Source organism: Mesorhizobium sp. WSM4822 (genome assembly GCF_055811155.1).
The window spans coordinates 111,313-152,288 of the sequence record NZ_JBVVQM010000007.1; the positions used below are offsets into that span (position 1 = coordinate 111,313).

Annotated in this window: 40 protein-coding genes (1 of these 40 running past the window's edge); 20 read left to right on the forward strand and 20 right to left on the reverse strand. The window is 63.0% G+C overall.

Annotation, left to right across the window (positions count from 1 at the left end; translation table 11 throughout):
• The 4 genes from AC0L3E_RS17470 to AC0L3E_RS17485 form a co-directional block, all read right to left on the reverse strand.
• Nucleotides 1-907, reverse strand: partial view of an O-antigen ligase family protein gene (locus AC0L3E_RS17470; protein WP_245472765.1) — the 5' portion only. It extends 428 nt beyond the left edge of the window; 907 of the gene's 1,335 nt are visible here — the first part of the coding sequence; it begins with the start codon at nt 905-907; its stop codon lies off the left edge, out of view.
• The gene (locus AC0L3E_RS17475) at nt 904-2,439 is read right to left on the reverse strand and encodes an undecaprenyl-phosphate glucose phosphotransferase (RefSeq protein WP_127267065.1); all 1,536 of its coding nucleotides are present in this window, start codon (nt 2,437-2,439) and stop codon (nt 904-906) included. Before AC0L3E_RS17475 ends, AC0L3E_RS17470 begins: the two co-directional genes overlap by 4 nt.
• A gap of 94 nt (nt 2,440-2,533) precedes the next feature.
• The gene (locus AC0L3E_RS17480) at nt 2,534-3,664 is read right to left on the reverse strand and encodes a glycosyltransferase family 4 protein (protein ID WP_127321730.1); all 1,131 of its coding nucleotides are present in this window, start codon (nt 3,662-3,664) and stop codon (nt 2,534-2,536) included.
• 10 nt (nt 3,665-3,674) lie between these two features.
• Nucleotides 3,675-4,238: a polysaccharide biosynthesis/export family protein gene (locus AC0L3E_RS17485; protein WP_013532220.1), complete on the reverse strand. Its 564-nt coding sequence runs from the start codon at nt 4,236-4,238 to the stop codon at nt 3,675-3,677.
• 260 nt (nt 4,239-4,498) lie between these two features.
• Here AC0L3E_RS17485 and AC0L3E_RS17490 point away from each other — a divergent pair, with 260 nt between their 5' ends.
• Nucleotides 4,499-6,763, forward strand: a complete 2,265-nt coding sequence (locus AC0L3E_RS17490; RefSeq protein WP_473605254.1) for a GumC family protein — start codon at nt 4,499-4,501, stop codon at nt 6,761-6,763.
• A gap of 46 nt (nt 6,764-6,809) precedes the next feature.
• Here the strand turns inward: AC0L3E_RS17490 and AC0L3E_RS17495 are convergent, their stop codons facing one another.
• Both AC0L3E_RS17495 and AC0L3E_RS17500 read right to left on the reverse strand, forming a co-directional pair.
• The gene (locus tag AC0L3E_RS17495; protein ID WP_473605255.1) at nt 6,810-7,646 is read right to left on the reverse strand and encodes a GNAT family N-acetyltransferase; all 837 of its coding nucleotides are present in this window, start codon (nt 7,644-7,646) and stop codon (nt 6,810-6,812) included.
• Between the two features lie 4 nt (nt 7,647-7,650).
• A complete protein-coding gene (locus tag AC0L3E_RS17500) occupies nt 7,651-8,874 on the reverse strand; it encodes a GNAT family N-acetyltransferase (protein WP_473605256.1) in 1,224 nt (407 codons plus the stop codon).
• Nucleotides 8,875-8,965: 91 nt separating this feature from the next.
• Here AC0L3E_RS17500 and AC0L3E_RS17505 point away from each other — a divergent pair, with 91 nt between their 5' ends.
• Nucleotides 8,966-10,024: a polysaccharide deacetylase family protein gene (locus AC0L3E_RS17505; RefSeq protein WP_473605258.1), complete on the forward strand. Its 1,059-nt coding sequence runs from the start codon at nt 8,966-8,968 to the stop codon at nt 10,022-10,024.
• A gap of 15 nt (nt 10,025-10,039) precedes the next feature.
• Here the strand turns inward: AC0L3E_RS17505 and AC0L3E_RS17510 are convergent, their stop codons facing one another.
• Nucleotides 10,040-10,255 carry a DUF2842 domain-containing protein gene (locus AC0L3E_RS17510; RefSeq protein ID WP_023810263.1) on the reverse strand — a complete coding sequence of 72 codons (216 nt, stop codon included), beginning with the start codon at nt 10,253-10,255 and terminating at the stop codon, nt 10,040-10,042.
• 198 nt (nt 10,256-10,453) lie between these two features.
• Between AC0L3E_RS17510 and AC0L3E_RS17515 the strand changes: the two genes are divergently transcribed.
• A complete protein-coding gene (locus tag AC0L3E_RS17515; RefSeq protein ID WP_473605259.1) occupies nt 10,454-11,545 on the forward strand; it encodes a COX15/CtaA family protein in 1,092 nt (363 codons plus the stop codon).
• A gap of 26 nt (nt 11,546-11,571) precedes the next feature.
• On the opposite strand, the gene AC0L3E_RS17520 is transcribed toward AC0L3E_RS17515, so the two are convergent.
• From AC0L3E_RS17520 to speB, 3 genes are read right to left on the reverse strand one after another with little or no spacing between them, the layout of a single operon-like run.
• Nucleotides 11,572-12,414, reverse strand: a complete 843-nt coding sequence (locus tag AC0L3E_RS17520) for an aminoglycoside phosphotransferase family protein (protein ID WP_473605350.1) — start codon at nt 12,412-12,414, stop codon at nt 11,572-11,574.
• Nucleotides 12,411-13,337 (reverse strand): N-acetyl-gamma-glutamyl-phosphate reductase, encoded by a 927-nt coding sequence (gene argC / locus AC0L3E_RS17525; protein ID WP_473605261.1) that lies wholly within the window; start codon nt 13,335-13,337, stop codon nt 12,411-12,413. Before argC ends, AC0L3E_RS17520 begins: the two co-directional genes overlap by 4 nt.
• A gap of 30 nt (nt 13,338-13,367) precedes the next feature.
• Nucleotides 13,368-14,375 (reverse strand): agmatinase, encoded by a 1,008-nt coding sequence (speB, locus tag AC0L3E_RS17530; RefSeq protein WP_023810267.1) that lies wholly within the window; start codon nt 14,373-14,375, stop codon nt 13,368-13,370.
• Nucleotides 14,376-14,498: 123 nt separating this feature from the next.
• Here speB and AC0L3E_RS17535 point away from each other — a divergent pair, with 123 nt between their 5' ends.
• Nucleotides 14,499-15,707: an acyltransferase family protein gene (locus tag AC0L3E_RS17535; RefSeq protein WP_473605262.1), complete on the forward strand. Its 1,209-nt coding sequence runs from the start codon at nt 14,499-14,501 to the stop codon at nt 15,705-15,707.
• Nucleotides 15,708-15,804: 97 nt separating this feature from the next.
• Nucleotides 15,805-16,863, forward strand: coding sequence for a glycerophosphodiester phosphodiesterase family protein (locus tag AC0L3E_RS17540; RefSeq protein WP_473605263.1), 1,059 nt, complete (start codon nt 15,805-15,807; stop codon nt 16,861-16,863).
• 179 nt (nt 16,864-17,042) lie between these two features.
• Here the strand turns inward: AC0L3E_RS17540 and AC0L3E_RS17545 are convergent, their stop codons facing one another.
• Complete coding sequence (locus AC0L3E_RS17545) at nt 17,043-17,930, reverse strand: aldo/keto reductase family oxidoreductase (RefSeq protein ID WP_473605265.1); 888 nt, start codon at nt 17,928-17,930, stop codon at nt 17,043-17,045.
• Between the two features lie 91 nt (nt 17,931-18,021).
• Between AC0L3E_RS17545 and AC0L3E_RS17550 the strand changes: the two genes are divergently transcribed.
• Nucleotides 18,022-18,921 carry a LysR family transcriptional regulator gene (locus AC0L3E_RS17550; protein ID WP_127268566.1) on the forward strand — a complete coding sequence of 300 codons (900 nt, stop codon included), beginning with the start codon at nt 18,022-18,024 and terminating at the stop codon, nt 18,919-18,921.
• A 197-nt stretch (nt 18,922-19,118) separates the two neighbouring features.
• On the opposite strand, the gene rpsI is transcribed toward AC0L3E_RS17550, so the two are convergent.
• From rpsI to AC0L3E_RS17565, 3 genes are all read right to left on the reverse strand, one after another.
• Nucleotides 19,119-19,601, reverse strand: coding sequence for a 30S ribosomal protein S9 (gene rpsI, locus AC0L3E_RS17555; RefSeq protein WP_023810272.1), 483 nt, complete (start codon nt 19,599-19,601; stop codon nt 19,119-19,121).
• A gap of 1 nt (nt 19,602) precedes the next feature.
• Entirely contained in the window at nt 19,603-20,067 is a 465-nt protein-coding gene (rplM, locus tag AC0L3E_RS17560; protein WP_013532205.1) for a 50S ribosomal protein L13, read from the reverse strand.
• Between the two features lie 215 nt (nt 20,068-20,282).
• On the reverse strand, nt 20,283-20,747 hold the full coding sequence (locus AC0L3E_RS17565; RefSeq protein WP_473605266.1) for a PaaI family thioesterase: 465 nt from the start codon (nt 20,745-20,747) through the stop codon (nt 20,283-20,285).
• A gap of 149 nt (nt 20,748-20,896) precedes the next feature.
• On the opposite strand from AC0L3E_RS17565, the gene AC0L3E_RS17570 reads away from it, so the two are divergent.
• From AC0L3E_RS17570 to AC0L3E_RS17600, 7 genes are all read left to right on the forward strand, one after another.
• A complete protein-coding gene (locus AC0L3E_RS17570) occupies nt 20,897-21,718 on the forward strand; it encodes an enoyl-CoA hydratase (RefSeq protein WP_127810681.1) in 822 nt (273 codons plus the stop codon).
• Between the two features lie 10 nt (nt 21,719-21,728).
• Nucleotides 21,729-22,151 (forward strand): VOC family protein, encoded by a 423-nt coding sequence (locus AC0L3E_RS17575; RefSeq protein WP_292563075.1) that lies wholly within the window; start codon nt 21,729-21,731, stop codon nt 22,149-22,151.
• On the forward strand, nt 22,151-22,927 hold the full coding sequence (locus AC0L3E_RS17580) for an AAA family ATPase (RefSeq protein ID WP_256748232.1): 777 nt from the start codon (nt 22,151-22,153) through the stop codon (nt 22,925-22,927). Before AC0L3E_RS17575 ends, AC0L3E_RS17580 begins: the two co-directional genes overlap by 1 nt.
• Nucleotides 22,924-23,688 carry a GNAT family N-acetyltransferase gene (locus tag AC0L3E_RS17585; RefSeq protein WP_473605267.1) on the forward strand — a complete coding sequence of 255 codons (765 nt, stop codon included), beginning with the start codon at nt 22,924-22,926 and terminating at the stop codon, nt 23,686-23,688. The genes AC0L3E_RS17580 and AC0L3E_RS17585 overlap by 4 nt, the downstream gene beginning before the upstream one ends.
• Nucleotides 23,675-24,196 carry a CoA-binding protein gene (locus tag AC0L3E_RS17590; RefSeq protein ID WP_128289644.1) on the forward strand — a complete coding sequence of 174 codons (522 nt, stop codon included), beginning with the start codon at nt 23,675-23,677 and terminating at the stop codon, nt 24,194-24,196. The genes AC0L3E_RS17585 and AC0L3E_RS17590 overlap by 14 nt, the downstream gene beginning before the upstream one ends.
• A 225-nt stretch (nt 24,197-24,421) precedes the next feature.
• Nucleotides 24,422-25,702, forward strand: coding sequence for an O-acetylhomoserine aminocarboxypropyltransferase (locus AC0L3E_RS17595; RefSeq protein ID WP_127269928.1), 1,281 nt, complete (start codon nt 24,422-24,424; stop codon nt 25,700-25,702).
• 6 nt (nt 25,703-25,708) lie between these two features.
• Nucleotides 25,709-26,059 carry a cupin domain-containing protein gene (locus AC0L3E_RS17600; RefSeq protein WP_292563070.1) on the forward strand — a complete coding sequence of 117 codons (351 nt, stop codon included), beginning with the start codon at nt 25,709-25,711 and terminating at the stop codon, nt 26,057-26,059.
• A gap of 91 nt (nt 26,060-26,150) precedes the next feature.
• On the opposite strand, the gene AC0L3E_RS17605 is transcribed toward AC0L3E_RS17600, so the two are convergent.
• Complete coding sequence (locus AC0L3E_RS17605) at nt 26,151-26,867, reverse strand: transporter substrate-binding domain-containing protein (protein WP_473605351.1); 717 nt, start codon at nt 26,865-26,867, stop codon at nt 26,151-26,153.
• Between the two features lie 64 nt (nt 26,868-26,931).
• Nucleotides 26,932-28,182, reverse strand: coding sequence for a cytochrome P450 (locus AC0L3E_RS17610; protein WP_473605268.1), 1,251 nt, complete (start codon nt 28,180-28,182; stop codon nt 26,932-26,934).
• A gap of 103 nt (nt 28,183-28,285) precedes the next feature.
• On the opposite strand from AC0L3E_RS17610, the gene AC0L3E_RS17615 reads away from it, so the two are divergent.
• A complete protein-coding gene (locus AC0L3E_RS17615; RefSeq protein WP_473605269.1) occupies nt 28,286-29,389 on the forward strand; it encodes an NAD(P)/FAD-dependent oxidoreductase in 1,104 nt (367 codons plus the stop codon).
• A gap of 17 nt (nt 29,390-29,406) precedes the next feature.
• On the opposite strand, the gene AC0L3E_RS17620 is transcribed toward AC0L3E_RS17615, so the two are convergent.
• A complete protein-coding gene (locus AC0L3E_RS17620; protein ID WP_128308225.1) occupies nt 29,407-29,997 on the reverse strand; it encodes a hypothetical protein in 591 nt (196 codons plus the stop codon).
• A gap of 338 nt (nt 29,998-30,335) precedes the next feature.
• Between AC0L3E_RS17620 and clpP the strand changes: the two genes are divergently transcribed.
• The 4 genes from clpP to hupB all read left to right on the forward strand — a co-directional run bounded on the left by clpP (nt 30,336) and on the right by hupB (nt 35,828).
• Entirely contained in the window at nt 30,336-30,965 is a 630-nt protein-coding gene (clpP, locus tag AC0L3E_RS17625; RefSeq protein WP_013532191.1) for an ATP-dependent Clp endopeptidase proteolytic subunit ClpP, read from the forward strand.
• 297 nt (nt 30,966-31,262) lie between these two features.
• Nucleotides 31,263-32,537 (forward strand): ATP-dependent Clp protease ATP-binding subunit ClpX, encoded by a 1,275-nt coding sequence (gene clpX / locus AC0L3E_RS17630; RefSeq protein WP_013532190.1) that lies wholly within the window; start codon nt 31,263-31,265, stop codon nt 32,535-32,537.
• Between the two features lie 308 nt (nt 32,538-32,845).
• Entirely contained in the window at nt 32,846-35,257 is a 2,412-nt protein-coding gene (lon, locus tag AC0L3E_RS17635; protein ID WP_127810676.1) for an endopeptidase La, read from the forward strand.
• Between the two features lie 298 nt (nt 35,258-35,555).
• Nucleotides 35,556-35,828: a DNA-binding protein HupB gene (hupB, locus tag AC0L3E_RS17640; protein ID WP_127268007.1), complete on the forward strand. Its 273-nt coding sequence runs from the start codon at nt 35,556-35,558 to the stop codon at nt 35,826-35,828.
• A gap of 145 nt (nt 35,829-35,973) precedes the next feature.
• On the opposite strand, the gene AC0L3E_RS17645 is transcribed toward hupB, so the two are convergent.
• A complete protein-coding gene (locus AC0L3E_RS17645; RefSeq protein WP_128308223.1) occupies nt 35,974-36,996 on the reverse strand; it encodes an aldo/keto reductase in 1,023 nt (340 codons plus the stop codon).
• Nucleotides 36,997-37,174: 178 nt separating this feature from the next.
• On the opposite strand from AC0L3E_RS17645, the gene AC0L3E_RS17650 reads away from it, so the two are divergent.
• Both AC0L3E_RS17650 and AC0L3E_RS17655 read left to right on the forward strand, forming a co-directional pair.
• Nucleotides 37,175-37,741, forward strand: a complete 567-nt coding sequence (locus AC0L3E_RS17650) for an SIS domain-containing protein (protein ID WP_473605270.1) — start codon at nt 37,175-37,177, stop codon at nt 37,739-37,741.
• 3 nt (nt 37,742-37,744) lie between these two features.
• Nucleotides 37,745-38,488: a creatininase family protein gene (locus tag AC0L3E_RS17655; protein ID WP_128308221.1), complete on the forward strand. Its 744-nt coding sequence runs from the start codon at nt 37,745-37,747 to the stop codon at nt 38,486-38,488.
• Between the two features lie 259 nt (nt 38,489-38,747).
• On the opposite strand, the gene AC0L3E_RS17660 is transcribed toward AC0L3E_RS17655, so the two are convergent.
• Complete coding sequence (locus tag AC0L3E_RS17660; protein WP_127268003.1) at nt 38,748-39,665, reverse strand: carbohydrate ABC transporter permease; 918 nt, start codon at nt 39,663-39,665, stop codon at nt 38,748-38,750.
• Nucleotides 39,666-39,691: 26 nt separating this feature from the next.
• Nucleotides 39,692-40,813: a carbohydrate ABC transporter permease gene (locus AC0L3E_RS17665; RefSeq protein ID WP_473605271.1), complete on the reverse strand. Its 1,122-nt coding sequence runs from the start codon at nt 40,811-40,813 to the stop codon at nt 39,692-39,694.
• Between the last annotated feature and the right edge of the window lie 163 nt (nt 40,814-40,976).

Genomic DNA, 40,976 nt, shown 5'->3' on the forward strand with positions numbered 1-40,976 from the left:
CGAATGGATGCTCCATCGCCATCTGGAAGCCGATGCCGTAGCGGGCAAAGCGGCCGAGGCGGGCGGTGTCGTAGCTCTGTTCGAGCTGGGCACGGTTGGAGAACATCTCCGACACGCCGGGCAGCTGCAGGATGACGATCATGGCGACGACCAGCAGCGCCAGTGCGGCTATCGTCATCACCACCACACGCAGCCGGAACTTGCCGCTGGCGCTCTGCAGGAACAGGCAGCCGGTGAGCAGGACGGCCGAGACGGTGAACATGCCCCAGGCGCCGCGTGAGAAGGAGAAGAAGATGCCGGCGGTGATGATCAGCAGCGGCACCGCCAGCAGCGGCATGCGTGTCGCCGGTCCGGTCAAAAGCAGATAGAGTAGATAGATGCCGGGCAGCACCAGGAACGGGCCGAACACGTTCGGGTCCTGGAAGGCGCCGGCGGCGCGATCGTATTTGGTGAACATCTCCGCGCCCGGAAAGGCATGGAAATAGCCTGCAATGCCAAGCAGCGAGGTGGCCACGGCCGAGACCACATAGGCAATGAAGATCAATCGGTAGAGGCTGGGCTGTACGGCGGTGATCGATGCGAAGAACACCGCGCTGAAGGCGAGAAACAGCGACACGGCGAGATAGAGCGGCGTGTTGGCGAGGTCCGCCATCTGCGTCATGGAGATCATGCCGCCGATGTTCATCGTCACCAGCAGCACCAATAAGGGCGTGGCCGCGCGGGAAATCCTCAAGCCGAAAAGCGCCCAGATGGCGATCAGCCCGGCCATGTAGAGCTCATAGGGCGCCGGCTCGCTGATGACGAAGCCCGACAGCAGAATGCCGAGGAAGACCGCGCCCGACGAAATCAGCGCGACCAGCTTGGCGTTGACCGCCGCGCGCGGCAGATCATGGCTGATCGCACTCAATAGGCGTTTTCCGTATTGAGCAGCCGGAGCGGCGTCAGGAACAGGATCCGCAAATCGAACAGCAGCGACCAGTTCTCGATGTAGTAGAGATCATACTCGGTCCGCATGCGGATCTTCTCGTTGGTGTCCATCTCGCCGCGCCAGCCATTGATCTGCGCCCAGCCGGTGACGCCGGGCTTGACCTTGTGGCGGGCGAAATAGCCGTCGACAACCTCGTTGTAGAGCAGGTTGTGCGACTGCGCGGCGATGGCATGCGGACGCGGGCCGACCAGCGACAGCGAACCGAGCAGCGAGTTGAAGAACTGCGGCAGCTCGTCGATCGAGGTCTTGCGGATGAAGCGGCCGACGCGGGTGACGCGAGGATCGTTCTTGGTCACCGTCTGCTTGGCGGTCGGGTCGGCCTTGTCCGTATACATCGAACGGAACTTGTAGACCTCAATGATCTCGTTGTTGAAGCCGTGCCGCTTCTGATGAAACAGCACCGGCCCCTTGCTGTCGAGCTTGATGGCGATGGCGGTCGCCAGCATGACTGGCGAGAACACGACGATGCCGATCAGGCTGAAGACGATGTCGAAGGCGCGTTTGGCGACCGAATCCCAGTCGTTGATCGGCTTGTCGAAGATGTCGAGCATCGGCACCGCGCCGATGTAGGAATAGGCGCGCGGGCGAAATTGCAGCGCGTTGGAATGCGCCGAAAGCCGGATGTCGACCGGCAGCACCCACAGCTTCTTCAGCAGCTGCAGAACACGCGATTCGGCGGTCAGCGGCAGCGATACGATCAGCATGTCGATGCGGGCGATGCGGGCGAACTCGATCAGTTCCGAAATGGTGCCGAGCTTGGGGTAGCCGGCGACGATGGGCGGCGAGCGCTTGTCGCCGCGATCGTCGAAGATGCCGCAGATGCGGATATCGTTGTAGGGCTGCTTTTCGACCGAGCGGATCAGGATTTCCGCCGCCTTGCCGCCGCCGACGATGACGGCGCGCCGCTCCATGCGGCCATCGCGCGCCCAGGCCCGGATCAGCTTCGACATCACCAGCCTGAGGCCGAAGATGAGAACGAAGCCGATGACGAACCAACTGCCGAACAATAGGCGCGAATAGTCCTGCGACATCTTCATGACGAATGCCGTCAGCGCCATCAGGGCGAAAGTGCCGGCCCAAACCAGCAGCACGCGGCCGAAATTGGCGATGGGCCGCATCAGGGCGACGATCTGGTAGCAGTCGGTGACGTCGAGCAGCACCACGGCAAGGAATGAGCCGGCTGCGATCGTCACCGGATATTGCCAGGCGAGATAGTTGAAGAATCCGACATAGTGGAAATAGACGGCGAGTCCCGACAGGAACAGCAAGCCGAATTCGACCATGCGCAGGACACCGCTGACCATGATCGGCGACATCGTATCGCGTCGGTATTGCGAGGCGACCTGGCGGGCGACATCGTTCATGCCGCTTGGCGTGTCGCCATCGGCCGGGCCGTCGAATTTACGCACCGCCTCTGCTGAAAAGCGGCGCGCGGGGTCGATCTCGTTCATGAGGGCTTTCCGCAAACTTCCCCACCGTCATAGCAAAAGAGAGCTAAGAAACCCTTGAAACAACGTATGGCTTTGGAACGGCTTGGCCCTGTGCCTACCTGTCGAGCGCGGCGAAATAGGCCTTCTCGATGTCGGCGGCCATCACATCGGCGCCGAAGCGTGCCTTGAGGTTGGCGTTATCGGGCATCAGGTCGCGATAGGCGACCGGGTCGGCCAGCGCCTGGCTCATCCTGTCGGCGAGCTCGATCGGGTCAGGTCGGATCAGGGCAGGGGAACCGGTGTCGAATATCTCCGGGATGCCGCCGACCGCGGTTGCGATCATCGGCTTTCCCGCGGCAAGCGTTTCCAAGACGATATAGGGCATGGCTTCGGCGCGCGAGGGAACGATGATAAGCGCGGCAAGGGCAAAGGCCTCCCTGGCCGGCATCGGCGGCAGGAAGCGGACATGGCGCTCGAGCCCGAGGCGTTTCACTTGCCCGTGGTAACGCGCAAGGTCGTCGCCGTCGCCGACCATCACCGCGGTCAGTGCGCGGCCGAACTGTGGGCCGGCGAGGGCCAATGCGTCGATGAAGATATCCGGTCCCTTCAGATCGCGCATCATGCCGATATAAAGCAGGTCGGCTGCGTCCGGCTCGGTGATCACCGGCTCGAATTCAGTGGCGCGCAGGCCGTTATAGACGAGGGTGTTGGGAATGGGCGGCTCGCCGACCTTGTGGCGATAGGTCCGCCGCTCATAGTCCGAGACAAACAGCAGATAGTCGGTGAAACGAGCCATGAAGCGCTCGAGCGCGAAGAACAGCTTTCCGATGACCGTGCTCTCGTCATAGTGGAGCGAGCCGCCATGCGGCGAATAAAGGCGGGCTACGCGAGACCTTGATACCCGCAACAATGAGCCGAACAGACGGGCATAGGCGCCACCCTTGGCGCCGTGCCCGTGCAGTACGTCCGGCCGCAATTCCTTGATGATCCTGTATGTGCGCCAAGCCGAGGCAAGGTCGCCGGGACCGACATGGCGCTGCATCGGCGTGCGATGAATGCCGAGCGCCAGCATGCCCTTCATCTGCTCGAACAAATGTTCCTCGAACGCGCCGCCTGTCGTCGAATCGCAGACGATGCCGACGGAATGCCCGGCGGCGACCTGCGCCTCGGCCAGGTCGCGCACATGCCGGAAAATTCCTCCGACGGGTGAGCGAAAGCAATGGACGATCCTGAGCCTGTCCGCCACGTGGTGTCTGTCAGAACAGACGTTCGCGGACGTAGACCGTATCGCCCGGCAGCAGCGGGTCGGAGGTGACCACGCGGCCGGTCATCACCTTGCCGTTGATGTCGCGGGTGATGTCGACGCTTTCCTGGTTGGCGCGCGGCGTGAAGCCGCCGGCAATGGCGATCGCCTTCTGCACCGTCAGGCCGGGAACATAGGAATATTGGCCGGCGGCACCCACTTCGCCCATGACGAAGATCGGCCGGTAGCGGTCGATCTCGACCGAAACGTCGGGATCGCGCAGATAGCCTTGCCGCAATTTGTCGGCGATCTCCTTTTCCATCTGCTGCGCGGTGTGGCCGCGCGCCGGTATGGCGCCGACAAGCGGGAAGGAGAGATAGCCGGATTGATCGACACTGTAGGTGTTGGTCAGTCCGTCCTGCTCGAACACGGTCACGCGGACGCGGTCGCCGGCGCCAAGACGGTAGGGCTGATCGAGCACCTCATGGAAGGCGGCCGGCGTCGGCCGGTAGCTGGAACAGCCAGCCAGCATCGATACGGCAAGCAGCGCGCGAAACAGGGAAGCAGTGCTTTTCATGACCGGACAAGTACCTTCGACTGGGCCACTGCGGCGTCGCAGCAAACATCAGGGATCGAGGCCCGTTATCATCCTGTTAGGGTTAATGGCCGGTAAAGGGAGCGGCCGACACGTGGCGCATCGGCAAGAGTTTTTGTGATTCTTGGCGGTTTTGTTTGTCACCCGCCAGTAAACCCTAACGGAAACTTACCACGATCTTAACGGCTGAGTTACCATAGTTGTTTACGGTGCGTGCTGACCCAGTATCGGAGTAGGGATGCATGTCCGTTCAGTCCGCGGCCGCAGATGTCGATGTCGATCTCAGGCAGCTCTTCGCCAGCCTGGCGAGGAACTGGCTGCGTATAGTCCTCGTCGTCCTGTTGGCAACCGGGCTGGCCTTTGCTTTCGCCTCGCTGGCAACCCGGCACTACAAGGCCGAGACGCAGGTGGAGATCGCGCCGCGCGAATCCATCTACACGCGGCCGGCCAGCAACAACAATGACACCGACAAGCCTATTCTCGACGAACAGGGCGTCGCCACCCAGGTCCAGATCATCTCCTCCAACGAAATCCTCAAGCAGGTCTCGCAAAAGCTTGGCCTGGAAAAACTGCCCGAGTTCAATGAAGCGCTCGACATGTCGGCGCTGAGCCGCGCTCTGGTCCTGGTCGGCCTGAAAAGCGACCCGATGGAAATTCCGACGGAAGAGCGCGTGCTCAAGAAAATGCACGGGAAGCTCAACGTCTACGGCGTCGAGAAGACCCGCATCATTGCCATCGAGTTCTCATCGGAAGATCCCAAGCTCGCGGCCGCCGTACCGGACGCCATCGCCGCCGCCTATATAGCGGGGCAGGGGGCGGCCAAGCTCGAATCGAACAGTGCCGCAGCAGACTTCCTGGCGCCGGAGATCGCCGACCTGCAGCGGCAGGTCAAGGATGCGGAGGCGAAGGTCGCCGCCTATCGCGCCCAGTCCGATCTTCTGATGGGTGGCAACAATTCGGTGCTGGCCACCCAGCAGCTTTCGGAACTGTCGAGCGAACTGTCGAAAGTGCGCGCTAACCGCGCCGCGGCCGAAGCGACCGCCGACGGTGTGCGCAGGGCGCTGCAGAATGGCGGTTCGCTGGATGCCGTGCCGGAGGTTCTGTCGTCGGACCTGATCCAGCGCTTGCGTGAGCGACAAGTCGAATTGCGCTCCAACATCGCCGATCTGTCGACGACACTGCTTGGCAATCATCCGCGCATTCGCGCGCTGAAATCGCAACTGTCCGATCTCGACGCACAGATACGCAGCGAGGCCCAGAAGATCATGAAAGGCCTGTTGATGCAGGCCGAGACGGCAAAGGCCCGCGAGAACCAGCTTGTCGCCGACGTTAACACATTGAAAGCCGCTTCGGCGCAGGCCGGCGAACAACAGGTCGATCTCGACGCACTGCAGCGCGACGCGACCGCCAAGCGACAGCAACTCGAACTGTACCTGACCAACTACCGCGAAGCCGCTTCGCGCCAGGATCGCAACTATCTGCCGGTCGACGCGCGGATCGCCTCGAAGGCTTCGGTTCCCTCCGAGGCCTACTTCCCGAAGGTCGGGCCGATCGTCGGCGCGGCTTTCGCCGCATCGCTGCTGATCATGGCGATAGTGACGCTTCTGCGGGAGCTGTTTTCAGGCCGCGCGATGCGGCCGGCGAGCGGTTCCCGTTTCGAACGGATCGATGAGGTCGCGATGCCCCAGGTGGCGCAGGCGCCGGTCGCCAAGCCATTTGTCCGCCACGAGCCTGCCGTCCTGCAGGACTCCTTGGTTGGCCAGGAGCTGCCTGAACGTGCGGATGAAGCGGAGCCCTATGCCGCCGCGATGCCGGCCATGGCCGAGGCACCGGATGTGGTCGCAATGCCCGATACGACGGCGACAGAGCAGACGGCTGTCGAGCCCGAACCGGCGCGTTCCACCCTGGGCGAGATCGATATCGAGAAGGCTGCCGAAAAGCTGATCTCCAGCGGTGCGGCGCGCGCCATATTCGTCTCGCCGGAAGGCGACGAGGCGGCTGCATCCGCGATCCTGGTGGCGCGCGAGGTCGCCGACGCCGGGCTGCGCGTGCTGTTGCTGGACCTCACCGCGTCGGGGGCCGCCTCGCGGCCGATGCTGGACAGCGGGCTTTTCCCCGGCATCACCAACCTGCTCGCTTCGGAAGCGCAGTTCAGTGACGTCATCCATGCCGATCTCTACTCGGACTGTCACGTCATCCCGGTCGGAACCGCCGATCCGGTTCGTGCCATGCGTGCCGCCGACCGGCTGCCGATCATCATGCAGTCGCTGACGACAGCCTACGACCTGGTCGTGGTCGAGTGCGGACCGGCCGACGCACAAGGCATCGGCCGCCTGACCGGCGATGCCACCGAGGTCTTTCTCTCCATGCTGGAGGCCGACGATGAGGTGACGCAGGCTGCGGTCAAGCTGATCGAGAACGGCTACCCCGACCTCACGCTGGTGACGCCGCTCGGCCACGAACCGCCCGGCAATCCGGTGCCGGGAAGGCGCACTGCCGCTGCCTGAGGGGAGCCCCGGATCGCCGGCGGGGCCGTTCTGCGGTTCGCCCGATCTATCCCAGTTCAAGCGTCGTTACGCCGAACACCCTTCGCAGGTCCAATTCCGGGGCAGGCCCCTTGTACATGCGCGTGGTGGTGAAGGTCGGCGCAAAGCCGGCCGCATCGAGCGCAGTTATGAAGCCGGCGTTATCGGCGGGGACGTCGATGTGCAGCTCGCCGCCCTCGCAGGCACCGGCCAGCCCCTCCAGGAGTTGCAAAGCGATCTCCGTGTCGTCGGCAAACAGCGGGCCGATCTTGAAGCCGGATCGACAGCGGCGCGCCACGCCAAAACCGGTCACGCCGCGCGAACCGATCGCCGCCAGCCCATGATGCGGCTCCTGCAGCCATCGCTTCAGAAAGGTGCCTCGGGGCGCCGGAAAGCAATGGGCGTCATAGGTGACGATGCCGGACAGGAGCTGCGTCGTAATCATCCGCAACCCATCGGCCCTGACCGGCTGGCCTGCCATGCGCCCGGTGAAGCGGATGGTCTCATAGGCCGGCGCGAAGCCCTTGCGCCGGTAATTGGCCTGCTGCTCGGCGACGCCGTCGAGGCCGACAGTCCGGCCCGAGAGCCTTTTCATGCCGGCGTCCCACACGGCCTTGCCGTAGCTCATGCCGCGCATGTCAGGCCGGCAGATGTAGAGGCCGATGAAACCGAATTCGCTTCCATAGGCCACGGCCGAAATTGCCGCGACCATGTCGTCGCCGACAAAGGCGCCGATGAAGCCTTCGGGGTCCGCGGCCTGGAACATCGCCGGGTCTTCATGACCTGGGTTCCAGCCTTCCGCGGCCGCCCAGTCGACGAGAAGCGCCAGTTCCTGCAGGGACAGTGTGCGGATGATCGGCTTCATGGCGTCAGCTATCGTCTTCCGCGGGCGCTGGCTGGCCGGCGGCTTTGCGGCGCAGCACCTTGGTCAGCTTCCAGATCGTCGGGCTGTTCTTGACGAAGGCTTTCAGCCGCGCGCCTTGCCGAAGCGTCAGCGCCAGCATGCGGCCCTTCATGGTCAAGGGGACTAGCACTTCGAAATGCCGCGTTTCTATATCGCACCACAGCCGCTTGTAAGGCTCATCTCCGACGGAAAAGTCATAGACCCCGAAACCTGTCTCGCTGGCTTCCTGGATGTTGTCGAAGAACAGGAAATCGCCGGGGCTGGCATGCCCGAGATCGTCCTCGGCGATCGCTCCGAATTCGCAGATCAGGCGTTTGCCCGAGCGGCTTGAACCGGTGATGGCGCGCAGCTTGCCGGCAACCTCGAGCCCGTGCAGCACGAAGGAAGGCTTGTCCTCGGCAAGCGCCTGCATGAACAGCGCGCGGAAGAAGCCGCGTACCTGTGCGTCGCCAAAAACATTGGCGATGCCCATCTTGCGGAAGCGGAGTTCCTTCATCTCGAAGAAGGCGTCGAGCAGCCTGCCCACCTCGTCGGGGGTGCGGGCCCCGATGCGCCGATAGCTGCCTACGGCCTCGAATTTCCGGATCTGCGACCGGTGCTTCTTGCGTTTGCGTTTGCCGCTGGCGCGGGAAAGCAGCGCATCGAAGCCGCCGGCGAGATCGACGGCCAGCGACAGGTTGGGGCTGGAAAAATGCTCAAGCGATGCGAGCGGATTGGCGACGCCGTCGAGATCGGGCAGCAACCGCTCGAGCGCGACCAGATCGATGTCCGGGCGTGCCTTGGCGATGGCCGCCAGCACCGATCGGAGGGCCGGTATATCCGCTTTGGCCAGCCAGTTCGGGTCCGCGGCGACGAAGTTGCCGTTGGCGTGGCGCCCACCCATGAAGCGGGCGATCCGGAACGGCCCCCTCGCGGCAACCTCCAGCGCCAGCGAGAAAACCGGTTTGCCCTCGGCACTCAGCGTCGCGACGAGCAGGTCCGGTCGTGTCTCGGTCGCCCAGTTCTGGACCCAGGCAGCACTCTGCGCCGGCCCAAACAGGGCCGAGCGGCAGAACTCGGCATAGGCCGCGAGTCCGTCCGTGGACGCCACTGAAATCGACAGGCCGGCATGGTCCCGTGGCAAGGCGCGCGACGATGCCTCGGTGGCCGCAAGCCGATTGCCGTCAAATGACGCGGTTGCGTCAACCATACCTCAATCCTTAGGACGTATTGATCGCGATTTGGGGGTTCGCATAGGCGCATTCCGTGCTTGGATCAGCCTAGGCGCAAAAGGTGAATGAATGATCGACGGCGGGGAGGCAATCCGGAAACTGGCGCTGAACGTCGCCCGCTATACCGGCCTTGCACCGCTGGCCAAGCCGTTCATCGGCGGCATTGGCGCCATCCTGATGCTGCACCGTGTTACCGCGACGCCGGAAAAGCCGGACAGCGTCAACCGGCATCTGAATATCGCGCCCGGCTTCCTTGACGCCATGATCGCGGACATGAAGGCGCATGGCTATGCCTTCGTCTCCATGGACGAAGCGGTTGAGCGCATCAAAGCAGGCGGCAAGGGCGGTCAGTTTGCCACGATCACCGCCGACGACGCCTATCGCGACAACATGACAGAGGCGCTGCCGGTGCTGGAGAAGCATGGCGCGCCAATCACCATCTATGTCGCACCCGGGCTGATCAACGGCACAGCCGACCTGTGGTGGGACGTTGTCGAGGACATCGTCAACGCGCGCGATACTTTGACGCTGACGCGGCCGAATGGTCCGCTGACGATCGATTGCTCGACCCCCGCGAAGAAGCTGCAGGCCAATGCACGCCTGCACGCCTATCTCACCTCCGAAATACGCGAGGAGGACATGCAGGCGGTGTTGCGCGATCTGGCTCGCGCAAATGGCGTCGACGCCGACGGTCCGCGCCTGCGAACATTGATGAGCTGGGATGAAATCCGTCGCATCGCCGCGCATCCGCTGGTGACGATCGGCGCCCATACGATCAACCACAGCAACCTGAAGCGGCTCTCCGAGGCCGATGCACGGCATGAGGTAGGTGACGTGCGCGCCATGTTGCAGGCCGAACTGGGCGAAATGCCCCGCCATTTCGCTTACCCCTACGGCTATGCGAGTGCCGTGGGCTGTCGCGAAGTGGGCTTTGCCCGCGACGCAGGCTATACCTCCGCCGTGACGACGCGCCACGGCGTGCTGCGCGCCGAGCATGCCGGGTTCCTGCACGCCTTGCCGCGCATTTCCGTCAACGGCCGCTACCAGAGCCTCGCCCACATCCGCACCATGCTGTCGGGCGTGACGACGCCGCTCGCCAACGCCGGCAAGATGGTCGTCACCATCTGACGCTGGCGGTTTCGCCTATCGCTTGGCCCTCGGCTCCAGCATCAACCATTTGATGATGCCCATTGCCGGCAGCACCCAGAGCAGGCCGCTGAGCAGGAAAAAAAGGAAATGCACCCACGGACCCGACTCCGAGAGCCGGGCGACCGCGAAGATCGATGCGACCAGCGCATAGACGATGACCAGCGCCACCAGCAGAAACATTCCGATCAGCTTTTTCAGGCGCAGGGGCATGGTTGGTCTCCTGATCGAGCATGCCGGAATTCGCACAGGCGGCCTGGCCGGCTCAAAGGGTATTGGCCTCGCATAGGCCTTGAGGCGAGACTGTGCAACCGGTGAGACGCGGCGCGACGGCGTGCCGCGCCGTATGGTCTTGCCAGCACGGGTGCGATGGTCCACCAATCCGCCAAATCAACCTGCCGGGACAAGATCATGGCTGCCATATCAGCTGCCGCGCCATACGTCGCCCGCGACCGCGACCTGCATAACCGGGCGCTGCTGCGCGGCTGGCTCTATGTGGTGCTTCTGGTGCTGTTTGCGCTGGTGCTGGTCGGCGGCGCCACCAGGCTCACCGATTCCGGCCTGTCGATAACGCAGTGGAAGCCGATCCATGGCGTGATCCCGCCGCTCAACGATGCCGAGTGGCAAGAGGAATTCCAGCTCTATCAGCAGATCCCGCAATATGCCGAGCTCAACAAGGGCATGAGCATTGAGGCGTTCAAGTCGATCTTCTGGTGGGAATGGGCGCACCGCATCCTGGCGCGCAGCGTCGGCCTGGTCTTTGCCTTGCCGCTGCTGTTCTTCTGGGCGACGCGCCGCATCGAGCGCGGCCTGGGAGCGAAGCTGGTGGGCATTCTCCTGCTCGGCGGCCTGCAAGGCGCCATCGGCTGGTGGATGGTGGCCTCCGGCCTGGTCGACCGCGTCTCCGTCAGCCAATACCGGCTGGCGACCCACTTGACACTCGCCGCGCTGATCTTCACCGCCACCATGGTGGTCGCGCGAGGATTGGCGCCGCATTCCGAACCCGCCGCCGATCGGTCGACGCAGAGGCTGGCCGGGTTCATCGTGCTGCTGGCGCTGATCCAGATCTATCTCGGCGGCCTGGTCGCCGGGCTCGATGCGGGCCTGAGCTACAACACCTGGCCGTTGATGGACGGCAAGATCATCCCTGGCGATCTGCTGATCCTCGAGCCGGCATGGCGCAACTTCTTCGAGAGCCCGAAGACGGTGCAGTTCGTCCATCGGCTTGGCGCTTACACGGTATTCGTCGTGGCCTTGTGGCACATGATCGCCACGCGCCGGCGGCTGCCTGGCTCGACACATGCGCGCCGCGCGACGCTGCTGTTTGGGGCTGTGCTGGTGCAGGCCTCGATCGGCATCGGCACGCTGCTGATGCATGTGCCGCTGCATATGGCGCTGACCCATCAGGGATTTGCGCTGATCGTCCTGGGGTTTGCAGCCGCCCATTGGCGCGGCACCAAAGGTGCTTATCCCTTGCCGGCGGGAATAGCGCTCAGGGGCTGATCCCGAGCTGATCTACCGGGTCCGGATCAGAAGCTTGCCCGTACCGCCCGGATCGCCTTGACGACCGACAATTCGCGGTTCTCCTCGACCGCATTGTCGTCCTCATGATGCCAGGATGCCGACAGGCACCCATAGGCAATGGCATGATCGAGGATAGCAGCCGGTGTCTGGCCCAGCGTTTTGGCAAAAATTTCGGCCATATGCGCGATCCGCTCCGGATCGAGGCAAAGGTCATCCCGGTCGAGCGGGTTGTAGAGCATGTTCGCGGCGTCGAAGCCAGGGTCGCCGAGAACGCCCTTCGGATCGATAGCCAGCCAGCCGCGCGGTCCGTGCAGGATATTCTCGTGATGCAGGTCGCCATGCAGAGGCCTGATATCGTGCGGATCGGCCAGCAGCCGGTCGGCAATAGTGGCGGCCTCGACATAGAGGCTCTCATGGCCGGCGTCGCGATCGGCATTTGCCTTGTTGAGCAGGCTGGCGAAGCGTTCCCGGAGCGGCTGAAGTTCGGGCGGGAAGGGGTCTTTCCCCTGTGAAAACAGCTTCGCCATCACCTCGGCCGCAATTGCGGTCGCTACAAAGTCGCCCTGTTCGTCGAGAACTTGCTGAAGCAGCGTTTCACCGGCATATTCCAGCAGCATGCTGTGGCCGTCGCGGCCGAGCAGGCGCACCGCGCCTTCGCCGCGCCGCCAGGCGAGATAATGTTCGCCGCGCAACTCGTCGGCGACATCGTCGAAAGGCTTGAGCGCCTTGACGATCGCCGGCGACCCGTCTTCGCGCAAAACCTTCCAGATGCGGCTCGAAAAGGTCTCGGCAATGAGTTCGGGCGCGCTGACTTTCCAGCGCGCCGGAAAGGCTGGCGTGTCCATCAGAGGCCGAGCATCAGGTCCATGTTCTGCACGGCGGCACCGGAGGCACCCTTGCCAAGATTGTCATAGACCGCCAGCAGCAGGGCCTGCGCCCGTTTGTCATTGGCAAAGACATAGACCTTCATCCGGTTGGTGCCGTTGTAGACCTCGGGATCGATCTCCGGCATGCGCTCCGAATGCGCATAGGGCGCCACTTCGACCACGCCGCCCTTGATGGCGGCGAAATGGTCGGCAATCGCCGCATGCAGCTCCGCACCGGTCGGCACATGGTCGAGGCCGCCAAGCTGCAACGGCACGACGGTGATCATGCCTTGCGCGAAATTGCCGACCGCCGGCTGCATGATCGGATCATGCGACAGCCTGGCATAGGCCCTCAATTCCGGCACGTGCTTGTGCTGAAGCGTGAGGCCGTAGGGCAGGAATTCCGAGGCTTCCTCGCCCTTGGCGACATAGTCCTCGATCATCGGCCGTCCGCCGCCCGAATAGCCCGAAATGCCGTTGACGGTGATCGGGAAATCCGCCGGCAGCAGGCCTGACGTGACCAGCGGCCGTAGCGTGGCGATCGGTCCCTGCGGCCAGCAGCCTGGGTTGGCGACGCGTTTTGCCGAGGCGATCGCCTTTGCCTGGTCCTTGTCCATCTCGGCGAAACCATACGCCCAGCCTTCCGCCACGCGATGCGCGGTCGACGCATCGATGACCTTGGTGGTGTCGTTGGCGATCAGCGAGACGCTTTCCTTCGCCGCGTCGTCAGGCAGGCACAGGATCGCGACATCGGCGGCGTTGAGAAACTCGGCGCGCGCCGCCGTTTCCTTGCGGCGTTCGGTCGGGATGGAAATGATCTCCAGATCACTGCGCTCGGCAAGCAGCGCCCTGATCTGCAGGCCGGTGGTGCCGTGTTCGCCGTCGATGAAGATTTTCGGTTTCATGGGTTGATCAAATTCCCTGATATTTCAAGATTATATGCCCTGCCCTTGAATCACTGCGGCACCATTGTGGTTGCCGTTGTTCAACTCTTCAAGCCGGGCCTTTCGCTCAGCCAGCAGGCCGAGATATTGCATGGCCACCATAGAGCCGGCGATCGCCGTTATATCGGCGTGATCATAGGCCGGCGCAACCTCTACGACGTCGGCACCGACAATATCGATCTGGTTGAGTTGGCGCAGCGTCGACAGGATCTTCGCCGAGGACGGCCCGCCGGCAACTGGCGTGCCTGTGCCAGGCGCGTAGGCCGGATCGAGGCAGTCGATGTCGAAGGTGAGGTAGGTCTTCTTGCCGCCGGTGCGGTCGACGATGGCGTAGGCGATATCGGACGCCCGCATCTCCTCGATTTCATGGCCATGGAGGATCTTGATGCCGAACGTGTCGGGTGCATGGGTGCGGATGCCGATCTGGATCGAGCGGTCGGGGTCGATGATGCCTTCCTTGACGGCACGGCCGACGAAGGATCCGTGGTCGATGCGCTTGCCGTCGTCCGGCCAGGTGTCCTGATGGGCGTCGAACTGCACCAAGGCGAGCGGACCATGGATGGCGGCATGCGCCTTGAGCAGCGGCCAGGTGACGAAATGATCGCCGCCGAGCGTCAGCAGGAAGGCGCCGGACTTCAGGATCTTGGCCGCTTCACGTTCGATCGTGCCGGGTGTCTTCTGGTGATTGCCTGAATCGAGCAGGCAATCGCCATAGTCGACCACCGCCAGATGCTCGAACAAATCGCGTGAGAACGGATATTGCGGGTCGTTATCGAGGATCGCCGAGGCGCGGCGGATCGCCTGCGGCCCGAAGCGGGCGCCCGGCCGGTTGGTGACGGCGGCATCGAAGGGAATACCCCACACCACCGCGTCCGCGCCCTTCACGTCTTTTGTGTATTTGCGGCGCATGAACGACAGCGCGCCGGAATAGGTCGGCTCGAACGCGGCGCCCGTTTTGGAACGGGCGGTGAAGGCGTTGTCGATGTTGTTGTTCGCCATTACGGATCCTCGTTTTTCATCGGGGTGCAACAACTACAGAACCGGCACGGAAGATGCCAGTCACAGCTTGGCGAGACGGAATGGCGCTGCCCGAGTGCCACGGCAAGACAGGATTGTATCATCATGACGCAGACCGCGTTTCTCAACCCCACCCGTGTCGTGGCGTCGGCCCGCACCGGCACGGTCGCCGGCGAACGCTTCCTGGTGCTCGATTCGTGGCGCGGCATCTGCGCGCTTCTGGTGGCGCTGTTTCACTTTCCGACCGCTTCGACGATTTCGCAAAGCGCCTTCATCGGTTCGTCCTACCTGTTCGTCGATTTTTTCTTCGTCCTTTCCGGTTTCGTCATCGCCAGCAGCTACGGCGATCGGCTGAACCAGCCGGAACAGGTCGCGCGCTTCGCACTGGTCCGTTTCGGCCGCATCTACCCGCTGCATCTGCTCATGCTTGCCGCCTTCGCCGGCTTCGAGTTGCTGCGGCTGATGCTGCCGCAATTGCACGGCACCGGGGCTGCCCCCTTCAGCGGAGGCTTCGACCTCGGCAGCCTGCTTGCCAATCTTCTTCTGCTCCAGGGTGTCGGTTTCGAGGATCAATTGACCTGGAATGCGCCAAGCTGGAGCATTTCGGCCGAGTTCTTCGCCTATCTCCTGTTTGCCGGCGTGGTCTTCGTCGCCGGTGCGCGCGCCTGGATATGGTTCGTCGCCGCCGCCGTCACCGCGCCGCTGTTCCTGCTCGGCTTCTCGAATCATCATATGGATGTGTCCTTCGATTTCGGCTTCATCCGTTGCCTGTACGGCTTCTCGCTCGGCGCCTTGCTGGCCTGGTTTCAGCATGATTCCATTGCAGGGGCGCGACAGGCCCTCGCCAGGAGCGGCCCGCGGATGGACTGGACCCTTGCCGAAATCGTCATGGTGACCGTCATCGTGCTTTTCGTCTCGCTGGCGGGCGGCAATGATTTCGGCATCGCGGCACCCCTGGTGTTCGCGCTGGCGCTGTTCCTGTTCGCCCATGAGGGCGGCTGGATCAGCGCCCTGCTGAGAACCCCTTTCATGTTGACGCTCGGCGCGCTGTCTTACTCGATCTACATGGTCCACATTTTCGTCCAGGCGCGCCTGATCAACATCGCCGGGCTCGTCGAGCGCAAGCTCGGCCTCGGCCTGATGGGCGATTTCATGCTGCGCGGCCAGCCTGCCACCGGCTTCGGCGCCGGCTGGACGGGAGCATTGGCGATCGTCGTCATGCTCGCGGCCACCATTGCCGCCTCCTGGATCACCTGGCGTTTTGTCGAGATGCCGGCCATGGCGTGGTTCCGCCGGCTCTCGAAACGCATCTGACGCGCACTCCCCGCGAACAACCGCTAGCCGGCTTCGTTCACCTGGATGTCACGAGGGTCGCTTATCCCGATCTCGATCCGGCAAGGAGCGATTCTCGATGCGGACCATCTGGCTGAGCCTTCTGTGTTCCTCGGCACTTGCGGCCTTTTCTGGTCAGTCATTGGCCGGCGAGACCCGCGCCAGGCAGATTCTTGATCGCTTCGAGCACGCCAACCAGTGGCGCGACCACATCATGGTGGTCGCGCATCGCGCCGGCAGCATGCAGGCGGGCAAGACGCTCTACGCGGAAAATTCGATCGCCGCCGTGGAGGGGTCGATCGCCATGGGTGCAGAAATCGTCGAGGTCGATATCAGGCGCTCGAAGGACGGTGAGTTCGTTGTCATGCATGACAGCTGGCTCGACCGTACCACCACCTGCAAAGGCGAGGTGGTCAAGCGCACGCTGGCCGAACTCAAGAGCTGCAAGCTGGTGGTCGAAGGCACCGGTGCGGTGACGGGTGAAACAGTCTCGACGCTGCGCGAGATGCTGATGGCGACCAGGGACAGGATCCTCATCAACCTCGACAACAAGCTCGACGTCGGCGACCTCTCGGGCATGATCGCGGTGGCTCGCGATCTCGGCATGGCCGAGCAGGTTATCGTCAAGGAGAATTTGTGGAACCAGAACCGGATCACCACGGTCCAGGCGGCAATGACCGCTATCGGCGGCGGCTTCCAGTTCATGCCGATCATCGCCGATGACGCGGTGCGTGATGCCGGCTTCGCCCGGACGGTCGGCCATGCCTTTTCGCCGCGCGCAATCGAGCTGATCAACTGGCGGGCAGGCGCCGAGACGCTGACCGAGACCGGCGGGCCGTTGTTCAGCACGCGCATGCGCGCGGCCGCGGTCAGGGGCAACTGGCACATCTGGGCCGACACCTACGCCATCGCCAACAAGCCGGGCGGCTTCCTGGCCGGCGGCCGCGGCGACGAACTGGCGGTGCAGGCCAGCCTGCCGCGCGAAGTCTGGGGTTTTTGGGCCGATCGCGGCGCCACAATCATCCAGACGGACGAGCCGAAGGCAGCCATCGATTGGCTGGCTGCGAATGGTTTTCGCGTGTCTTATACAGATGGGGAGCGGCCGGTTGAGCCGGCGAATACGGCGAGCATCAATTAGAGGCTCGCCGCTGGAACAGCGATCTCCCCCCTTGAGGGGGAGATGGCCGGCAGGCCAGAGGGGGTCGCCGCGCACAGAGCGCCAACCTTCATCTGCCGCAGGAGGTCGCGCCCGGTCGTGCCGACCCCCTCTGTCGCCTTTGGCGACATCTCCCCCTCAAGGGGGGAGATTGGCTAGCTTCAAGCCGCTATCGCCATCCCATCCAACTCCTGAAGCACATCATCCGAAAGCTCCAGTTCGCCCGCAGCGAGGTTTTCCCGCAAATGTCCGACCGACGATGTGCCGGGAATCAGCAGGATGTTGGGCGCGCGGCGCAGCAGCCAGGCGAGCGCAACCTGCATTGGCGTGGCGCCGAGGCGTGTTGCGACGTCCGACAGGGTGGAGGATTGCAGCGGGTTGAAGCCGCCGAGCGGGAAGAACGGCACATAGGCGATGCCGTCGCGGGCAAGGTCGTCGATCAGGGCGTCGTCGCCGCGATGCGCAAGATTGTACTGATTCTGCACGCAGACGATCTCGGCGATACGGCGCCCTTCGGCGATCTGCGCCGGCGTCACGTTGCTCAGCCCGATATGCCTGACCAAACCTTTTTGCTGAAGCCCGGCCAGGACGGTGAGCGGCGCTTCGATCGATCCCTCGGCGGGGCCATGGGTATCGAACATGATGCGCAGGTTGACGACGTCGAGCACATCGAGCCCAAGATTGCTTAGATTGTCGTGCACCGCCAGGGTCAGCGCCTCGGGAGAGAAAGCCGGCAGCCAGGAGCCATCGGCCCCGCGCCGCGCGCCGATCTTGGTGACGATGACGAGATCGTCAGGGTAGGGCGCCAGCGCTTCGCGGATCAGCCGGTTGGTGACGTGCGGGCCGTAGAAGTCGCTGGTATCGATATGGTCGATCCCCTGCGCAATCGCCTCGCGCAGCACGGCCAATGCCGCGTCATGGTCCTTGGGCGGCCCGAACACGCCGGGCCCGGCGAGCTGCATGGCACCGTATCCGAGCCGCTTCACGGTATGACTGCCAAGCTTGAAGGTGGCGGGGGCGAAGGTGCCGGATTGTTGGATATTGGACATGATTGATCTCCTTTGAGGAGGCAGAGATAGGCGCTGCCCAACCTCGTGATAATCCGGTACAATCCACACAGGCCGTGCGGAATGGCGAACAATGATGGACCTCAGTGACCTGAACGCCTTCGTGGCGGTGGCGCGCGCCGGCGGTTTTCGCGATGGCGCGCGTGCGAGCGGCGGCAGCGCCTCCGGCTTGAGTGAGGCGGTGCGTCGCCTAGAAGCGCAGCTTGGCGTCAGGCTGTTCAATCGCACGACGCGCAGCGTTGTACCCACCGAGGCGGGCCTTAGCCTTCTGGAGCGGCTCGGCCCGGCGCTGTCGGAGGTGGAGGCGGCGCTGGACGTGGTGAACGGCTTTCGCGACAGGCCGGCGGGCTCGCTGCGTCTCAATGTGCCGGTCAGCGCCGCGCGGTTGATCTTGCCCGATATCGTGCCGGGTTTCCTCGCCGCCTATCCCGGCATCCGTCTGGAAGTGATCGCCGATGAGAACTTTGTCGATGTGCTGGCGGCCGGGTGTGACGCCGGCATCCGCTATGACGAGCGGCTGGAGCAGGACATGATCGCGGTGCCGATCGGACCGCGCGTGCAGCGCTTCGCCACCGCTGCCAGCCCTGCCTATCTTGCTCGTCATGGGCGGCCGCAACACCCGAGCGACCTGCTTGGCCACTCTTGCGTGCGCGGGCGCTTTGCCAGCGGTGCGATGCTGCCTTGGGAGTTCGAGCGCGACGGTGAGGTGGTGCGGGTCGATCCGACAGGGCCGCTGATCGTGCGGATCGGCGGCGCGACCGATCTTGCCGTCGATGCGGCCATCGCCGGCACCGGCATCATCGGCCTCTTCGAGGGCTGGCTTCGCCCCTACTTCGAAAGCGGCGCGCTTGAGCCCATTCTCGAACCGTGGTGGCCGAGTTTTCCCGGACCGTTCCTCTATTATCCCGGCCGGCGGCTGGTGCCGGCCCCGCTGCGGGCGTTCATCGACTATATCAAGGGCGGCAAGGCCTGACCTGTTTATGCCGGCGCCTTCACCCCACCCGGCGCTACGCGCCGACCTCCCCATCGAGGGGAGGTAGGGCGTCGCGCTCTTCTACCTCCCCTTAATGGGGAGGTCGCGCCGCAGGCGCGGGTGGGGTGACTGCCGAGCCGCAAACAAAAAGGCCGCCCGGGAGGCGGCCTTTTCGATTGTCTGAAGCTGCGAAGTGCTTAGCGCTTCGAGAACTGGAACGAACGACGGGCTTTCGCCTTGCCGTACTTCTTGCGCTCGACGACGCGGCTGTCGCGGGTCAGGAAGCCGCCCTTCTTGAGCACGGCGCGCAGCGTCGGCTCGTAATAGGTCAGCGCCTTGGAGATGCCGTGACGCACGGCGCCAGCCTGGCCGGAGAGACCGCCGCCGACAACGGTCGCGACGATGTCGTACTGGCCGGCGCGGTTGGAGGCGATGATCGGCTGGTTGAGGATCATCTGCAGGACCGGACGCGCGAAATAGGTCGCGAATTCCTTGTCGTTGACGATGATCTTGCCGGAACCCGGCTTCACCCAGACGCGCGCAATGGCGTTCTTGCGCTTGCCGGTGGCATAGGCGCGGCCCGACTTGTCGAGCTTCTGGACGTGGACGGGGGCTGCCGGCTGGGTATTGGTGTTGCCGGTGGCGGCGCCCAGTTCTGCGAGCGAGGAAAGCTCAGCCATCTTATGCGACCTTCTTGTTCTTGGCGTTCAGCTTGGCCACGTCGAGCACGACGGGCTGCTGTGCGACGTGCGGATGCTCGGCACCTGCATAGACGCGCAGGTTCTTCATCTGGCGACGGCCGAGCGGGCCACGTGGGACCATGCGCTCAACGGCCTTCTCGACGACACGCTCGGGGAAACGACCCTCGAGCAGCTGGCGCGCGGTGCGCTCCTTGATGCCGCCTGGGTGGCCGGTGTGCCAGTAATAGACCTTGTCGGTGAACTTCTTGCCGGTGAACACCACCTTGTCGGCATTGATGACAATGACGTTGTCGCCGTCGTCGACATGCGGGGTGAAGGTCGGCTTGTGCTTGCCGCGAAGATGATTGGCGATGACAGTGGCCAGACGACCGACGACGAGACCTTCGGCGTCGATCAGGATCCACTTCTTCACCACATCCGCAGGCTTCTGCGAAAAGGTTGTCATGTTTTCTGCTCTCGGTTCTGACCTTCATAAAAGAAGGCGTTTCTTGTTGCTTGGATTGTCGGAAGGACGCTGTCCGCCGCCAATAACAAAACGGCGGCCTTTGCGGGCCGCTGCTTCGTGAGGGCTTATAGGCGAGGGTGGTGATCGCGTCAAGGCGCGCGAAAAGGAGAATATCTGACAAAATGCGGCGAAAACAATAAGTTAAGTGAAAGGTATTATTTTACCACATCGCCATTCCGCTTCGGCGGGATCGAATAGGTGCCGGCGGCGTGCGCCACCGTGTGCCCGTCCGGGCCGGCAACGATGTCGATGTCGAACACCATCAGGCTCTTGCCCAGCTTCAGGATGCGGCAGTGGCCGTCGATCGGTCCGGCCTCGGCCTTGCGCACGAAATTGATGTCGAGGTTGACGGTAACGGAAAGCGCATCCGGCCCGGCATGGCTGAGCACGCAGACGTAGCCGCCAATGTCGGCCAGCGTGAACAGCGAAGGGCCGGACACCGTGCCGCCCGGACGCAAGTGCCGCTCGCCGGCGTTGAGCCGCACGGTGCAGCCGCCGGGGAACACGTCGATCGCCTCGAAATATTTGAACTGCTCGTTGAGCTGCGGATAGACGGTCTCCATCAGCGCATTGACTTGTTGCGCGGTCAGAACCGGCTTCAAATTGGTTTGGGCGGGCATGTCGGTCTCTCGTTTTGGCCGACCTGTATGGGCGCGGCGCGGCATTTCTGACAACCTTCGTCCCCTGGCGCAAGCGATCGGTGTTGGACGAAACCTGATCCGGTATTAGATACTCTGGCAGCCCAGGCGGAATCGCGGAGACCTTATCCATGGCCGAAATCCTTGCCATCAAGCCTGCCGCCGTTGAAGGTCCGGTTGTTGCACAACTGGACAAGGGCGTGCTGCGCCTGACGCTCGCCAATCCGCCAGCCAACGCGCTGTCGCTGGCGGTGATGGCGGCGCTGACGGCCGAACTCGAGCGCGCCAAGGCCGACAAGGCCGTTCGCGTCATCGTTTTGTCGGCGGCCGGCAAGGTGTTCTGCGCCGGCCATGATCTCAAGGAAATGACGGCGCGCCGCACTGACGCCGATCATGGCAAGACCTTCTTCGCAGAGACGTTTGCCGCTTGTGCGACGCTGATGCAGGCCATCGTGCGCCATCCCTTGCCTGTCATCGCGGAAGTCGACGGCCTGGCCACCGCCGCCGGGCTGCAACTGGTCGCCAGCTGCGATCTGGCGATCGCCTCACATGAGGCTACCTTCTGCACGCCGGGCGTCAATATCGGGCTGTTCTGCTCGACGCCGATGGTGGCGCTGTCGCGCAACGTTTCGCGCAAGCATGCCATGGAGATGCTGCTGACCGGAGAGACGATCGATGCGGCGACCGCCAAGGAGTTCGGCCTGGTCAACCGCGTTGTGCCGCGCGAATACCTGAATCAGATCGTCACCAAATACGCGCAAACCATTGCTTCCAAATCATCTTTGGTGGTCAAGACCGGCAAGGAAGCCTTTTACGCCCAGGCTGAAATGGGCCTCGCGGACGCCTATGCCTATACCGGCCGGATCATGGTCGAGAACATGCTTGCGCGCGACGCGGAGGAGGGCATCGGCGCCTTCATCGGCAAGCGCAAGCCGGAATGGAAGGACGAGTAAGGAGAACGTCATGGAACCGCGCATCTCCATCATCACCATTGCTACCGATGATCTAGACCGCGCCATGCGCTTCTACGAAGAGATGGGCTTGAAGCGGCATGCCGGCATCACCGACGGGGTCGCCTTCTTCCAGATGGGCGGCGTCATCCTCGGCCTGTTCCCGCGCGCCAGCGCAGAAGAGGATTCCGGCATCGCCTTCGCCGCGGCGCCATCGGCGGTCTACCTCGCCTACAACACTCGTTCCGACGCCGAAGTCGACGACGTGCTCGCCAGGGCGGAAAAAGCCGGCGGCCGCATCGTCAAGCCGGCCGGCCGGGCCTTTTGGGGCGGCTGGTACGGCTATTTCGCCGACGCCGACGGGCATGTCTGGGAAGTGGCGCACAATCCTGCCTTTCCGATCGCGGAAGACGGCACGATTTCGCTACCTGGCTGATGGCCCATCGCAAGCAGCTGACGCGGCTAAAGGCTCCCTATCTGAAGCGCATCCTGCTGGACGCCGAGCGCGTGGCGGACTGGGAGAAATATCCCTGGAACCTGCCGCTGTTTCGCGGCCATGAGTTCGAACTCGAATTCGCCACGCCGATCACCATCATTGTCGGCGAGAACGGCACCGGCAAATCGACGCTGCTCGAGGCGATCGGCGCACTGGCCGGCTATGACGAAGCCGGCGGCGGCAAGGGATATATGCCAGTCGACCATTCCAGCGCTATCGACAAGAGTGGTGCTGCGTTGGCCAACGCATTCCGTGGTCACTGGCTGCCGAAAGTCACCGCCGGCTGGTTCTTTCGCGCCGAATCCTTCTACTCCGTGGCCCGCTATCTCGATCAGGCAGCGCTGGAGTCTGGCGGGGCGCCGCCGGACTTCCTGTCCTGGTCGCATGGCGAGGGCTTTATCCGATTTTTCGAGGAGCGCTGCCGCAGGCAGGGCATCTACATCCTTGACGAACCCGAGAGCGCACTGTCGCCGACGCGACAGATCGAGCTGCTCAAGATGCTGCGGCGCATGGACCAGTCGGGCACCGCGCAAGTGATCATGGCGACGCATTCGCCGCTGCTGATGGCTTGTCCCGGCGCGCGGCTGTTCCGCATCAGCCGCTTCGGGCTCGACCCGACCGATTTCAGCGATACCGATCATTTTCGCATGATGCGCGACTTCTGTACCGATCCGCAGGCGTTCATGGAGGAAGCGCTGCGGGAGGATGACGCGTGAGCGCCGGCGACGATGATCTCAACTGGCGCGTCGAGCAGGCATGCCGCGAAGGCTGGCCGGCGGCGACCGGGGCGGTCTTTGATGGCTGGCTCCTGCGGCGATCGGGCGGACGGATTCGGCGCACCAATTCGGCCAATCCCTTGCGCGGCCAGCGTGGCGCGCCGGATGCTGTCATCGGCGCCGCCGAGTCCTTCTACATCGGCCACGGCCAGACGCCCTTGTTTCGGGTTCCCGACATCGCCGGCGAGCTCGAAGCCATACTCGACCATCGCGGATACCAGCCGGAAGGCGGCACGATCCATCTCCATGCCGGGATCGGCGACCTGGCTGAAGTCCGCGATGAGCAGGTCACCGTTTCGAAAGTGCCGGGCGAGGACTGGCTCGCGGCGCGGTTCCGCATGGGGACCTTTGACGACGCCGAGTGCCGCATCTTTCGCGAGATGACCGGGCTGATCGTCGGCGACCGGGCGTTCGTATCCTGTGAACGCGACAGCGAAATTGCCGCCTTGGCCTATGGCGTCATCCGCAATGGCCTGCTTGTGGTGGAATCGGTTGAAACCGATTGCCGTTTCAGGCAGCAAGGTCTGGGCCGCAAGACTGTCGGCGGCCTCATCGGCTGGGCGCGGCGGGCAGGGGTTCACGCCGCATGCTTGCAGGTGGTGGTCGACAACACGCCGGCTCGCGCTCTCTATGCCTCGCTTGGGTTCAGCCGTGAACTTTACCGATACCACTACCGCAGGAAGCCGCATGAACCACGATAGCTACGACAACACCTACATCGCCGGCATCCTCAATTCGGTGAAGACCATCGCCATGGTCGGCGCGTCCGCCAACGATGTGCGGCCAAGCTATTTCGTGCTGAAATATCTGCTGGCCAAGGGATTTTCGGTGTTTCCGATCAATCCTGGCCAGGCCGGCAAGGAGATCCTCGGCCGGATGACCTATGCGAGGCTCGCCGATATTCCCGAGCCGATCGACATGGTCGATGTCTTTCGCGCGCCGGCGGCGGTGCCCGGCATCGTCGACGAGGCGTTGCGTCTCGATCCCTTGCCGAAAGTCATCTGGATGCAGCTTGGCGTTCGCCATGACGAGGCCGCCGCGCGCGCCGAGGCGGTGGGCATCAAGGTGGTGATGAACCGCTGCCCCAAAATCGAATACGGCAAGCTGTCCGGCGAGATCGGCTGGACCGGCGTCAATTCCGGCGTGCTGTCGTCGAAGAAGCCGCTGATGCGGTCGGGATTCCAGAGTTTTGGCGTGCGCCAGAAGTAGGACACGTCGCTAAAAGTGCGCGGCGGTTTTGGGATAACGACGTGCACCAAAAGCAAGGCCTGATGCGCAATGCGCCTTGGGCGCAAAATTATTCCTTAGCCCAGTGCATTTTCTCGGGCCTCGGCCGCAGATCGTTCGCCGAAGGGCATTTTCTTCTTTGCATTCGCGCTCATGCTTCGCCAAGAATGCCCGGCGATTTCAAGAGTTTCAAAAGGGAGGTTTTCAGTGACCCGCACGCCAGGTTTCAACACGCTCGCCGTCCATGCCGGTGCCAAGCCCGATCCAGCGACCGGCGCGCGTGCCACGCCGATCTACCAGACGACCTCCTTCGTCTTCGACGATGCCGACCATGCCGCGTCGCTGTTCGGGCTCAAGGCCTTCGGCAACATCTACACCCGCATCATGAATCCGACGCAGGCGGTGCTGGAAGAGCGCATGGCGGCCCTCGAAGGCGGCACGGCGGCACTCGCGGTCGCTTCCGGCCACGCCGCGCAGGTGATCGTATTCCACAATCTGATGCAGCCGGGCGACAATTTCGTTGCCGCCAACAAGCTTTATGGCGGTTCGATCAACCAGTTCGGCCATGCCTTCAAGAATTATGGCTGGGAGGTGCGCTGGGCCGACACCAACGACATCTCGACCTTCGAGAGCCAGATCGACGACAGGACCAAGGCGATCTTCATCGAGAGCCTGGCCAATCCGGGCGGCACCTTCGTCGATATCGAGAAGATCGGCGACATCGCGCGCAAGCATGGCCTGCCGCTGATCGTCGACAACACGCTGGCTTCGCCCTACCTGATCCGGCCGATCGAGCATGGCGCCGACATCGTCGTCCATTCGCTGACCAAGTTCATCGGTGGCCACGGCAATTCGATCGGTGGCGCCATCGTCGACGGCGGCACCTTCGACTGGTCGAAGTCGGGCAAATACCCGATGCTGTCGGAACCGCGCCCCGAATATGGCGGCCTCGTCCTGCACGAAACCTTCGGCAATTTCGCCTTCGCCATTGCCGCGCGCGTGCTCGGCCTGCGCGATCTCGGGCCGGCGATCTCGCCCTTCAACGCCTTCCTCATCTTGACCGGCCTGGAAACCCTGCCGCTGCGCATGCAGCGCCATTGCGACAATGCCGTCACCGTTGCCGCCTGGCTGTCCAACCATCCCAAGGTCGCGTCGGTGAACTATCCAGGCCTGCCGACCGACAAGAACAATGCGCTGCAGAAGAAATACTCGCCGCAGGGCGCCGGTGCCGTGTTCACCTTCGCTCTCAAGGGCGGCTATGACGCCGGCGTGAAATTCGTCGAGGCGCTCGAGCTGTTCTCGCACCTGGCCAATGTCGGCGACACCAAGTCGCTGGTCATCCACCCGGCTTCAACCACGCACCGCCAGCTTTCCGACGAGCAGAAGGTCAAGGCCGGCGCAGGACCGGACACGGTGCGGCTTTCCATCGGCATCGAGGACGTCAACGACATCGTCGCCGACCTCGAACAGGCGCTAGCCAAGGTCTGACCGATCATGAGCGAGTCAAAATTTCTTGCCATCGGCGTCGACACTGTCGACGCCGAACAGGGCGCGCCGGCGCCGGATCGGCTGATCTCGGGCGATCCCAAATTCCGCACCTGGAATGTCGAGGAGCGCGACGGCGGCCTTTACGCCGGCATCTGGGAATCGACCCCGGGCAAATGGCGCATCGTCTATGACGAATGGGAGTTCTGCCACATCCTGTCCGGCCTGTCGGTGATCGCGGAAGACGGCGGGCAGGCACGCACCGTCAAGGCCGGCGACAGCTTCGTGCTCAGGCCCGGCTTCAAAGGCAGCTGGGAAGTGCTTGAAACGACTCGCAAGGAGTATGTGATCAAGCTCTGATGCATGTCGCCCAAAGTGGCCCGGTTTTGGGAGAACGACATGCATAGAAACAAGGGCCTAAAGCGCGTCGCGTTTTAGGCATCGACGCTGATCAGACGATGCGATCGATATCGCTGTCCGAGAATCCGTAACGCGCCATCATCCGCCGGTGCCAGTCGCTGCCCACCAATTCATCGAGGCAAGCATCGATGCGCCGGAGCAGGGCTGAATTGCCTTTGCCGATCGCGAAGGCACCGGCCGACGGCTGCTTTTCAACCGGGGGAACCTCGACAAGCCCAAGCGGCATATCGGGCCGCTGCGCCAGATAACCTCGATGCGCCATCGCAACGCTGGCGTAGGCGTGCACCGCGCCGCTGGCCACTGCGTCCGCCGCATCCGCCTGCGTTGCAAACGTCCTGACCTGCTCGGATGCGATTCCGTTGTGCAACGCCGTAAGATGCTGAACCTGATCGGTTATGACACCAATCAACACTGTCCGGTCCTCGGCAATGGATTGGTAGCCGCGAAAGCCACGCGGATTGTGTTTCGCGACCAGCAACCCGTCCTGCAGCGCCCAGATCGGCCGTGTAAAGTCGACAAGCTGCCTGCGCTCTTCGGAGACGAACAGGCCGGTCGTCATGGTCCAACGGCCCTCGACCAATCCCGGCAGCAGTTCAGCGAATTCGGTTTCGATCGGCTTAAAGCTCGCCAATCCGAGCATGTCACCGAGCCTGCGCGCAAGCTCGACGTCACAGCCTGAGACCTCGCCCAATGCACCTGCAAAGCAGAATGGCGGCTCTTCCAGGAAGGCGAATTTCAATTCAGTCATGTCAGGCAAGCCGGCGCCATCCTATTTCCCCGGGACAGTCTGAGGTAGCCCCGGCTTGTGGCCGTCAGAGGCCGACGGCGAGCGTTTCCAGCCCATGGAAGTGGTAAGTGTCGCGGAAGCGCGCCTCTTCGGCAAGATGCAGCTTCGGATGCCGTTCGAACAAGGTTTTCAGCGACACCTGCAATTCGAGCCGGGCGAGCGGCGCGCCGATGCAGAAATGGATACCGGCGCCGAAGGAGACGTTCTTCTGGTCGGCACGGTCGGGCCGGAAGGCGAGGGGATCGGCGAAGGCGCGTGGGTCATGATTGGCCATGCCCAGCAGCAGCCCGATCGTCTGGCCCGGCTGCACGACGATGCCGGGCGCGACCTCGATCTCCTGATAGGCATAGCGCGCGAACATGTGCAGCGGCGCGTCGAAGCGCAGGCATTCCTCGACCGTTGCCGCGGTCGCCTCGGGCGAACCGAAGAAGCGGCTGACATCGCCGCCTTGCAAAAGGATCGAGCGGACGGCATTGCCGGTCTGATGCACGGTCGCTTCATGGCCGGCATTGAGCAGCAGGATCGCCGAGGACACCATCTCGTCCTCCGACAGCCTCTCACCGTCCTCCTGCGCCGAGATCAGCAGCGACAAAAGGTCGTCGCCGGGATTCCGGCGTCGCTGGGTGACGTAGCCTCGCAGGAAATCGGCAAATTCGCGGGCGGCGCGGTTGGCCGTCTCTTCGATCGCGCGTGTGCGGCCATGCATGTACATGGCAACCATCTGGTGCGACCAGTCGAGCAGTTGCGGCCCCATTTCGACCGGGACGCCGAGCATTTCGGCAATGATGGTGATCGGCAAGGGCGCCGCGAAAGCAGGCAACAGGTCGACCGTCTTGCCTGGTTCGAAACGGTCGATCAACTCGTTGGCCAAAGCCTCGACACGCGGCCGCAGCCGTTCGACCTGGCGCGAGACGAAGGCGCGGTTGACCAGTGTTCTCAGCCGCGTGTGCACCGGCGGCTCCAGTTCCAGCATCGAATTGGCTTCGACGCCGTCGAAGGCCTTGAGATGGCTGCGGTCCTGTCCAATGCCGCGGCTGTCTGGAGTGCCGGCCGGGTTCTGCCGGCCGAAGCGGCGATCGCGCAGCAGCCGGTTGACGTCGTCGAAACCGCCAAAGCACCAGAAGCCGAATTCTTCCCAGAAGAATGCATTCGATACGCCGTGCAGGAAAGCATAGGCATCATAAGGGTCTTGAAAAAAGGCCGGCTCGTGCGGGTCGAGCCGCAGATGTCGAGTGGCTGGATCAAAGGCCAGGGCGGTAGGCGTCAATTTGCTCATGCCAGACCAATAGCGCGGCTTGCCAGCCTGGTTCCAGACCGTATGTTGGCGCCCGCAATCCAATATGTTGAGCCAGCCGACCGGCTGCGGAAAGTCTGATTTGATGAAGGTGATCGTTGTCGGTGCGGGTATTGCCGGTCTCTCGACGGCGTGGTCGCTGGTTAAGGCCGGCCACGGCGTTTCGATCGTCGAGCAAGGGCCGATCCCAAACCCGATGGCCGCGTCGGGCGACCATCATCGCATCATCCGCCGCGCCTACCGCGCGGGGACCGGCTATGGCCGGCTGATCACCGAAGCCTACCAGGCCTGGGACGAGATGTGGGCCGATCTCGGCGAAAGCCACCTCGATCCCAGAGGATTTGTCTGCATTTCGCGCGAGCCGGGCGACGAGGCCGAGGAATATCGCGAGGGTCTGGAAGAAGGCAATTTTCCGTTCGAATTGCTGGAGCCGGATGCAGCCGTGATGCGCTGGCCGTTTCTGGAAGCCGGGTCGTTTCGCTACGCCTATTTCTCAACCGAAGGCGGCGCCCTGCATTGCCGCAAGATCGCGTCCGGCCTGGCAAAGTGGCTGCGCGCCAACGGCGCCAATGTCTACGAAAATAGCAAGGTCGTCGAAGTCGACGCCGAAGCCGGCCACATCGTGCTCGAAAGCGGTGAGACCATGCAGGCCGACCGCATCGTTGTCGCCGCCGGCGCCTGGGTGCTAAAACTGTTTCCGGAGCTGGACGGCGAGCTGAAGACCTATCGAACCGCACTTGCCTATGTCGAACCGCCGGCCGACCTCGAGGCGGCCTGGCAGGCGGCACCGGTCGTCCTCGATGTCGGCGGCGCGATCGACGGCTATGTGATCCCGCCCTCCGGCGGCGCCGGCATGAAATTCGGGTCCGGGCTGCACAGGGTGCCGACCAGCGACGCCGATTGGAACCGTCAGCCGGTGGCGGGCGAGGGCGAGGCGATCCGCAACCTGTTTTCGCCGCCGATCGACCGCATCGCGGAGTATCGTGTGACCGAGGTCGTCACCTGCGCCTACACTTTCACATCAGACGAAAAATTCATGGCGCATGAAAAGGGCAAATGCCTTGTTGTCTCGGCATGCTCCGGCCACGGCTACAAGTTCGGCGCGGCGGTCGGCAGGCGCGTTGCCGCTGCTGTCGGCGATGGGGATATTGCCGGCTTGAAGGCATGGCTGCGGGCGGAGGTCGCCTGAGCGCCGCCGGGGGTGACCTAATTCTGGCAATGCCTGGGAATATGCACCCGCCGCCAGCCCGATGAACCCTCGCGAACCAGCACACGACGCGCGACGGTCTGGTAGGAGGCGGGAACATCGATGATGCGCCTTTGCTCCGGCCGCACCAGCACCTCCTGGGCGATCCTGTCGTATTGTGCGGGGATGACCACGCGCCGCGTGCGTTCGGGCTGGATCACCACGGTTTTGGCAACACGTTCGTAGCGCGCCTTGTGCCAGACCTTGCACAGCACTTTGCGGCCATGGATGACGCGCCATTCCCAGGAATAGCCGCCGCCATCGATTCGGACCGTACGGTAGACCGTGCGGGTGACGGCCGGCACGATCTGGTAGGTCACTTGCGCCGGAACGGTCATCACGACGCGCTCGCGCGTGCCATAGATAGGGGCGATATAGTCGACCTGCTGACCGGGCGGACTGATCATCACGTCTTCATAGACCGTGTCGTAGACGGCCGGACTGCGGACCGGCTCATAACATTCGACGGCGCGGCCGCCGGCCGCCGTCTGCGAAATCGTGCCGAGCATGGTCAGCCCGGCGATGATGAAGCATGCGGTTTTCCCGGGCATGACACTTCCCCTGTTGAACTCTACGCATAAGTTCAACGCTGAATTGTAGAGGAAGCCGTCTCGGAAAAAAGCGGTTTCGGCGCATTTCGTTAAGTGACGCGGTTAAGAAACTGCTACCTTGCGCGGCCGGCCATGCGGCTCCAGACCCGCGGAAGCATCCGCCGCCGCGAATCCTTGGTCAGAAAGCTTGATTCGACTTACCCAGATGGCTAGGAGGGGTCGGCCTTGCACAAGGATGAGCCGGCATCCTATTTACGGAATAACGATCCAGAACCGATTCTGCCCGATCTGCCGGCATTCCCGGCGCCGGAATCCCACCGCGAGATAAGAGATATCTGATGAAGAACCCCGTCGAAACCTACATGAACCTCGTTCCGATGGTGGTCGAACAGACCAATCGCGGCGAGCGGGCCTACGACATTTTCTCGCGCCTCCTCAAGGAGCGCATCATTTTCATCACCGGTCCGGTCGAGGACGGCATGGCGACGCTGGTCTGCGCGCAGCTTTTGTTCCTCGAAGCCGAGAATCCGAAGAAGGAAATCAATCTCTACATCAATTCGCCGGGCGGCGTCGTCACCTCGGGCATGGCGATCTACGACACCATGCAGTTCATCAAGCCGGCCGTGTCGACGCTCTGCATCGGCCAGGCGGCTTCGATGGGTTCGCTGCTCCTGACCGCCGGTCACAAGGACATGCGCTTTGCCACGCCGAACGCCCGCATCATGGTTCACCAGCCTTCCGGCGGCTTCCAGGGCCAGGCGTCCGACATCGAGCGCCATGCCCTGGATATCATCAAGCTGAAGCGTCGCCTCAACGAGGTCTACGTCAAGCACACCGGCAAGAGCTACGAAGAGATCGAGAAAACGCTCGACCGCGACCATTTCATGACCGCCGACGAAGCCAAGGATTTCGGCCTCATCGACAAGGTCATTTCGTCGCGCGAGGCGGCCGAAGGGGCGCTGGCATAAAGGCAAGTTGGCAGTTGGATGGCACCATCACGCGCTTTTGGCGCGTCTTGCGGCATTTCGGCCACAATTGGCTGTTCCCTCGGGGGACAGGATTGCCTACGTTAAGGCTATGTTGAGTTTCGGCGGCTTAGCTTTATGCGGGGTTGTCGCGAATCATTGCCACGTTTTCTGATTTGTGTTTCGTACGGAATGCGTTGCGGGAGCCGGGACACACTGGCGGCGGCGGATTCCCGCGATAGATAGAGTATGCGCCCTTTCAGCCAGACCATCGGCGGGCGGCCATGAAAGGACATGAAAATGAGCAAGGTCGGCAACAACAGCGGCGATTCCAAGAACACGCTTTACTGCTCGTTTTGCGGCAAAAGCCAGCACGAAGTGCGCAAGCTGATCGCCGGTCCGACGGTCTTCATCTGCGACGAGTGCGTCGAACTCTGCATGGACATCATCCGTGAAGAGAACAAGACCTCGATGGTGAAGTCGCGCGAAGGCGTGCCGACACCGCAGGAGATCCTCAAGGTTCTCGACGATTATGTCATCGGTCAGCCCTACGCCAAGCGCGTGCTGTCGGTGGCGGTCCACAATCACTACAAGCGCCTCGCGCATGCCGGCAAGAACAACGATGTCGAACTGGCGAAGTCCAACATCCTTTTGATCGGCCCGACCGGTTGCGGCAAGACGCTGCTCGCGCAGACGCTGGCCCGCATCATCGACGTGCCCTTCACCATGGCTGACGCGACGACGCTGACCGAAGCCGGCTATGTCGGCGAGGACGTCGAGAACATCATCCTGAAGCTGTTGCAATCGGCCGACTACAATGTCGAGCGGGCCCAGCGCGGCATCGTCTACATCGACGAGATCGACAAGATTTCGCGCAAGTCGGACAATCCCTCGATCACCCGCGACGTGTCGGGCGAGGGCGTGCAGCAGGCGCTTCTGAAGATCATGGAAGGCACCGTCGCCTCCGTGCCGCCGCAGGGCGGCAGGAAGCACCCGCAGCAGGAGTTCCTGCAGGTCGACACAGCCAACATCCTGTTCATCTGCGGCGGCGCCTTCGCCGGGCTGGACAAGATCATCTCTGATCGCGGCCGCAAGACCTCGATCGGCTTCGGCGCGGTCGTCGCTTCGCCGGAGGATCGCCGCACTGGCGATGTCTTCCGCCTGGTCGAGCCCGAGGATCTGTTGAAGTTCGGTCTTATCCCCGAATTTGTCGGCCGTCTGCCGGTCCTGGCGACGCTGGAAGACCTCGACGAACCGGCGCTGATCCAGATCCTGACCGAGCCGAAGAACGCGCTGGTCAAGCAGTATCAGCGGCTGTTCGAAATGGAGAATGTCGATCTGACCTTCCACGAGAACGCTCTTTCGGCGATCGCCAAGCGCGCCATCGAGCGCAAGACCGGCGCGCGCGGCCTGCGTTCGATCATGGAGGCGATCCTGCTCGACACGATGTTCGAGCTTCCCGCGCTCGAAGGCGTGCGCGAAGTGGTGATTTCGGAGGAGGTGGTGACCGGCAGTGCCCGGCCGCTCTACATCTACTCCGAGCAGAAGGAAAAGAAGGGCAATGTCAGCGCCTGACATGATGAGCCCGCAGCGAAATTCTGAAACGGCGCCGCAAGGCGCCGTTTTGCTGTCACACAGGGCTTTTGCGCGGCGTACGGCTTGGCGTCGCAAATGTGTCACTCGCGGACGGGTTGGAAGTGCGGATTTGGACACGCCCCTTGATCTTTGGGGGTCGTGCATCCAACTAACTGGAGAAGGCCGAGGTGCCCGATTTCTGTGCTGTAAAACTCCCGTCATAAACGGTGGTAGGCGGAACGATCCCCGGTCGTTAATATAAGATTCGCGGTTGGCTGATTGGCGGCCGCGACATGAAAGGTTGGACAATGGCCAAAGTATCCAAGGCACCCAGCGACGGCGTCTTCGCAGTTCTCCCACTGCGCGACATCGTGGTGTTCCCGCACATGATCGTGCCGCTCTTCGTCGGGCGTGAGAAGTCGATCAAGGCGCTGGAAGAGGTGATGGGTCAGGAAAAGCAGATCCTGCTTGCCACCCAGATGAATGCCGCCGACGACGATCCCGAGCCCGATGCCATCTTCGACATCGGCACGCTCGCCAATGTGCTGCAATTGCTCAAGCTGCCCGACGGCACCGTCAAGGTTCTGGTCGAAGGCGCTTCGCGTGCGAAAATCGTCTCGTTCACCGACCGTCCCGACTTCCACGAGGCCCGCGCCGCGGCGCTGGTCGAGCCGGACGAGGAAGAGGTCGAGGTTGAGGCGCTGGCGCGTTCGGTCGTCACCGACTTCGAGAACTACGTCAAGCTGAACAAGAAGATCTCGCCCGAAGTGGTGGGTGCAGCCAGCCAGATCGACGACTATTCCAAGCTCGCCGACACGGTCGCCTCGCATCTCGCCATCAAAATCCCTGAGAAGCAGGAAATGCTGGCCACGCTCTCGGTCAAGGAGCGGCTGGAAAAGGCTATGGGCTTCATGGAAGCCGAAATCTCCGTCCTGCAGGTGGAGAAGCGCATCCGCTCGCGCGTCAAGCGCCAGATGGAGAAGACGCAGCGCGAATACTACCTCAACGAGCAGATGAAGGCGATCCAGAAGGAGCTCGGCGAGGGCGAGGACGGCCGCGACGAGGCCGCCGAGATCGAGGCGCGCATCAAGAAGACCAAGCTCTCCAAGGAGGCCCGCGAAAAGGCGGAAGCCGAGTTGAAGAAGCTCCGGACGATGTCGCCGATGTCGGCTGAATCGACCGTCGTGCGCAACTACCTCGACTGGATCCTGTCGATCCCGTGGGGCAAGAACTCCAAGGTCAAGCAGGACCTGGCGTTCGCGCAGAACGTGCTCGACACTGATCATTTCGGCCTCGACAAGGTCAAGGAGCGCATTGTCGAGTATCTCGCCGTGCAAAGCCGCCAGAAGAAGCTGAAGGGGCCGATCCTGTGCCTCGTCGGCCCTCCCGGCGTCGGCAAGACCTCGCTCGGCAAGTCGATCGCCAAGGCGACTGGTCGCGAATTCATCCGCATGGCGCTTGGCGGCGTGCGTGACGAGGCCGAGATCCGTGGTCACCGGCGCACCTATATCGGCTCGATGCCCGGCAAGGTCATCCAGTCGATGAAGAAGGCCAAGAAGTCCAACCCGCTCTTCCTGCTCGACGAGATCGACAAGATGGGCCAGGACTTCCGTGGCGATCCGTCATCGGCGTTGCTTGAGGTCCTCGATCCGGAACAGAACTCGACGTTCATGGACCATTACCTCGAGGTCGAATACGACCTGTCGAGCGTCATGTTTGTGACGACGGCGAACACGCTGAACATCCCGGCGCCCTTGATGGACCGCATGGAGATCATCCGTATCGCCGGCTACACCGAGGACGAGAAGATCGAGATCGCCAAGCGGCACCTGATGCCGAAGGTGATCCGCGATCACGCGCTGCAGCCGAAGGAGTTTTCCGTCGGTGAGGACGCGATCCGCGCCATCGTCCAGACCTACACCCGCGAAGCGGGCGTCAGGAGCCTGGAGCGCGAGCTGATGAAGCTCGGGCGCAAGGCGGTGACCGAGATCCTGAAGACGAAGAAGAAGACGGTGAGCATCACGGCGGAGAACCTCTCCGATTACCTTGGTGTGCAGCGCTACCGCTTCGGCCAGGTCGAGGCTGACGATCAGGTCGGTGTCGTTACAGGTCTTGCCTGGACGGAAGTCGGCGGCGAACTGCTGACGGTCGAAGGCGTCATGATGCCCGGCAAGGGCCGCATGACGGTGACCGGCAACCTGCGCGACGTGATGAAGGAATCGATTTCGGCGGCGGCCTCGTATGTCCGCTCGCGCGCCGTCGATTTCGGCATCGAGCCGCCGCTGTTCGACAAGCGCGACATCCACGTGCACTTGCCGGAAGGCGCCACGCCGAAGGACGGCCCGTCTGCGGGTGCTGCCATGGCGACAGCCATTGTGTCGGTACTGACGGGTATTCCGGTCCGGGCGGATGTGGCGATGACCGGTGAGATAACGCTTCGCGGCCGCATCTTGCCGATCGGCGGGCTCAAGGAGAAGCTGCTCGCCGCGCTGCGCGGCGGCATCAAGAAGGTGCTGATCCCGGAAGACAATGCCAAGGATCTGGCGGAGATCCCGGACAACGTGAAGAACGGCATGGAGATCATTCCGGTCTCACGTGTCGGCGAGGTGTTGCGCCACGCGCTGGTGCGTATGCCGGAGCCGATCGAATGGGTCGAACCGGTCAATCCGCCGGCCTCGACAGACAGTGCCGACGACGCTGGAAAGTCCCTGGCGCATTAGAGCGCCGGGCGTCCATCTGGACGCACAAAGGACGCTCTAACGCTCGGACTTGCGCATGGCCCTTTCCGAAAACCGGCTACGGTTTTCGAGGCTATGCGTTGGTTTTCGTCAAGGTTGCAGCGCACAAACGGAGAGCCGGGCCTAGAGCCCGGCTTTTTCATGTGAAAAACCCAGCATTTCCGGGCTTTTTCCGCTTTTTTCCTGCCTTTTCGACTTGGTTGCGGGAGCGCTTCTTTCTAAAGTCCGTTTCCTGCCGGATGAGTCGATAGTTCCGGTGTTCTCATGGAAGGGAATTTTTATGAACAAGAACGAACTGGTGTCCGCTGTCGCCGACGCCGCGAGCATTTCGAAGGGTGACGCGCAGTCGGCGGTCGATGCGGTATTTTCCGTGATCACCGGCGAACTGAAGAAGGGCGGCGATGTCCGGCTTGTCGGCTTTGGCAATTTCTCCGTGTCAAAGCGTGCGGCGTCGACCGGCCGCAATCCTCAGACCGGCGCCGAAGTGAAGATCCCGGCGCGCACCGTGCCGAAGTTCTCGGCCGGCAAAGGCCTCAAGGACGCAGTCAACTAAGCGTTTTTTCTTTTCAGAGACCTCAGAAAAGCCGGGCTTGCCCGGCTTTTCATTTTGGCGCCCTACGCGGGTACATGCGACCAGAAAAGCCGGGCTTGCCCGGCTTTTCATTTTTGTGCCCGACGCTGACGCGACGGCGGCCGGCTTACGCGGTCGGCGCCTCGGTGCGCATAAGACCTTCCTTCTTGAGATCGGCCCAAAGCGCTGGGGGCAGTTTCGCATCGAGCAGCGAGCGATTGCTCTCGACTTCGCTCGGCCGCTGGCCACCGGGGACCACCGAGACGACCGAGGGGTGCAGCAGCGGGAATTGCAGGGCGGCCTCGATCAGCCTGACACCATGACGCTTGCAGACGTTTTCGATCCCGGCGACCCGATCGAGTATGTCCTTCGGCGCTTCCGAGTAGTTGTAGTAGGCGCCGGGCTTCGGTCCGGTCGCCAGGATGCCGGAGTTGTAGGGGCCGCCGAGAACGATGCCGATGCCGCGTGCCTGGCAGAGCGGCAGGAAGGACGTCAGCGCCTCCTGTTCCAGGAGCGTATAGCGTCCGGCCAGCAGGAACAGGTCGAAGTCGCCGCGCTCGGCCAGCGTCTGCGCGACCTGCCACTCGTTGATGCCGCCACCGAACGCCTTGATCACGCCCTGGTCGCGCAGCGAAAGCAAGCCGTAATAGCCCGAGCGCATGAACTCCTCGATGCGCCGGTCGGAGGCTTCCTTGCTGCCATGCGTGAAGATGTCGACATCGTGGACGAAGAGGATGTCGATCCGGTCGACGCCGAGGCGCTCAAGCGAGGCTTCGAACGAGCGCATGACACCGTCATAGCTGTAGTCGTACACCTCGCGGCGTGACGGCGTGTCGAAGAACTTGCCGATGCCGGTGCGCTCTTCGGGCGGGCAGGCGCGCATGATGCGGCCGACCTTGCTCGACAGCACATAGTCGTCGCGCTTCTTGCCGCGCAGGAACGGGTTGAGCCGCGTTTCCGAGAGGCCGAGTCCATAAAGCGGCGCGGTGTCGTAGTAGCGGCAGCCGGTCGCCCACGCGGCCTCCAGCGTGGCGTTGGCGTCCTCGTCGGAGACGGCACGGTAGAGGTTGCCGAGCGGCGCCGCGCCGAAGCCGAGCTCGGTGAAACTGATGCCGCCATTGCCGATGCGGTCGAAATGCCGTGTCTTCATATGCTGCTGCTTGCCTCGCCTGATTTGTCTGACATGACACTATCACGCCTGTGATCAGGCAAAAGCATCGCTGCGCGTTGGACACGCATTTTCGCGGTTGCTAGCATGAACGAAATCAAGCTGTTCGTGGCAGCAATGGCGGCAAATCCCAGGGGTGATTTTTGATGGCAGGATCGCGGTGAGCGACAAGAGCAAAAGCCTGTTCGAGATCGCGCTTGAGGAGCTCGGCGGCGTGCTGGCACGCATCGACGAAAGCCGGATCGACGCCGCCTGCAAAATGCTGGCCGGCGCGCGACAGATCGTCGTCTATGGCTGCGGCCGCGAGGCCTTGCAGGTCAAGGGTTTTGCCATGCGGCTCTATCATTTGGGCCTGCCGGTGTCCGTGGTCGGCGACATGAACACACCGCCGCTGGGGCAGGGCGATGTCTTCCTGGTCAGTTCCGGGCCGGGAGAGACCTCGACCGTGCTGACCCTGATGCAGGTCGCGCACGATGCCTACGCGACCAACCTCCTGCTGACCGCCCGGGCCGAAGGCAGCGCGGCAAGGCTTGCCGACTTCACCCTGCTCATTCCCGCGCAGACCATGGCCAACGATCAGGGGGCGCAGAAGACATCGGTGCTGCCCATGGGCTCGGTTTTCGAAGGCGCGCTGTTCCTGCTGTTCGAGGTGATGGTGCTGAAACTCAGGGAATTGATCGGGGCGTCGCCCGAAGCCATGCGCGCCCGCCACACCAACATGGAATAGATCATGCGCTACGAACTGATGCTGCCACACCAGATCCGCAGGGCGATCGCCGAGAATTGGCCGGTCGCTCTGCCGCTCGGCGTGCTCGAATACCATGGCGAGCACATGGCCGTCGGCATGGACACGCTGGCCGTCGTCAAGACGCTGGAGCTGTTCGAAAAGGAGAAGGACGTCGTCATCCTGCCGCCCTTCTACTACGGTGCTGCGAGTTATGCGGTGGCGCCCCCGGAAGGCAGCGGCTCGGTGCAGGTCGGCGGCAATGCGCTGGCGCCGTTCGGCGAGGAGCTGTTCTACAGCCTGCTGCGCATCGGCTTTCGCAACATCCACGCCATCATCCACCACCAGACCGAGAACTTTGCCGCCGGCATGCCGACCGATCTGGCGTTCAAGACCGCCGGCCGCCAGGCGATCTTCCGCTTCCTCGAAAAGGAGCGCGGCGAGGGCTGGTGGGGCTCTCAGGCGATGGCCGACTACTATTCCGGGCACGCCGCGGGTGAAAATTTCTTCAACTGGGTGCAAGTGCATCCGCTGATGTCGGCTGACATGAACGGCAAGTACCCGTTCGATCATGCCGGCATCGGCGAGACCTCGCTGATGCTGGCGCTATGCCCGGAGGCTGTCGATGCCGACCGCTTTGCCGACAATACCAGCTGGTATACGGCGAGCGCCAAGGAGGCATCGGCAGAACTCGGGCAGAAGGGCGTGGCGATGATCCTTGATCATCTGCGGGAGATATTGAGCGGCTAGCGCGGTTCTTCCTTCTCCCCCTGTGGGGTGAGAAGCGGTCCGCGTCGCGGACGAAAAGCCAATTGCTTGGCTTTTCGAGCTTCGAACGCCCTGAGCCTGCGAAGGGCCGGGCGTGGTTAGTCGATCCACCCTGCCGGGTCCCCGCTGCTTCGCAGCGTCCCGGCGTTCGCCGGCCTTTCATCGTGCCACTGGCACGATGAATTCGCCTTCGGCGAACCGGCTGCTCACCCCACAAGGGGAGAAGGGAAGGCCGGCCCTGCTACTTCACCGCTCCGGCGGTCATGCCCATGATCAGATAGCGCTCAAGCGCGATGCCGATCACCGCCAGCGGCGCGATGGCTGCCGTGGCGAGCGCCGCCATCGACCACCAGTTGATGCCTTGCGATCCGGTCTGGCTCGCCACCATGACCGGGATGGTCTTGGCGTCGGTCGAGGTCAAAAGGGCGGCGAAGAAATACTCGTTCCAGCACAGCACCATCGCCAGGATGAAGGCGGCGACCATGCCCGGCAGCGCGATCGGCATGACGATGCGGAAGAACGCCCCCCAGATCGACAGCCCGTCGACAAGGGCTGCTTCCTCGAGCTCAACCGGGATCGAGTTGAACTGGTCGCGCATGATCCAGATGACGATCGGCAGCACCATCAGCGTGTAGAGCAGGATCAGTCCGATGCGCGTGTCGAGCAGGCCGACCTCGCGGTAGAGCACCAGGAAGGGCAGGGCCAGCACCACCGGCGGCAGGATCAGCTGCGACAGGAAGAAGAACGAGATGTCCTCGTTCTTGAACCAGGCGAAATGATAGCGATAGCGGGTGAGCCCGTAGGCGGCGAGGCTGCCGATGACGATGGCGAGGCTCGACGCGCCGACCGAGGTGATCACCGAATTCATGAAGCGCTTGAGGAACTCCTCGCGCACCGTCGAGGTCTGGAAAATCGAGTCCGGCGACAGGCCGAGCGAGCGCCAGCCTTTCCAGTCCGGCTGGAAGTCGACGAAGGGGATGAGATGGCCCTGCGTGACGTCGACCGCGGTCTTGAACGAGGTTGTCACCGTCCAATAGATCGGGAACAGGCAGATGAACGCCCAGAAGGCCAGCGCGCCATAGATGAAAACGCGGCTGGCGAGGAAGCTCGCCGGCGAGCGGATTTCCGAGGCGACATATTCGGTGGTCTGAACGCTCATCGGGCTCAATTCACCCCCATCTTGCTTTAATTGACATTGCGGACAAAACGGTTGGCGAATTTCAACAGCCACGTGACGAAGACGACGATGATCACCAGATAGGCCATCGCCAGCATGGTTCCGTAGCCGACATTCGAGCGGTCGCGGTATTCGCGATAGATGAAGCTCGACACGGAATCGGTGGCGCCGCCCGGGCCGCCGGACGTCACGGTGATGATGATGTCGGCAAGCTTCAACTTGAAGATGATGCGCAGGATCACCGCCGTCACGGACACCGGCAGCATCAGCGGAAAAGTGACCTGCCAGAAGGTCTGCCACGCATTGGCGCCGTCGACGCGTGCGGCTTCGAGCACCTCGCGCGACATCGCCTGCAGCCCGGCCAGCAGCATGATCATCATGAATGGAATGAAGGTCCAGGCATCCAGTATCATGATCGATATGCGGGCGATGATCGGGTCGGAGAAGAAGGCGGGATTTTCCCAGCCGAGATGGCGCGCCAGCGTTGCTGCCGGTCCGAACCGGTATTCCATCAGCGACTTGCCGATCATCCACGACACCGCGACCGGCGACAGCATCAACGGCATCAGGAAGACGACGCGGAAGAATTTTCGCGCCCGGATCTGCGCGTTGAGCAGCAGCGCCAGGCCGAAGGCAATGACATATTCGACCGCCACCGCCAGCACATAGAGCACCATGTTGAACAGCGCATTGCGGTAGTAGGGATCGGCCAGCATCTGCCAGAAATTGTCGAGCCCATTGAACTTGCGGCCACTGAAGGAACTGAGGTTCCAGTCGGTGAGCGCGATGTAGAAACCGAACAGCGTCGGGAAGATCACCATGGCGATGGTGAACAGCAGCGCCGGCAGCAGGAACAGGGCACGCTGGCCGTCCTCGCCGCGCGTCAGCACCTGGCCGATGCCGATCGCCACGCCCCACAGAACATAGGCATAGACGACGGGGCGCCAGGTCTCGAAGCCGATCGTATCGGCGCTGCCCTTGTAGAGGATCTCCAGCACGATCGTCGCCAGCAGGCCAAGCGTCGCAACGGCCATCAGCGCCCGGCCAAGGCGTTTGCGGCCTGGAGAGATCAGATCGGAAGGGCCGGCATCTGCCGGCCACGGGTTCGCGGTCGAAGTCTGGTCAGCCACAAATCTCGCCCGTTTGAAGGCTCTCGATGAGCCGGAGCCGGTCTAAAGTGGTGGGGGGGGGGGGGGGGGGGGCGGGGGGGGGGGGGGGGGGGTGTTTTTAAAAATAGAGAACACCAGACCGGGGAGAAGTGGGGGGGTGGGGGGTTGGGTTGTTTTTTTTTTA

Bases quoted from the DNA above. Each gene is read 5' to 3' on its own strand.
- AC0L3E_RS17475 (WP_127267065.1), bottom strand. From the start codon at position 2,439: ATGAACGAGATCGACCCCGCGCGCCGCTTTTCAGCAGAGGCGGTGCGT.
- AC0L3E_RS17515 (WP_473605259.1), top strand. From the start codon at position 10,454: ATGGCTGCCATATCAGCTGCCGCGCCATACGTCGCCCGCGACCGCGAC.
- AC0L3E_RS17600 (WP_292563070.1), top strand. From the start codon at position 25,709: ATGAGCGAGTCAAAATTTCTTGCCATCGGCGTCGACACTGTCGACGCC.
- AC0L3E_RS17535 (WP_473605262.1), top strand. From the start codon at position 14,499: ATGACGCAGACCGCGTTTCTCAACCCCACCCGTGTCGTGGCGTCGGCC.
- AC0L3E_RS17590 (WP_128289644.1), top strand. From the start codon at position 23,675: ATGAACCACGATAGCTACGACAACACCTACATCGCCGGCATCCTCAAT.
- rpsI (WP_023810272.1), bottom strand. From the start codon at position 19,601: ATGGCTGAGCTTTCCTCGCTCGCAGAACTGGGCGCCGCCACCGGCAAC.
- rplM (WP_013532205.1), bottom strand. From the start codon at position 20,067: ATGACAACCTTTTCGCAGAAGCCTGCGGATGTGGTGAAGAAGTGGATC.
- argC (WP_473605261.1), bottom strand. From the start codon at position 13,337: ATGAAACCGAAAATCTTCATCGACGGCGAACACGGCACCACCGGCCTG.
- hupB (WP_127268007.1), top strand. From the start codon at position 35,556: ATGAACAAGAACGAACTGGTGTCCGCTGTCGCCGACGCCGCGAGCATT.
- AC0L3E_RS17500 (WP_473605256.1), bottom strand. From the start codon at position 8,874: ATGGTTGACGCAACCGCGTCATTTGACGGCAATCGGCTTGCGGCCACC.
- clpX (WP_013532190.1), top strand. From the start codon at position 31,263: ATGAGCAAGGTCGGCAACAACAGCGGCGATTCCAAGAACACGCTTTAC.
- AC0L3E_RS17580 (WP_256748232.1), top strand. From the start codon at position 22,151: ATGGCCCATCGCAAGCAGCTGACGCGGCTAAAGGCTCCCTATCTGAAG.
- speB (WP_023810267.1), bottom strand. From the start codon at position 14,375: ATGGCGAACAACAACATCGACAACGCCTTCACCGCCCGTTCCAAAACG.
- AC0L3E_RS17495 (WP_473605255.1), bottom strand. From the start codon at position 7,646: ATGAAGCCGATCATCCGCACACTGTCCCTGCAGGAACTGGCGCTTCTC.
- AC0L3E_RS17645 (WP_128308223.1), bottom strand. From the start codon at position 36,996: ATGAAGACACGGCATTTCGACCGCATCGGCAATGGCGGCATCAGTTTC.
- lon (WP_127810676.1), top strand. From the start codon at position 32,846: ATGGCCAAAGTATCCAAGGCACCCAGCGACGGCGTCTTCGCAGTTCTC.
- AC0L3E_RS17550 (WP_127268566.1), top strand. From the start codon at position 18,022: ATGATGGACCTCAGTGACCTGAACGCCTTCGTGGCGGTGGCGCGCGCC.
- AC0L3E_RS17540 (WP_473605263.1), top strand. From the start codon at position 15,805: ATGCGGACCATCTGGCTGAGCCTTCTGTGTTCCTCGGCACTTGCGGCC.
- AC0L3E_RS17570 (WP_127810681.1), top strand. From the start codon at position 20,897: ATGGCCGAAATCCTTGCCATCAAGCCTGCCGCCGTTGAAGGTCCGGTT.
- AC0L3E_RS17565 (WP_473605266.1), bottom strand. From the start codon at position 20,747: ATGCCCGCCCAAACCAATTTGAAGCCGGTTCTGACCGCGCAACAAGTC.
- AC0L3E_RS17615 (WP_473605269.1), top strand. From the start codon at position 28,286: ATGAAGGTGATCGTTGTCGGTGCGGGTATTGCCGGTCTCTCGACGGCG.
- AC0L3E_RS17510 (WP_023810263.1), bottom strand. From the start codon at position 10,255: ATGCCCCTGCGCCTGAAAAAGCTGATCGGAATGTTTCTGCTGGTGGCG.
- AC0L3E_RS17575 (WP_292563075.1), top strand. From the start codon at position 21,729: ATGGAACCGCGCATCTCCATCATCACCATTGCTACCGATGATCTAGAC.
- AC0L3E_RS17660 (WP_127268003.1), bottom strand. From the start codon at position 39,665: ATGAGCGTTCAGACCACCGAATATGTCGCCTCGGAAATCCGCTCGCCG.
- AC0L3E_RS17505 (WP_473605258.1), top strand. From the start codon at position 8,966: ATGATCGACGGCGGGGAGGCAATCCGGAAACTGGCGCTGAACGTCGCC.
- AC0L3E_RS17490 (WP_473605254.1), top strand. From the start codon at position 4,499: ATGTCCGTTCAGTCCGCGGCCGCAGATGTCGATGTCGATCTCAGGCAG.
- AC0L3E_RS17655 (WP_128308221.1), top strand. From the start codon at position 37,745: ATGCGCTACGAACTGATGCTGCCACACCAGATCCGCAGGGCGATCGCC.
- clpP (WP_013532191.1), top strand. From the start codon at position 30,336: ATGAAGAACCCCGTCGAAACCTACATGAACCTCGTTCCGATGGTGGTC.
- AC0L3E_RS17610 (WP_473605268.1), bottom strand. From the start codon at position 28,182: ATGAGCAAATTGACGCCTACCGCCCTGGCCTTTGATCCAGCCACTCGA.
- AC0L3E_RS17605 (WP_473605351.1), bottom strand. From the start codon at position 26,867: ATGACTGAATTGAAATTCGCCTTCCTGGAAGAGCCGCCATTCTGCTTT.
- AC0L3E_RS17545 (WP_473605265.1), bottom strand. From the start codon at position 17,930: ATGTCCAATATCCAACAATCCGGCACCTTCGCCCCCGCCACCTTCAAG.
- AC0L3E_RS17485 (WP_013532220.1), bottom strand. From the start codon at position 4,238: ATGAAAAGCACTGCTTCCCTGTTTCGCGCGCTGCTTGCCGTATCGATG.
- AC0L3E_RS17620 (WP_128308225.1), bottom strand. From the start codon at position 29,997: ATGCCCGGGAAAACCGCATGCTTCATCATCGCCGGGCTGACCATGCTC.